At 71.0% G+C, this 55,679-nt stretch carries 59 protein-coding genes and 1 tRNA gene (1 of these 60 running past the window's edge); 40 read left to right on the forward strand and 20 right to left on the reverse strand.

The window, feature by feature from the left end; genetic code table 11:
* The 3 genes from BMX74_RS27335 to BMX74_RS27345 form a co-directional block, all read right to left on the reverse strand.
* A partial coding sequence (locus BMX74_RS27335) for a transglycosylase domain-containing protein (RefSeq protein ID WP_256257285.1) occupies positions 1-721 on the reverse strand: 721 nt, incomplete at its 3' end.
* Positions 722-779: 58 nt separating this feature from the next.
* The gene (bla, locus tag BMX74_RS27340) at positions 780-1,733 is read right to left on the reverse strand and encodes a class A beta-lactamase (protein WP_055504925.1); all 954 of its coding nucleotides are present in this window, start codon (positions 1,731-1,733) and stop codon (positions 780-782) included.
* 123 nt (positions 1,734-1,856) lie between these two features.
* Complete coding sequence (locus tag BMX74_RS27345) at positions 1,857-2,513, reverse strand: GntR family transcriptional regulator (protein ID WP_201784633.1); 657 nt, start codon at positions 2,511-2,513, stop codon at positions 1,857-1,859.
* A gap of 119 nt (positions 2,514-2,632) precedes the next feature.
* On the opposite strand from BMX74_RS27345, the gene BMX74_RS27350 reads away from it, so the two are divergent.
* Positions 2,633-4,009 (forward strand): FAD-binding oxidoreductase, encoded by a 1,377-nt coding sequence (locus BMX74_RS27350; protein ID WP_091103590.1) that lies wholly within the window; start codon positions 2,633-2,635, stop codon positions 4,007-4,009.
* Positions 4,006-5,079: a (Fe-S)-binding protein gene (locus tag BMX74_RS27355; protein WP_091103591.1), complete on the forward strand. Its 1,074-nt coding sequence runs from the start codon at positions 4,006-4,008 to the stop codon at positions 5,077-5,079. Before BMX74_RS27350 ends, BMX74_RS27355 begins: the two co-directional genes overlap by 4 nt.
* 12 nt (positions 5,080-5,091) lie before the next feature.
* Here BMX74_RS27355 and BMX74_RS27360 read toward each other — a convergent pair whose 3' ends face one another.
* Positions 5,092-5,781 carry an SDR family NAD(P)-dependent oxidoreductase gene (locus BMX74_RS27360; protein WP_091103593.1) on the reverse strand — a complete coding sequence of 230 codons (690 nt, stop codon included), beginning with the start codon at positions 5,779-5,781 and terminating at the stop codon, positions 5,092-5,094.
* A 96-nt stretch (positions 5,782-5,877) separates the two neighbouring features.
* On the reverse strand, positions 5,878-6,540 hold the full coding sequence (locus tag BMX74_RS27365; protein WP_091103595.1) for a helix-turn-helix transcriptional regulator: 663 nt from the start codon (positions 6,538-6,540) through the stop codon (positions 5,878-5,880).
* An 83-nt stretch (positions 6,541-6,623) separates the two neighbouring features.
* On the opposite strand from BMX74_RS27365, the gene BMX74_RS27370 reads away from it, so the two are divergent.
* From BMX74_RS27370 to BMX74_RS45060, 8 genes are all read left to right on the forward strand, one after another.
* Complete coding sequence (locus BMX74_RS27370) at positions 6,624-7,496, forward strand: oxidoreductase (RefSeq protein ID WP_091103596.1); 873 nt, start codon at positions 6,624-6,626, stop codon at positions 7,494-7,496.
* An 81-nt stretch (positions 7,497-7,577) separates the two neighbouring features.
* Positions 7,578-8,477, forward strand: a complete 900-nt coding sequence (locus tag BMX74_RS27375; protein ID WP_091103597.1) for an MBL fold metallo-hydrolase — start codon at positions 7,578-7,580, stop codon at positions 8,475-8,477.
* Between the two features lie 62 nt (positions 8,478-8,539).
* The gene (gene cutA / locus BMX74_RS27380) at positions 8,540-8,878 is read left to right on the forward strand and encodes a divalent-cation tolerance protein CutA (RefSeq protein ID WP_055504918.1); all 339 of its coding nucleotides are present in this window, start codon (positions 8,540-8,542) and stop codon (positions 8,876-8,878) included.
* A 206-nt stretch (positions 8,879-9,084) separates the two neighbouring features.
* The gene (locus BMX74_RS27385) at positions 9,085-9,549 is read left to right on the forward strand and encodes an SPW repeat protein (RefSeq protein ID WP_063792163.1); all 465 of its coding nucleotides are present in this window, start codon (positions 9,085-9,087) and stop codon (positions 9,547-9,549) included.
* Between the two features lie 139 nt (positions 9,550-9,688).
* A complete protein-coding gene (locus tag BMX74_RS27390) occupies positions 9,689-10,147 on the forward strand; it encodes a hypothetical protein (RefSeq protein ID WP_091103599.1) in 459 nt (152 codons plus the stop codon).
* 48 nt (positions 10,148-10,195) lie between these two features.
* Positions 10,196-11,362 (forward strand): sensor histidine kinase, encoded by a 1,167-nt coding sequence (locus tag BMX74_RS27395; RefSeq protein ID WP_091103600.1) that lies wholly within the window; start codon positions 10,196-10,198, stop codon positions 11,360-11,362.
* Positions 11,350-12,000, forward strand: a complete 651-nt coding sequence (locus tag BMX74_RS27400; RefSeq protein ID WP_091103602.1) for a response regulator transcription factor — start codon at positions 11,350-11,352, stop codon at positions 11,998-12,000. Before BMX74_RS27395 ends, BMX74_RS27400 begins: the two co-directional genes overlap by 13 nt.
* An 80-nt stretch (positions 12,001-12,080) precedes the next feature.
* Positions 12,081-12,782: a hypothetical protein gene (locus BMX74_RS45060; protein ID WP_201784630.1), complete on the forward strand. Its 702-nt coding sequence runs from the start codon at positions 12,081-12,083 to the stop codon at positions 12,780-12,782.
* A gap of 16 nt (positions 12,783-12,798) precedes the next feature.
* On the opposite strand, the gene BMX74_RS27410 is transcribed toward BMX74_RS45060, so the two are convergent.
* Complete coding sequence (locus tag BMX74_RS27410; protein WP_256257286.1) at positions 12,799-13,479, reverse strand: DUF2306 domain-containing protein; 681 nt, start codon at positions 13,477-13,479, stop codon at positions 12,799-12,801.
* A gap of 107 nt (positions 13,480-13,586) precedes the next feature.
* Here BMX74_RS27410 and BMX74_RS27415 point away from each other — a divergent pair, with 107 nt between their 5' ends.
* Complete coding sequence (locus BMX74_RS27415; protein WP_091103603.1) at positions 13,587-14,270, forward strand: TetR/AcrR family transcriptional regulator; 684 nt, start codon at positions 13,587-13,589, stop codon at positions 14,268-14,270.
* 345 nt (positions 14,271-14,615) lie between these two features.
* Entirely contained in the window at positions 14,616-15,389 is a 774-nt protein-coding gene (locus tag BMX74_RS27420) for an NAD(P)H-binding protein (protein WP_177227532.1), read from the forward strand.
* A gap of 36 nt (positions 15,390-15,425) precedes the next feature.
* Here the strand turns inward: BMX74_RS27420 and BMX74_RS27425 are convergent, their stop codons facing one another.
* The 3 genes from BMX74_RS27425 to BMX74_RS27435 form a co-directional block, all read right to left on the reverse strand.
* Positions 15,426-16,352, reverse strand: a complete 927-nt coding sequence (locus BMX74_RS27425) for a DUF5829 family protein (protein ID WP_218154078.1) — start codon at positions 16,350-16,352, stop codon at positions 15,426-15,428.
* Positions 16,353-16,667: 315 nt separating this feature from the next.
* Positions 16,668-17,759 carry a M20 family metallopeptidase gene (locus BMX74_RS27430; protein WP_055504911.1) on the reverse strand — a complete coding sequence of 364 codons (1,092 nt, stop codon included), beginning with the start codon at positions 17,757-17,759 and terminating at the stop codon, positions 16,668-16,670.
* On the reverse strand, positions 17,756-18,805 hold the full coding sequence (locus BMX74_RS27435) for a LacI family DNA-binding transcriptional regulator (RefSeq protein WP_091103606.1): 1,050 nt from the start codon (positions 18,803-18,805) through the stop codon (positions 17,756-17,758). The genes BMX74_RS27430 and BMX74_RS27435 overlap by 4 nt, the downstream gene beginning before the upstream one ends.
* Positions 18,806-19,009: 204 nt before the next feature.
* On the opposite strand from BMX74_RS27435, the gene BMX74_RS27440 reads away from it, so the two are divergent.
* The 7 genes from BMX74_RS27440 (at position 19,010) to BMX74_RS27470 (ending at position 25,482) form a co-directional block, all read left to right on the forward strand.
* Complete coding sequence (locus BMX74_RS27440; protein WP_082535160.1) at positions 19,010-19,981, forward strand: substrate-binding domain-containing protein; 972 nt, start codon at positions 19,010-19,012, stop codon at positions 19,979-19,981.
* Positions 19,982-19,998: 17 nt separating this feature from the next.
* A complete protein-coding gene (locus BMX74_RS27445; RefSeq protein WP_055504908.1) occupies positions 19,999-20,778 on the forward strand; it encodes an ATP-binding cassette domain-containing protein in 780 nt (259 codons plus the stop codon).
* A complete protein-coding gene (locus BMX74_RS27450) occupies positions 20,775-21,776 on the forward strand; it encodes an ABC transporter permease (RefSeq protein ID WP_091103608.1) in 1,002 nt (333 codons plus the stop codon). Before BMX74_RS27445 ends, BMX74_RS27450 begins: the two co-directional genes overlap by 4 nt.
* Positions 21,773-22,831: a phosphotriesterase family protein gene (locus tag BMX74_RS27455; RefSeq protein WP_055504906.1), complete on the forward strand. Its 1,059-nt coding sequence runs from the start codon at positions 21,773-21,775 to the stop codon at positions 22,829-22,831. The genes BMX74_RS27450 and BMX74_RS27455 overlap by 4 nt, the downstream gene beginning before the upstream one ends.
* A gap of 30 nt (positions 22,832-22,861) precedes the next feature.
* The gene (locus BMX74_RS27460) at positions 22,862-23,614 is read left to right on the forward strand and encodes a glutamine amidotransferase (protein ID WP_055504905.1); all 753 of its coding nucleotides are present in this window, start codon (positions 22,862-22,864) and stop codon (positions 23,612-23,614) included.
* A gap of 1 nt (position 23,615) precedes the next feature.
* A complete protein-coding gene (locus BMX74_RS27465; RefSeq protein ID WP_091103609.1) occupies positions 23,616-24,557 on the forward strand; it encodes a nucleoside hydrolase in 942 nt (313 codons plus the stop codon).
* Between the two features lie 202 nt (positions 24,558-24,759).
* Positions 24,760-25,482, forward strand: coding sequence for a VOC family protein (locus BMX74_RS27470; protein ID WP_091103611.1), 723 nt, complete (start codon positions 24,760-24,762; stop codon positions 25,480-25,482).
* Here BMX74_RS27470 and BMX74_RS27475 read toward each other — a convergent pair.
* Together BMX74_RS27475 and BMX74_RS27480 are read right to left on the reverse strand one after the other, a co-directional pair.
* Positions 25,479-26,051: a hypothetical protein gene (locus tag BMX74_RS27475; protein ID WP_091103612.1), complete on the reverse strand. Its 573-nt coding sequence runs from the start codon at positions 26,049-26,051 to the stop codon at positions 25,479-25,481. The two genes, BMX74_RS27470 and BMX74_RS27475, sit on opposite strands and share 4 nt — an antisense overlap.
* Positions 26,052-26,253: 202 nt before the next feature.
* Positions 26,254-27,150, reverse strand: coding sequence for an aminoglycoside phosphotransferase family protein (locus BMX74_RS27480; RefSeq protein ID WP_091103782.1), 897 nt, complete (start codon positions 27,148-27,150; stop codon positions 26,254-26,256).
* Positions 27,151-27,265: 115 nt separating this feature from the next.
* On the opposite strand from BMX74_RS27480, the gene BMX74_RS27485 reads away from it, so the two are divergent.
* The 3 genes from BMX74_RS27485 to BMX74_RS27495 all read left to right on the forward strand — a co-directional run bounded on the left by BMX74_RS27485 (position 27,266) and on the right by BMX74_RS27495 (position 29,875).
* Entirely contained in the window at positions 27,266-27,919 is a 654-nt protein-coding gene (locus BMX74_RS27485; RefSeq protein ID WP_091103614.1) for a hypothetical protein, read from the forward strand.
* 127 nt (positions 27,920-28,046) lie between these two features.
* On the forward strand, positions 28,047-29,015 hold the full coding sequence (locus tag BMX74_RS27490) for an ATP-binding cassette domain-containing protein (RefSeq protein WP_091103615.1): 969 nt from the start codon (positions 28,047-28,049) through the stop codon (positions 29,013-29,015).
* Complete coding sequence (locus tag BMX74_RS27495; protein WP_201784627.1) at positions 29,012-29,875, forward strand: ABC transporter permease; 864 nt, start codon at positions 29,012-29,014, stop codon at positions 29,873-29,875. The genes BMX74_RS27490 and BMX74_RS27495 overlap by 4 nt, the downstream gene beginning before the upstream one ends.
* A gap of 6 nt (positions 29,876-29,881) precedes the next feature.
* Here BMX74_RS27495 and BMX74_RS27500 read toward each other — a convergent pair whose 3' ends face one another.
* Positions 29,882-32,992, reverse strand: coding sequence for an AfsR/SARP family transcriptional regulator (locus BMX74_RS27500; RefSeq protein WP_091103617.1), 3,111 nt, complete (start codon positions 32,990-32,992; stop codon positions 29,882-29,884).
* Between the two features lie 305 nt (positions 32,993-33,297).
* On the opposite strand from BMX74_RS27500, the gene rph reads away from it, so the two are divergent.
* Both rph and BMX74_RS27510 read left to right on the forward strand, forming a co-directional pair.
* On the forward strand, positions 33,298-35,895 hold the full coding sequence (gene rph, locus BMX74_RS27505; RefSeq protein WP_256257306.1) for a rifamycin-inactivating phosphotransferase: 2,598 nt from the start codon (positions 33,298-33,300) through the stop codon (positions 35,893-35,895).
* Positions 35,896-36,104: 209 nt separating this feature from the next.
* On the forward strand, positions 36,105-36,641 hold the full coding sequence (locus BMX74_RS27510; RefSeq protein WP_177227533.1) for a hypothetical protein: 537 nt from the start codon (positions 36,105-36,107) through the stop codon (positions 36,639-36,641).
* A gap of 60 nt (positions 36,642-36,701) precedes the next feature.
* On the opposite strand, the gene BMX74_RS27515 is transcribed toward BMX74_RS27510, so the two are convergent.
* The 3 genes from BMX74_RS27515 to BMX74_RS27525 are packed head-to-tail and all read right to left on the reverse strand — an operon-like array spanning position 36,702 to position 38,196.
* The gene (locus BMX74_RS27515) at positions 36,702-37,334 is read right to left on the reverse strand and encodes a dihydrofolate reductase family protein (protein ID WP_055504898.1); all 633 of its coding nucleotides are present in this window, start codon (positions 37,332-37,334) and stop codon (positions 36,702-36,704) included.
* Between the two features lie 60 nt (positions 37,335-37,394).
* The gene (locus BMX74_RS27520; RefSeq protein ID WP_091103620.1) at positions 37,395-37,934 is read right to left on the reverse strand and encodes a GNAT family N-acetyltransferase; all 540 of its coding nucleotides are present in this window, start codon (positions 37,932-37,934) and stop codon (positions 37,395-37,397) included.
* 28 nt (positions 37,935-37,962) lie between these two features.
* Entirely contained in the window at positions 37,963-38,196 is a 234-nt protein-coding gene (locus tag BMX74_RS27525) for a hypothetical protein (protein WP_256257287.1), read from the reverse strand.
* A 159-nt stretch (positions 38,197-38,355) separates the two neighbouring features.
* Here BMX74_RS27525 and amcB point away from each other — a divergent pair, with 159 nt between their 5' ends.
* The 3 genes from amcB to BMX74_RS27535 all read left to right on the forward strand — a co-directional run bounded on the left by amcB (position 38,356) and on the right by BMX74_RS27535 (position 40,779).
* Positions 38,356-39,519, forward strand: coding sequence for a cyclophane-forming radical SAM peptide maturase AmcB (gene amcB, locus BMX74_RS27530; protein ID WP_218154080.1), 1,164 nt, complete (start codon positions 38,356-38,358; stop codon positions 39,517-39,519).
* Complete coding sequence (locus tag BMX74_RS44365) at positions 39,503-39,652, forward strand: hypothetical protein (RefSeq protein WP_177227534.1); 150 nt, start codon at positions 39,503-39,505, stop codon at positions 39,650-39,652. Before amcB ends, BMX74_RS44365 begins: the two co-directional genes overlap by 17 nt.
* A 410-nt stretch (positions 39,653-40,062) precedes the next feature.
* Complete coding sequence (locus tag BMX74_RS27535; RefSeq protein ID WP_091103623.1) at positions 40,063-40,779, forward strand: helix-turn-helix domain-containing protein; 717 nt, start codon at positions 40,063-40,065, stop codon at positions 40,777-40,779.
* Here the strand turns inward: BMX74_RS27535 and BMX74_RS27540 are convergent.
* On the reverse strand, positions 40,761-41,339 hold the full coding sequence (locus BMX74_RS27540; protein WP_091103624.1) for a dihydrofolate reductase family protein: 579 nt from the start codon (positions 41,337-41,339) through the stop codon (positions 40,761-40,763). The two genes, BMX74_RS27535 and BMX74_RS27540, sit on opposite strands and share 19 nt — an antisense overlap.
* A gap of 388 nt (positions 41,340-41,727) precedes the next feature.
* Between BMX74_RS27540 and BMX74_RS27545 the strand changes: the two genes are divergently transcribed.
* Together BMX74_RS27545 and BMX74_RS27550 are read left to right on the forward strand one after the other, a co-directional pair.
* Positions 41,728-42,051 (forward strand): type II toxin-antitoxin system RelE/ParE family toxin, encoded by a 324-nt coding sequence (locus tag BMX74_RS27545; protein WP_091103626.1) that lies wholly within the window; start codon positions 41,728-41,730, stop codon positions 42,049-42,051.
* Positions 42,052-42,056: 5 nt separating this feature from the next.
* On the forward strand, positions 42,057-42,356 hold the full coding sequence (locus tag BMX74_RS27550) for a helix-turn-helix domain-containing protein (RefSeq protein ID WP_055504890.1): 300 nt from the start codon (positions 42,057-42,059) through the stop codon (positions 42,354-42,356).
* 91 nt (positions 42,357-42,447) lie between these two features.
* On the opposite strand, the gene BMX74_RS27555 is transcribed toward BMX74_RS27550, so the two are convergent.
* Together BMX74_RS27555 and BMX74_RS27565 are read right to left on the reverse strand one after the other, a co-directional pair.
* Positions 42,448-42,909: a GNAT family N-acetyltransferase gene (locus tag BMX74_RS27555; protein ID WP_091103787.1), complete on the reverse strand. Its 462-nt coding sequence runs from the start codon at positions 42,907-42,909 to the stop codon at positions 42,448-42,450.
* Positions 42,910-43,540: 631 nt separating this feature from the next.
* Positions 43,541-44,542, reverse strand: coding sequence for an inositol monophosphatase family protein (locus BMX74_RS27565; protein ID WP_177227535.1), 1,002 nt, complete (start codon positions 44,540-44,542; stop codon positions 43,541-43,543).
* 738 nt (positions 44,543-45,280) lie between these two features.
* Between BMX74_RS27565 and BMX74_RS27570 the strand changes: the two genes are divergently transcribed.
* Complete coding sequence (locus BMX74_RS27570) at positions 45,281-45,646, forward strand: hypothetical protein (RefSeq protein ID WP_091103628.1); 366 nt, start codon at positions 45,281-45,283, stop codon at positions 45,644-45,646.
* 437 nt (positions 45,647-46,083) lie between these two features.
* On the opposite strand, the gene BMX74_RS27575 is transcribed toward BMX74_RS27570, so the two are convergent.
* Positions 46,084-46,875: a GntR family transcriptional regulator gene (locus tag BMX74_RS27575; protein WP_143078779.1), complete on the reverse strand. Its 792-nt coding sequence runs from the start codon at positions 46,873-46,875 to the stop codon at positions 46,084-46,086.
* 294 nt (positions 46,876-47,169) lie between these two features.
* Between BMX74_RS27575 and BMX74_RS27580 the strand changes: the two genes are divergently transcribed.
* The 8 genes from BMX74_RS27580 (at position 47,170) to BMX74_RS27615 (ending at position 54,190) form a co-directional block, all read left to right on the forward strand.
* A complete protein-coding gene (locus BMX74_RS27580) occupies positions 47,170-47,514 on the forward strand; it encodes a hypothetical protein (RefSeq protein ID WP_091103632.1) in 345 nt (114 codons plus the stop codon).
* 336 nt (positions 47,515-47,850) lie between these two features.
* A complete protein-coding gene (locus tag BMX74_RS27585; RefSeq protein WP_256257288.1) occupies positions 47,851-48,687 on the forward strand; it encodes a GntR family transcriptional regulator in 837 nt (278 codons plus the stop codon).
* A 119-nt stretch (positions 48,688-48,806) separates the two neighbouring features.
* Positions 48,807-49,229 (forward strand): plasmid replication, integration and excision activator, encoded by a 423-nt coding sequence (locus tag BMX74_RS27590; RefSeq protein WP_091103633.1) that lies wholly within the window; start codon positions 48,807-48,809, stop codon positions 49,227-49,229.
* Complete coding sequence (locus BMX74_RS27595) at positions 49,226-49,522, forward strand: hypothetical protein (protein ID WP_091103636.1); 297 nt, start codon at positions 49,226-49,228, stop codon at positions 49,520-49,522. The genes BMX74_RS27590 and BMX74_RS27595 overlap by 4 nt, the downstream gene beginning before the upstream one ends.
* Positions 49,523-49,606: 84 nt before the next feature.
* Complete coding sequence (locus BMX74_RS27600) at positions 49,607-51,034, forward strand: FtsK/SpoIIIE domain-containing protein (protein ID WP_091103637.1); 1,428 nt, start codon at positions 49,607-49,609, stop codon at positions 51,032-51,034.
* Complete coding sequence (locus tag BMX74_RS27605) at positions 51,031-52,641, forward strand: replication initiator (protein WP_091103639.1); 1,611 nt, start codon at positions 51,031-51,033, stop codon at positions 52,639-52,641. Before BMX74_RS27600 ends, BMX74_RS27605 begins: the two co-directional genes overlap by 4 nt.
* Before the next feature lie 14 nt (positions 52,642-52,655).
* Positions 52,656-52,862, forward strand: a complete 207-nt coding sequence (locus tag BMX74_RS27610; protein ID WP_256257290.1) for an excisionase family DNA-binding protein — start codon at positions 52,656-52,658, stop codon at positions 52,860-52,862.
* Positions 52,862-54,190: a tyrosine-type recombinase/integrase gene (locus BMX74_RS27615; RefSeq protein ID WP_091103640.1), complete on the forward strand. Its 1,329-nt coding sequence runs from the start codon at positions 52,862-52,864 to the stop codon at positions 54,188-54,190. The genes BMX74_RS27610 and BMX74_RS27615 overlap by 1 nt, the downstream gene beginning before the upstream one ends.
* Positions 54,191-54,283: 93 nt before the next feature.
* Here the strand turns inward: BMX74_RS27615 and BMX74_RS27620 are convergent.
* Positions 54,284-54,354, reverse strand: a tRNA-Gly gene (locus BMX74_RS27620).
* 101 nt (positions 54,355-54,455) lie between these two features.
* Between BMX74_RS27620 and dcd the strand changes: the two genes are divergently transcribed.
* Entirely contained in the window at positions 54,456-55,031 is a 576-nt protein-coding gene (dcd, locus tag BMX74_RS27625) for a dCTP deaminase (RefSeq protein ID WP_055505423.1), read from the forward strand.
* Between the two features lie 297 nt (positions 55,032-55,328).
* Positions 55,329-55,679, forward strand: the 5' portion of a protein-coding gene (locus BMX74_RS27630; protein ID WP_055504887.1) for a DUF47 domain-containing protein. Its footprint extends 267 nt past the window's final position; the window shows 351 of its 618 coding nt (coding positions 1-351); the start codon lies at positions 55,329-55,331; its stop codon lies off the right edge, out of view.

Consider the following 55,679-nt stretch of genomic DNA (forward strand, 5'->3'; position numbering starts at 1 on the left):
GGGCGCGCTGGGCCTTGCCGAGGTTGGGGTCGGTGGCGTTCGGGTCCTGGACGGCTCCGGCGAGCGTGGCGGCCTGCGGCAGCGTGAGGTCCTTGGCGTGGACGCCGAAGAAGCGCTTGGCGGCGGCCTCGACGCCGTTGGCGCCCGCGCCGAAGTAGGCGATGTTGAGGTACTTCTCCAGGATCTGGTCCTTGCTGTACTTCTCCTCGACCGCCATCGCGTACCGCAGCTCCTTGAGCTTGCGCGCGTAGCTGGCCTCCAGCGCCCTCGCCTTCTCCTTGTCGGTGACCGCCGAGTTGAGCAGCACCTGCTTGACGTACTGCTGGGTGATGCTGGAGCCGCCCTGCGCGACGCCGCCCTTGGCGAAGTTCTTCACCAGGGCCCGGAACGTGCCCTCCAGGTCGATGGCGCCGTGCTGGTAGAACCGGTCGTCCTCGATGGCCACGATCGCGGTCTTCATCACGTCGGCCACGTCGGTGAGCGGCACGACCTCGCGGTACTCGTCGTAGAAGCGGGCGATCTCGCCGCCCCTGGCGTCCTTGACGACCGTGACCTCGGCCGGTGGCGGCTCGACGAGGTCCTGCGGTGACAGGTCCACCTCGCTCGCGGCGGCGGCGAGGCCGACGCCCGCGCCGCCCACCGCGGGCAGCGCGATGGCCGCGACCAGCACACCGGCGGCGGCCGCGGCGGCGGTGAGCCGCGCGATCCCGGCGGCGGCCACGCCGGGCCCCTTCCCCTGCCGGTTCCCCCGCTGTCCCCCCTGTTTCCTCATGCCGGCCTCAGGAGAGCTTGCCCAGGCCGCGGGCGAGGATCGTCGCGGTCCGGGAGACGATCTCGTCCTCGCGGGCGGCGCCGGCCGTGTCGCGGTTGGTGTAGATCGCGATGATGACGGGCGCGGCGTCCTTGGCGGGCCAGACGATCGCGACGTCGTTGTTGGCGGCGTACGTCGGTCCGGTGCCGGTCTTGTCGCCGACCGTCCACGTCGGGGGCAGGCCGGCCCGGATGCGGGTGTCGCCGGTCTCGTTGGCCCGCAGCCAGCCGTTCAGCCGCTCCCTGTCCTCGGGGGCGAGCGCGTCACCCACGGTCAGGGCACGCAGGTCGCGGGCGAGCGCGGCCGGGGTCGTGGTGTCGCGCCGCTCCTTGGGGCTCCACAGGTTGAGCTCGGTCTCCCAGCGGTCGAGCCGGGAGACGGGGTCCTTGAGCGCGCGGAGGTAGCGGGTCAGCCCGGACGGCCCGCCGAGCTGCTTGAGGAGCATGTTGCCCGCGGTGTTGTCGCTCTTGGTGATGGCGGCCCGGCACAGCTCGGCGACGGTCATGCCGTCCTTGACGTGCTTCTCGGTCTCCGGCGAGTTCGGCTTCACCTCGTCCTGGGTCCAGGTGACCACCCGGTTCATCAGCCCGGGGTCGGACGTGCGGGCCTTGTGCAGCACGGCGGCGGCCGCGAGCGCCTTGAAGGTGGACAGCAGCGGGAACCGCTCGCCCGCCCGGTACGCGACGGTCTTCCCGGTGCCGGTGTCGAGGGCGTAGGCGCCGATGCGCGCCTGGTACGTCTTCTCCAGCGCGCGCAGTTCCTTGCGGGCCGAGGCCTCGCCCGGCGTCTGGATGATCGCCGTCCGCTGCGGGGCGGCGTACGCGGTGCCGGCGCCGTAGGAGGCGCCGCCCGCGAGGAGGGCTGCGGTCAGCGCGGCCGCCTGCAGGGTCGCCGTGATCCGGCGGCGACGGAGGTCTCGCATGCTCGGTCCTCACTCTCGGTTCAACGGAGCGCAAGGAGCAAAGCAGATGCGATCAGCCCATGTCTAATACCGATATCGCCAACGCATCGATATCCATTTCTGAATGAACGCAGGTGGAAGCGCTCAGGGGAAGAGGCTCTGGAGGGAGTGGCGGGCGCCCGTCAGGTGCGCGCGCATGCGGCGGACGGCCTCGGCGGCGTCGCCGGAGCTCATCGCGTCGAGCACGGCGCGGTGCTCGGCGACGATGCGCTCCCTGCCGAGCACCTGCCGGGTCTGGACCATGCACAGGTGCATCTCGCCCCTGATCATGCGGTAGACGCGGCTGATCCTGGGGCTGCCGACGGCGTCCACGAGCGACTGGTGGAAGCGCAGGTCGGCCTCCACGAACGCGCCGTGCGTGGCGTCCTGGCCGAGCTCGTGCAGGTCGGTGACCGCGCGGGACGCCGCGGAGACCGGCACCGCGCCGCGCTCGACGAGGAGGCGGACCACCTCCACCTCCAGCGGCGTACGGGCCAGGAACAGGTCCTCGACGTCCTCGCGGGAGAGCCGCGGGACGGACGTGCGCTTGTTCGCCTCGCGGTGCAGCAGCCCCTCGTGGATCAGGACGGCCAGGGCGCTGCGCGCGGTGGGCCGCGAGACGCCGTACGCGGCGGAGATCTCCGCCTCGGTCATGGTGCTGCCGGGCGCGTACTGCCCGTCGAGCACGCGCTCGCGCAGCGACCGGGCGAGCGCGTCGACGACGGACACCGTGGCGAGCTGGAGTGCGGCGTCCTGGGGCAATGCGGTCCTCCGATCGCGTGGGCAGCCCATTTTCCCACGGTGTCCGGCTCCGAACGATTGACACACAAGGTACTTTGTCTGACACTTTCCCGCGAGACAGGCACGGATGGAGGTGGCGGATGACGGCGAAGCTGGCCGAGGCGCTGGCGGGGATCGTCGGCCCGGAGCACGTCAGCGTCGAACCCGGCGCGCTGGCCGCGCACGCGCGCGACGCCACGCCGCTCTTCGACGCGATGCCGCAGGCCGTGGTGCATCCGGGCAGCGCCGAGGAGGTGGCGGCGATCCTCAGGTACGCCACCGCCGAGGGCGTCCCGGTCGTGCCGCGCGGCGCGGGCTCGAACCTGTGCGCGGGCACGGTCCCGCTGCACGGCGGCATCGTCCTCGTCCTCACCAGGCTCAACCGGATCCTGGAAGTGAGCCGCGACGAACTGCTGGCCCGCGTGCAGACGGGCGTGCCCACGGCGAAGCTGGCCGCCGCCGCGGCCGAGGCCGGCCTGCTCTACGCGCCCGACCCCGGCAGCCACACCGTCTCGACGGTCGGCGGCAACGTCGCGACGTGCGCCGGCGGCCTGCGCGGCCTCAAGTACGGCGTCACCCGCAACTACGTGCTCGGCCTGGAGGCCGTGCTCCCCACCGGGGAGATCATCCGCACCGGAGGCCGGCTCTGGAAGGACGTCGCCGGCTACGACCTCACCCGGCTGCTCACCGGCTCGGAGGGCACCCTCGCCGTGATCACCGAGGCGACGGTGGCGCTGCTGCCCAAGCCGGAGACGACGGGCACCGGCGTCGCCTACTTCCCCACCCTCGCCGACGCCTCGCGGGCGGTCACCGCCGTGATCGCGTCCGGGATCGTGCCCGCCACGCTGGAGTTCCTCGACCAGAAGTGCATCGCCGCCGTGGAGGAGTTCGCCGGGCTGGGCCTGCGGGCGGACGCGGGGGCGCTGCTGCTGTTCGGCGACGACGGCCAGGCCGCCACCGTCGAGGGCAACCTGGCCAGGATCGAGGGGATCTGCGCCGATGAGGGCGCGCTGGAGGTCACCCTCGCCGAGGACGTCGCCAGGGCCGACGCGCTGCTCGCCGCCCGCCGCTGCTCGCTGCCCGCGCTGTCGCGGCTCGGCTCGCTGACCGTCCTGGAGGACGTCAGCGTGCCGCGCCACCGGCTGGCCGGGATGGTGGCCCGCATCGACGAGATCGCCGCCGCGCACGACCTGCTCATCGCAACCTTCGGCCACGCCGGCGACGGCAACCTCCACCCGACGTGCGTGCTGGACCCCGACGACGGCGAGGCGATCGAGCGCTGCCACCAGGCGTTCGCCGAGATCTTCTCCGCCGCCATCGCCCTCGACGGCACCATCACCGGCGAGCACGGCGTCGGCGCGGCCAAGCTGCCGTACCTGGAGGAGCGGCTCGGCGGCGACCAGGTCGCCCTGCTCGGCCGGATCAAGCGCGCCTTCGACCCCGCAGGCATTCTCAACCCCGGAAAGCTGGGCTCATGACCGAGCGTCCCATCTTCGACAAGGACCTGCTCGACCGGTGCATCTCGTGCGGGTTCTGCCTGCCGGCCTGCCCCACGTACGCGATGACCGGCAAGGAGACGTCCTCGCCGCGTGGCCGGATCACCCTGATGCGGGCGCTGGAGACGGGCCGGCTCGACGACGACGACCCGACGCTGGCCGAGGAGTCGTCGTTCTGCCTGGGCTGCCGAGCCTGCGAGACGGTCTGCCCGGCGGGCGTGCAGTACGGCTCGCTGCTGGAGCAGTGGCGCGACCACCAGTGGCAGGGTCGCCGCCGCCCCTGGATCGCCAGGGTGCTCATGGCCGTCGTCTCCAGGCCGGCCCTGCTGCGGCTGCAGCGGCTGGTCCGCCGGCACGCCTCAGGGCCGGCCCGCGCCGCCGCCCCGGAGGCGCCGGTGTCGCTCATGCTGGGCTGCGTCGAGCGCGGCCTGTACCCGGGGGTGTCGCGGGCGGTGCGGCGGCTGCGGCCCGAGGTGTCCGTACCGGCCGGGCAGGGGTGCTGCGGCGCGCTGCACGCGCACAACGGCGACTCCGAAGGCGGGGCGCGGCTCGCCCGCGAGCTGGGCGGCCGGCTGCCCGGCACGATCGTGACCACCGCGGGCGGCTGCGCCGCCCACCTCGCCCACCACGTCGGCCGCGACCGGGTCAAGGAGCTGAGCGAGTACCTGACGGAGGCCGGGTACGAGCCGGCCGGCCAGGTGACGGTGGACGGCCGCCGGGCCCGCGCCGCCCTGCAGGACTCCTGCCACCTGCGCAACGGCCTCGGCGTGACCCGCCCGCCCCGCGAGCTGATCGCCGCCGTGGCCGACTACGTCGAGCTGCCCGGCGCGGGCGACTGCTGCGGAGCCGCGGGGACGTACGCGATGGTGCGTCCCGCAGACAGCCGCGCCGTGCTCGACCCGAAGCTCGACGCCATCGAGGCCGCGGACCTCGACTACCTCGTCACCGTCAACCCCGGCTGCCTGCGCCAGCTCCAGCAGGGGCTGCGGCGCCGCCGCTCGCGGGTGAAGGTCGTGCACCTGGCGGAGTTCCTGGCCCTGGCCGGAGGCTGAGCCCCCGGGCGGTCACCAGGGCAGCGGGCCGTCCTCACAGGTGAACGTGCCGGTGGGCCCGCCTGCCTGGGCGGTCGCCATGCGGACGGCCACCGCCGCGCCCTCCGCCGCGGAGCGGTCGCCGGTGTGGCCCGTCATGTCGGTGGCACAGTGCCCCGGGTCCACCGCGTTGACCACGATGCCCGCCTCGCGCAGCTCGTTGGCGTACAGGACGGTGAGGGCGTTCACGGCGCTCTTGGCCGAGTTGTAGGCAAGCATCCGCCAGTCGGCGTTGATGCCGTCCCGGGCGGACGTCAGCGCGACGGAGCCCAGCCTGGTCGTCAGGTTGACGACGCGGGCGTCGTCCGACGCCCGCAGCAGCGGGATCATCGCGTGCGTCACGGCGACGAGCCCGAAGACGCCCACCTCGTACGTGGCGCGCATGTGGTCGGCCGTCACGTCCGCCGGGCTCACCCCGTGGTCGCCGCAGATCGCGGCGTTGTTCACCAGGACGTCCAGGCGTCCGTGGGCGGCGTCGACGGTCTTGGCCGCGTTCGCGACCGCCGCCCCGTCGGTGACGTCGAGCAGCAGCGGGGTCGTGCCCTCGGGCGCGTGGCCCTCGTCACGCACCCCGGCGAACACGGCCATCCCGAGATCCGCGAGCTGCCGGGCGATCTCCCTGCCGACGCCTCGTCCTGCCCCGGTCACCAGTGCGATCTTCACTGATCGTCCTCCTTGCGTTCGAGGACGCCAGTCTCGGCGCGCGCACTTGGAACCCGTCTGGATCTCAGTTGGACCGTGCCAGGCCGTTCCCCGCTTTCACAGGCCCAGTTCGGCGGCGCGCAGGCCGGCCTGGAAGCGGGAGCCCGCGTCCAGCGCCGCCATCAGCGCCGCCACCCGCCTCCGGTACGTGCGCAGCGAGAGCCCCAGCCGCCGCGCCGCCGCCTCGTCGGTGTGGCCGGCGCCGAGCTCGCGCAGCACCGCCAGGCCGTCGGCGTCGAGGTGCGGCATGGCGCCGTCGAAGTACGCGGTGAAGTCCGTGGCCGTCTCCCACGCCGCCTGGAAGAGCGCGTACACGCCGCCGATGAGCGCGGGCACGGTCGTCACGGTGAACTCGCGCGGGCCGGGCCCGTCGTCGCCGGCCGCCAGGATCATCACCCGCCGGTCGATGATGATCGTCTCGTGCGGGAGCGGCGCCGAGCTGATGCGGACGTGCGCGCCCTTGGCCGTGACCTCCCTGAGGTGCCTCCGCGCCCCCTCGTCGGCCAGCGCCGCCGGGCTGAGCAGCTTCCTCACGGTGAAGCCGGGGGCGTCGGGCGCGCGCATCCCGCCGGCGATCCTCAGCCGCGCCTCCGGCTGCGACCAGGTGTCGAGGTCGCGGGCCGCGCAGACGAAGTCGTGCCGGGCCCCCGTGAACAGGTGACCGGCCCTGGCGGCGAGCTCGGCGTCGCCGCGGACGGTGATGACCTGGTCGGCAGACATCTGTCCATTATCGCCGCCCTCCCGGACTGGCAGCTTGCTGCCACCGCGTTGGCACGCCCCCGGCCCCGCACGAAGCTGAGGGCATGACGAACGACCTCAGCACCGCCCGGCCGGACACGTTCCTCCTCGGCGGCGACCTCCCCGTACGCCGCCTCGGGTTCGGCGCCATGCGCCTGCCCACGGGGACCTTCCAGGGCCCGCCCCGCGACCCCGGTACCGGGGTCGCCGTGCTCCGCCGCGCCGTCGAGCTGGGCGTGAACCACATCGACACCGCCTGGTTCTACCGGCGCGGCACGGTCGTGGCCAACGAGCTGATCAGGAAGGCCCTCGCGCCGTACCGGGACGGCCTGGTGATCGCCACGAAGGTCGGGCCGCTGCTCGCAGCCGACGGGGTGCCCCGCGGCGAGGCGGGGCCCGGCGAGCTGCGCCGCCTGGTGGAGGAGAACCTCGACACGCTCGGACTGGACCGGCTCGACCTGGTCTACCTGCGCGTGGGCGGCATGGGCGGCCCCGGCGGCGAGCCCGTCGGGGAGCGGTTCGCCGCCCTCGCCGCGCTGCGCGACGAGGGGCTGATCCGGCACCTCGGCGTCAGCAACGTCGACGCCGCGCAGCTCGCCGAGGCCCGCGCCATCGCGCCGGTCGCCGCCGTGCAGAACAGCTTCCACGTCCACGACCGCGACGACCCCCTCCTCGCCGTCTGCGAGCAGTCCGGCATCGCGTACGTGCCGTTCTTCCCGCTCGGCGGCGGCCACCGGCCCATCGACGCCGCCCGCGTGGAGCGCGTCGCGGCCCGCCACGGGGCGTCGGCCGCGCAGGTGGCGCTCGCCTGGCTGCTGTCCGCCTCGCCCGCGCTGCTCGCCATCCCCGGCACCGGCTCCCTCGCGCACCTGGAGGAGAACATGGACGCCGCCCGCCTCCGCCTGACGGAGGACGACCTCGCGGTCCTCACCGGCTGACCTGGGGCGGCGCCGCCGTGGTCACCATTCCTGGGACATTCTCCGGACATGGCGTGACGCGGAACCGTCAACCATCTCACCGTGACGCAGCCACAGCCGGGGCAGGACGCGGGCCGGGGGATCCACCGGTTCACCGTCGGGGCCCTCACCTGCGCGGTCGTCAGCGACGGCCAGCTCGACCCGCCCTGGGACCCGCCGCTGCGCGAGTTCTTCACCCCGGCGACCGGCGTGCCCGAGCGGGAGCTGCGCGCCGCCGCCGCCCGGGAGGGTCGCGCGAGGCCCACGGTGACGTGCGGCTACAACTGTCTCTGCGTCGAGACCGCCGACGGGTTCGCCGTGATCGACACCGGGCTGGGCCGCGGCTTCCCCGGCTACGGCCCCCACATCACCCCGCTCGTCGGGAGGTTCGCCGGGCGGCTGGCCGAGGCCGGGCTCCGCGGGCGGGAACCGGCGGCCGTCCTGTTCACCCACCTCCACGAGGACCACACGCGCGGCGCCGTCTGGCCTGGCGAGCCCGCGTTCCCGGACGCGGCGGCGTACGCGCACGCCGCCGAGCTCGCGTACTGGTCGGCCCCCTCCTGCCCCGCCCCCGCCGACCAGCGCGGGCCCGCGCTCCGCGCGATCCGGGCCCTCGGCGCAGGGCTGCGTGCCTTCGAGTACGGCGCCGAGGTGCTGCCGAACGTCCGCACCGTGGAGGCCGCGGGCCACACCCCCGGGCACACGGCGTTCCTGCTGGAGTCGCGGGGCGAGCGGCTGCTGTGCGCGGGCGACACCTTCCACGACCCGCTCCAGCTCGGCCACCTCGCCTGGCGCACCCCGTGGGACCTCGACGGCCCGCGCTCCGTGCTCAGCCGCCGCAGGCTCCTCGACCTCGCCGCGGCCGAGCGGCTGCCCGTGCACGCCTACCACCTGCCGTTCCCCGGCCTCGGGCTGGTCGAACGGCACGGCGACGCCTTCACCTGGCAGCCCGTCCTGCCCTGACCTGCGGCCTGGGGCCGCGGTCTCCTTGCCCGGTGCGCGGGCGATCCGGCAGAGTGGGCGGCATGGGGCAGGCCGGGACAGGGGCGGAGTACGTCGAGGTGCGGGTGACCGCGGGCAGCCGGGACGAGGCCGACCGTCTCGCCGCCGCCGTCGTCACGCACCGCCTGGCCGCCTGCGCGCAGGTCGTCGGGCCCATCACCTCCACGTACCGGTGGAACGGCGCCGTCGAACGCTCCGACGAGTGGCTGCTGCTCATGAAGACGACGCTGGAACGCTTCGACGACCTCGCCGCCCACGTCCGCCGCCTCCACTCGTACGACGTCCCCGAGATCGCCGCCGTCCCCTTGACCGCCGGCACCGACGCCTACCTGCGCTGGATCCGCGAGGAGACCTCCCGCTGAGCGGGTGCGAAGAGGCCCGTTCGACCACCGCTTGACCGCCGCATGGGGCGGGCCACCGGGAAGGACCCCGGGGGCTGACCCCATCCCGACCGAACCGGGATTTTGGGCAAACCATTGCACGCTGCCCCGCGTCGCCAGGTCCGTACCGGGCAAAACAGAAGTGAGATAACGGACCGCGCTTCTAGCCGAGAAGGGTGGTGTGGAGAATGCAGGGACCGACCGGCTCGGAGCGGTCGATGCTCGGAATGGAAGAGCATCCAGACATCGCCGAAATGCGCGCTCGTTACGACCGGGCAGCTCAGTCGTCGACTGCACAGTTCGTCAGCGGCCTGGCTTTCATGCTCGGCCTCTATCTCGCCATCTCACCGTGGGTCATCGGGTTCAACGCCCGCGCGACCTTGACCGTGAACAACCTGATCGTCGGGATCGCCATGGCGGTGCTGGCGGTGGGGTTCGCGTCCGCCTACGGCCGCACGCACGGTGTCACCTGGGTGATGCCAGTCCTCGGAGTTTGGACGATCATCGCCCCGTGGGTGCTTCCCGAGCACGGAGCGACCACGTCGGTGATCATCACCAACGTCATCACGGGAGCTCTGATCATCGCCTGCGGAGCGGCCTGCGTCGGCATCGGCATGATGTCGTCGCGCCGGCACCACCTTCGTCGCGCGTAGAGAATGGCGGGACCGCCTGAGGCCCTTCTCCCGAGGGAGGAGGGCCTCCGGCTGCGCACGGACGGATCCCCCGCGAGGGGGAAGCGCCTGGCTCCGCGTCGGGAGGGGCGTCCGGGCGGGCGTGGATACCGTCGCGGGCATGGTTGTGGACAGGATGGTCCCCGGTCGTGCCCGGCGCTGGCCGGCATACGTCATGGCGCTGCTCTTCCTCGGGTACGCCGCCGGCAAGGCCGTCTTCGCGGCGCAGGCCAGGCTGGGGTTCCCCGGCGGCCCGCCCGTGTCGGCGGCCGAGGCGGCCGGCTACTTCATGGCCCCCGCCCCCGCGCAGTGGCTCGCCGCCGCCACCGGCGTCCTGGGGGCGTGCGTCGCCCTCGTCACCGTCGCCCCCACGGGGCTCAGGGTGCCGAGAGCCGTGCTGCTGCCCGTGCTGGTCCTGATGCTGGCGGCCGTCGCCGGCGGGGCCGGCATCATGATCCTGGACGGGTTCGTGGGCATCGGCGTCGGCTGGCGGTGGTACCACGGCGTGCTCGGGCTGGTCGTGATCGGGCTGTCGGCGGAGCTGCTGCGCTCCTACCTCGTACGGACCAGCCGCACCTGACCCCGGCCGTCCTCCTCCGCCGCAGGCGCGCGCCGGTAGCGTCGGCTTGTGCGTACCTCGACCGCGCTGGAGGCTCTTGCCCGGCGGCCGGCGTCCTTCCTGCGGTCGAGCTGGCCCTGGAGGGCGCTGGCGTACCTGCTGGCGAGCGCCGTCCCCGGCGGCGTGGTGATCGCCGTCGGGCTCGCCGCGTCGCTCCTCGGGTCCGTCCCGACGGCGGCCGTCGCCGTGGCCGTCGCCGCGGTGCCGCTGGCGCCGCTCGCCGCGCGGTACGAGCGGTGGCGGCTGCGTCTCGTCGATCTCGCTCCCCCGGCGGGCGCGGGCGCGGCACCGCGGCGCGCGGCGGTGCTGGGCGCCGTCTCCCTGCTCGCGCTGTGGTGGATCGACCTGGCCGTGGCCTGCCTCGTCGTGGCAGGTCCCGCGGTGCTGGTGCTGTCGCCCGTCCTGCAGCCGACCGATGAGGACGGCGCCCTGGCGGCGGCCCTGGCCGTCTCGGCAGCGGGGCTGCTGCTGCTCCCCGTCGCCGCGTACGTCGTGACCGCGTGGGCGGGGGCGCGGGGCGCGGCGGTCAGGGCGCTCCTCGCCCCTGACGAGCTGGCCGAGGTGCTGCGCTCGCGCGCCCGCCTGGTGGACGCGTACGAGATGGAACGCCGCAGGATCGAACGCGACCTGCACGACGGCGCGCAGCAGCGGCTCGTCGCGCTGAGCATGCGGCTCGGGCTCGCCCTCCTCGACCTCCCTCCGGGCTCCCCCGCCGCCGGGCAGGTCGCCCTCGCGCAGGAGGAGGCGCAGGCCGCTCTGGCGGAGCTGCGGGAGCTGATCCGGGGCGTCCACCCGCAGGTGCTCACCGACCGTGGCCTCGCCGCCGCCGTACGGGACGTGGCCGGACGCTCGCCGGTCCCCGTCGACGTGGACGTCCGGCTGCCGCGGCGGCTGCCGGGCGCCGTCGAGACGGCCGCGTACTACGTGGTGGCCGAGGCGCTCGCGAACGTCGCCAAGCACAGCCGCGCCGAGCGGGCGCGGGTCAGGGGGCGGCTCGCCGGCGACGTCCTGGCGCTGGAGGTGCGGGACGACGGGGCGGGCGGCGCCGACCCGGCACGCGGCAGCGGCGTGGCGGGGCTGGCCGACCGGGTGGCGGCGGTCGGCGGCAGACTGTCGCTGTCCAGCCCGCCGGGCGGGCCGACGACGATGAGTGTGGAGATTCCGTGCGCGTGGTGATCGCCGAAGACGCCGTCCTCCTGCGCGAGGGCCTGGTCAGCCTGCTCGAACGCTTCGGGCACGAGGTCGCCGAGTCGGTGGGGGACGCCGCCGCGCTGGCCGCCGCCGTCGAGCGGCACGATCCCGACGTCGCCGTGGTGGACGTCCGCATGCCCCCGGACTTCACCGACGAGGGGCTGCGGGCCGCGCTGGCGCTGCGCGCGGCCCGCCCCGGCTTCCCCGTGCTGGTGCTCAGCCAGTACGTCGAGCAGACCTACGCCGCCGAACTCCTGTCCTCCGGCCGCGGCACCGGCGTCGGCTACCTGCTGAAGGAGCGGATCGGGAAGGTCGCCGAGTTCGTGGACGCCCTCGTGCGGGTGGCGGACGGCGGCACGGTCGTCGACCCCGAGGTGGTGCGGCAGCTCCTCAACAGGCGGCGCGACCCGCTCGAACGCCTCACCCCGAGGGAGCGCGAGGTGCTCGCCCTGATCGCCGAGGGACGCTCCAACGCCTCGATCGCGCGGGCCCTGGTCGTCACCGAGGCGGCGGTGGCCAAGCACATCGCGGGCATCTTGGCCAAGCTCGACCTCCCGCCGACGTCCGACGGGCACCGCCGCGTGCTCGCCGTCCTGGCGTACCTGCAGGCGGAGCCGAGATAGCGGCGGGTAGTGCCAGGTCTACCCCGAGGCTCGTCCCCACGCCAATGTGCGGCGCGGACACCGCCGGTTGAATCGACCGCGTGTCCACGACCTCCTTCACCTTCCCCGGCCGCTGGGCCGAGGCGGCCGGGCTGCTCCTCGGCCCGGCCCTGATGCTCACCGGCGTCCTCCTGCGGGCCGATGTCGACGGTTTCTTCCCCGCGCAGCTCGCCGCCGTCGCCGCCGACCCCGTCCGCATGAACCTGTCGTACGCCGCCTTCGCAGCCGGGAACGTCCTGCTGTGGCCCGCCGTCATCGCCCTGGTCCGCCGGATCTGGGCGGCGCAGCCGCGCTGGGCGCTGTGGGGCGGCCTGCTGGTGCTGTCCGGCCTGTTCGCACGGGCCTTCCACGCCGGCGTCAGCCATCTCGCCTTCCAGCTCGTGGACGTCCAGGGGGTACGGGCGGCGCAGCAGGCCGTCGCCGCCTCCTACGGGGCCGTCCACGTCTTCAAGGCGCTGTCCGTCGCCGTTTTCTTCGGCTGGATCGTGCTGGCCGTGGGCGCGTGGCGGGCCGGCGTCCTCGGGATCGTGAGAGCCGTGGCCCTGGCCTCGACGAGCGCCCTGCCGATCGGCGTGCTCAAGGGCACAGGCCCGATGTCGGTGCTCGCCACGCTCGGCCTGTGCCTCGCCCTGGTCCCGCTCGGCGTGCGGGTGCTGAGGGACGGCCCTCCACCCCGCTGGTGGGCCTACCCGCTCACCGTCGCGGTCGGCGGCGCAGCCGTCCTCCTGGGCCTGGCCGGCTGACCGCCCGGCGTGTTCGTCATCCGGGGGTCGGGTGGTCCACGAAGCCGGGGCGACGGTGCGGGCTCCTCCCGATGGCGGGCGTGTGGCGGCGCAGCGCCCATTCGACCACGGCGAGGTTGATCACCCATCCGGCGAGCATCGCCAGGGTCCGGGGGGTCCCGCTGGGCAGGCCCCCGGCCAGGACCCAGGGCAGGTGGGTCAGGACCTGCGTGCCGGCGCCGAGCCCGATCGCGTAGCCGCGGGCCATCCAGGCGCGGTGGCCGGCGACGTCCCTGCGGCGGATGGCGGCGAAGCCGAGGACGAGGCAGGCGGCCATGGCGGCGCCGAAGACGAACCGGAAGCCGGTGACGAGCGCGTCGTCGGTGGGCGGGCGCGGGTAGAAGGCCGTCATCCACAGGCCCGACAGCGCGGCGGCCAGCCCGAACGGGACGAGCAGCCGCCCGGCCGCGCGGTGCCGGCGAAGCCTGCGGCGGCGGAGCCCGGGGGCGAACTGGAACGCTCCCACCAGGCAGTACACGGCGACGCTCGCGATGTGCACGAGCACGGGCGCCGGCGAGGCGAAGAACCGGGCGTTGCCGGGGGTGATGGGCGCGCCGCCGGTGAGCTCGGCCACCCGGGCCGCTCCGGCGATCATCGGGACGACGCCGAGCAGGACCAGCCCTGCGGGCACCAGCCACCCTCGTCTGGCAGAGGTCACGAGGAGTCCCTTCCGGGGGTCTGTGGTGTACGGCGTACACCTATGGAGGAAGAGTAAGGTGTACGCCGTACACCGTCAAGAGCGGCCTAGAGAGGACGGCGGTCAGGATGGTCCACGAGACGGACGGCGCGCGGCGCGCGACCCTCAACCGGGACCGGGTCCTGCGGGCCGCCGTCGCGCTCGCCGACGAGACCGGTATCGAGTCGCTCAGCATGCGCAACCTCGCCCAGGAGCTGGGCGTCGTCCCGATGGCGCTCTACAAGCACGTCGCGAACAAGGAACAACTCCTCGACGGCATGGTCGACGTCGTCGTCGGCGAGATCGAGGCGCCGGAAGGCGACACCGACTGGAAGAGCGCGCTTCGCCGCCGCATCCTCTCGGCCCGGCGCGCGCTGCTGCGCCACCTGTGGGCGTCGCGCGTCATCGAGTCCCGCCCCCACCCGACGCCCGCCGTCCTCGACCACCTGAACGCCGTCATCGGGACGTTCAGGGCCGGCGGGTTCTCCGTCGATCTCACCCACCACGTCATGCACGCCCTGGGCAGCCGCGTGTGGGGGTTCACGCCGGAGCTGTTCCCCGGCCAGCCGGACACGCAGGGCTCGACGCCGCAGGAGCTGGCATACCGGTACCCCCACGTCCTCGAGCTGGCCATGGCGGTCGCCCACGACGAGGAGTCGGTCGTGGGCGGGGGCTGCGACGACCAGTTCGAGTTCGAGTTCGCCCTCGACCTGCTGCTCGACGGGTTCGAGAGGCTCCACCGGCAGGGGTGGACGTCCCGTCGCGACCACTGACGCCGCGGGCGCCCGCTGATCACAGCATGATCAAAGCTCGTGCCCGGCCGGCGCGGGAGTGGGAGCATCTGCGTCGTGTCCACGCGTCCCCGCCGCCGTGAAGGGAGTCCCGCCGTGATCGCCAGGGCCACTCAGGGGGCTCACGTGATCGCCAGGGCCGCTCAGAGGGCTCACGTGATCGTCACGGCCGCTCGCCCCCTGCTGGCCGGCCTGCTCGTGGTCGCCGCCGCCACCGCCTGCGACTCCGCCGGGGCGTTGGCCTGACCCGCCGACGGCGGAAACCGGTGGCGCGGCACCGGACGCCAACGGTTCACTGGAGCGACCGATCACCCCCAGGAGCCCCCAATGATCGCAATCTCGGCCGCTTCCGGAGCGCTCGGCCGCCTCGTCATCAGCAATCTGCGCACGCGGGCGGACGTGACGGCCGTCGTACGCGATCCCGAACGGGCCCCGGACGGCGTACCGGCGCGGCGCGGCGACTACGACGACCCGGCGAGCCTGCGTGAGGCCTTCGACGGGGCCGACCGCCTCCTGCTGATCTCCTCCCCGGAGCTCGATCCCGCCCGCAGGATCCGGCAGCACCTGGCCGCGGTCGCCGCCGCCGAGGAGGTCGGCGTCGGGGCCGTCGTCTTCACCAGCTTCCTGGGAGCGGGCACCGCCGCCACCGGCATGACCGAGGCGTACCACGCCACCGAACAGGCCATCCTCGACAGCGGCCTGCCGTACACGATGCTGCGCCACCCCTTCTACAGCGACGCGTTCGTCCCGCGGATCTCCGACGGGGAGATCACCGGCAGCACCGGGGGCAGGGGGCTGAACACGGCGTTCCGTTCCGACCTGGCCGAGGCGGCGGCGAACGTCCTGACGGACGAGGGGCACCTGGGCCGCGCGTACGACTTCACCGGGCCGCTGTGGACCCACCCCGAGGTGGCCGAGGCGGCGGGAGTGCGCTACCGCGAGGTGCCGGACGACGGCCCCGGCCCGATGAGCTGGATCTCCGCCCAGGTGCGCGCTGGCGCGCTGGAACTGCAGACCCCCGACCTGGAGCGCGTGCTCGGCAGGCCCGCGAGGACGGTCGTCTCCGAGGTCCTGGGCCGCCCTTCGCCGCAGCCCCGCTGACGTCGGCGGCCCCAGGACCCCGGCCGCCCGGGACCGCTACCGGACGGGCGCGTCGAAGGACCACACGGCGTGAGCCCCCGGGCCGACGACGAGGGTCGAGCGGCCGATCCGCTCCTCGTGCCGGTACGCCACAGGACGGTTCAGCGCGAAACGGACCTGCTTCAGACCGGCCTGCTCGCGCGGGACGGAATCCAGCCGGATCCGGGTGCCGCCGCCCGCCGCCACGACGCCGCCGCCCGGAAGCGACTGGACGGCGAACCCGCCCGCGCGCAGCAGCGGCAGCGCGTTGGCGAGGTCACGCGCGGGCACGCCGAAGCGGACGGCGGTCACGTCCCGCATCAGGTGGTCGCGGTAGTCGTCGGGGAGGTAGCGCTCCCGGCCGACGTCACCGGGGAAGCTCTCCGGCTCGGTCTTGCTGCGCGGGTCGGCGAAATACTCCGGCAGGTACTCCATCGCCCACGGGTCGAAGGCGTCGTACTGGGCGCCGCTGGCGCGGACCGTGTCGAACCACGGCACCTTGACGCCGTCGCCGAAGTCGCGCGTCTGCCGGTACGGGAACGGCTCGGCGACCCCCAGGGCCTTCAGCCGCTCCGTCACCGTCGCCAGGTCGCCGGCCCGCTCGGTCGAGACGCCCATCCCGGCGGAGCCGAACTCGCCGTCCTGACCGGGCAGGTCGCCGGTCCCGAACAGTTCGAGGTACGTCTCCCTGCCCTTCAGGTACCGGCCGGTCCAGGTCATCCCGCCACCGGTCGTGGTGCGGACCTCGAAGTTGGCGAACGTCCGCAGGTACTCGGAGTGCTCGACCGCGTCGGCGGTCTCCCGGTCGAGGACGCTGTAGGCGTGGTTGTAGAACAGCAGCTGCCGCTCGGGCTGCGGCCCGCTCCCGTCGGCCCGCGCCGCGCTCGCGCCACCCGCCATCGCGCCTGCGATGGCGACCGTGACGGCGGCAGCGAGAACTGCCACCCTCCGTAAGGCTCGGTAAACAATCATGTCAGCGATCCTAGGAGCACAAAGATCGCGATTCCCACCGCCCCCGCAAACGGCAGCGTCCACCGTGGAGGCGCCGCTACGGCCGCCTTCTTGAAAGGCACGGTCGGAGGCGACGGCGAGGGGATCGACGTCCGGGTCGGCACGGCCGCCACCCCTGCCGTCACCGCCGCTGAAACGGAACTCCGAGGTCGAGCTCCTGTGGCGCCGCACGCCGGAGGAGATCACCGCGGTGGAACACTCCAAGAACCCCAGTCCCGGTCCGCCGTCATCATCCGCCGCCCAAGGCGGTCAGGGGGTGAGGTGTGACAGGGCAGTGGTGTAGATCTCGGTGGCTTCTTCGATGCGGGACGTCAGGCAGTACTCGTCGGTCACGTGTGCCTGCTCGGGTTCGCCCGGGCCGCAGATGACCGTCGGCACCCCGCCGCACGCCCCGGTGAGGATCGAGGCGTCGGTGAAGTAGCTGGCCGCCGGGTGGTCGCCGGGGGCGCCCGCTCCCGCCTCGACGAGAGCCTGGACGAAGGGGTCGTCCGGTTCCGTCCAGATCGCGGGGAGGTCCACGAGGACGTCGACGGCCGCCTCCGCGCCGAGCGCGGCCTGCAGCCGCTCGCGCAGCCGCGCGTGGTCCTGTCCGGCGACGGTGCGCAGGTCGACCGTGGCGGTGGCGAGGTCGGGCACGGAGTTCACGTTGATCCCGCCCTGCGCCGTGCCGACGTTCGCGGTGGACGGGCCGAGCCAGGGGTGTTCGGGCTGGCCGATGTCGAACGTCTCCACGGCGCTGATCGCGCGGGCGAGCTTGTAGATCGCGTTGTCGCCGAGGTGCGGCATGGAGCCGTGGGCGGTCGTGCCGTGCGTGGTGAGCTTGAGCCAGAGCGCGCCCTTGTGCCCGAGCAGCGCGCGGTTGGCGGTGGGCTCGGCCACCAGGAGGGCGCGCGACCTGCCCACGAGGTCCGCGGCCACCATGCCGGACGCGCCCTCGCACCCGGTCTCCTCGCCCACGGTGAAGACGACCTCAAGGGCGACCTTCGGCCCGGCGCGGCGTACGTGCCGCTCGGCGGCGACGACCAGCGCGGCGACGCCGGCCTTCATGTCGCTCGAACCGCGCCCGTACAGGCGGTCGCCGTCGATCTCGGCGCCGTGCGGTTCGTGCCGCCACGCGCGGCCGCCCAGCGGGACCGTGTCGAGGTGGCCTGTGAGCGTCACCGGCTCGCCCGTGCCCCAGCGGGCGACGAGCCCGGTGCGGCCGGCGGCGTGCTCGTGCAGCCGCACCGCGAACCCGGCGTCGGACAGCCGCCTGGCGAGCGGCTCGGCCACCGCGGCCTCGCCTCCGCCCACCGAGTCGATCCTGATCAGTTCGCGTGTCAGCTCGACTGCCTCGTTCACGCGGTCTCCCTTCCCGTGCTCCGGCCCGGTCGCTCCGGCGTCGCGCCGGCCGCCGGACGGCTGCTCTGCCGTACGACGAGGCTGGGGGCGATGGCGACGCGCTGCGCGGGCCGGGGGTCGTCGGCCTTGACCTGGCCGAGCAGGCGCACGGCCTCCGCCGCCATCTCCTCCACGGGCTGGCGCACGGTGGTGAGCGGCGGGTCGCACATCGTCGCGTGTCCCACGTCGTCGAACCCGACCACGGACACGTCGGCGGGGAACCGCAGCCCGCCGGTGCGCAGCGAGCGCAGCAGGCCCACGGCGATCTCGTCGTTCCCGCAGACGACCGCGTCGGGCAGGGGACCGCCGTCGAGCAGCCTGCGTCCGGCCTCGATGCCCCATTCGAGGGTGAACTCGCCCAGCAGCGGCGCCGCGGTCTGCACGCCGGACCGGGCCACCGCGCGTTCGAACCCGCCCAGCCGCAGGCGGGCGGAGGAGTTCATCAGCCGGCTGCCCACGAAGACCACGGACCGCGCCCCGCCCGCGACCACATGATCGACCGCCTGTGACATGCCGGCCTCGTCGTCGACGCCCACCCAGTCGGCCCCGGCGCTCGCGATGTGGCGGTCGAGCTGCACGAGGGGCACCCGGCGGGCCGCGTCGAGCACCGCGGGGACGCTGGCCTCGATGTCGCACGGGCTGATGATCAGCCCGTCGACCCTGCGGGCCAGCAGGGTCTCCAGCCGCCGCGCCTCGACCTCGGGACTGTACTGTGAGGCGCACAGCACCAGGTCGGTGCCGGTTTTCTGCAGCTCGCGCTCCACGGCTTCGACGATCGTGGTGAAGAACGGGTTGCCGATGCCGGGGACGATCATGCCGATGGTGCCCGTGGTCTGGTCGCGCAGCGCCTTGGCGACGGCGTTCGGCTGGTAGCCGAGCTCGGCGGCGGCGCGAGCCACCCGTTCGGCGATCTCAGGCGTGACCTTGCGCCGCCCTGAGAGGGCGCGGGAGGCGGAGGCCACGGAGACGCCGGCCACTCGTGCCACGTCATGAATCGTCACGCGCATCGTGTAATCGATTTCCCCTGATCTTTACCAAAGATCGACCTATCCCCGGGCTGGGACGCCTCGATCACACCGAACGATAGAGGTTCTGTGAGGAAATCGCACCTTGACGGTGCTTTTTTGTGCCGACTAGCATGCCCGAAACTCGGGTAATCGATTTCCCGATCCTCTCCCACTCCTTCCCCACCCCCCGAAAGGTCATCTCCCATGGCTCGATCCACGCGACTCACCCGCCTGGCAGCGGTGACGACGATCCTGGCCACCGGCCTGCTGGCGGCGGCCTGCGGCGGTTCAGCAGACTCCGGCGCGTCCGGCGGAGACCGGCCCCGGGTCGGACTGGTCCAGATCAACCAGCAGGCGATCTTCTTCAACGAGATGAACGCCGGCGCCCAGCAGGCGGCCAAGGAGGCGAACGTCGATCTCACGATCTTCAACGCCAACGACGACCCGGCCAAGCAGAACGAGGCCATCGACAACTTCGTCCAGCAGCAGTTCGACGCGGTCATCGTGGTCGCCATCGACGTCGAGGGCATCAAGCCCGCGGTGAAGATCGCCAAGGACGCCGGGCTGAAGGTCGTCGCCGTCGACGCCATCGTCGACTCGCCCGCCGTGGACACCCAGGTCGGCGTCGACAACGCCGCCGCCGCCAAGCAGGCGGGCGACTTCGTCAACAAGTGGTCCCAGGAGCACAAGCTGACCGCGCCGAAGATCGGCGTGGTGGGCGCGCTGAACTCCTTCATCCAGAACATCCGCAAGGACGACTTCAACAAGACCGTCGAGGCCGCCGGCGCCAAGATCGTGCAGACCGTCGACGGGCAGAACAAGCAGGAGGCCGCCATGACGGCCGCGGAGAACCTGCTCACCTCCCGCTCCGACATGAACATCGTGTACGCCACCGGCGAGCCCGCCCTGCTCGGCACGGTCGCCGCCGTGAAGTCGCAGAACGCGGCCGACCGCGTCAAGGTCTTCGGCTGGGACCTGACCAAGGAGGCCATCAGCGGCATCGACGCCGGGTTCGTCGCCGGAGTGGTCCAGCAGGACCCGAAGACCGAGGGCTACGAGGCCGTCAAGGAGGCCACGGCCCTGGCCGGCGGCGCGCAGCCGAAGAAGAAGATCGACGTGCCGGTGACCATCGTGACCAAGGACAACGTCGACCCGTACCGCGCCACCTTCAAGTGAGCGGAGAAGGGACTCGCATGACCGACCAGGAGGCGGGTCGCGTGGATCGGGTGGTCATGCGCGACATCCGCAAGCGCTACGGGATGGTCGACGCGCTGCGCGGCGTGACGCTGCGCGTCGGCCCCGGCGAGGTGGTGGGGCTCGTCGGCGACAACGCCGCCGGCAAGTCCACCCTCATGAAGGTGCTGGCCGGCGCCGTCGTGCCGGACTCCGGCGAGATCGTCTTTGACGGCCGCACGGTCTCCTTCGCCAACCCGAAGGACGCCCGCGAACTCGGCATCGAGATGGTCTACCAGGACCTCGCGCTCTGCGACGACATCGACGTGGCGGGGAACCTGTTCCTCGGCAGGGAGCCGCGCAAGGCCGGCGGCATGCTGCTCGACGTCCGCAAGATGCACGCGGACGCGCGGCGCCACCTCGACGCGCTGAACATCCGGATCCCGCTCACCGACATCCCGGTCGGCGGGCTGTCCGGCGGCCAGCGCCAGGCGGTCGCCATCGCCCGCGCGGTTACCTTCGGGCCCAAACTGCTCATCCTCGACGAGCCGACGGCCGCGCTCGCCGTCGCCGAGGTCGAGACCGTCCTCGAACTGATCAAGACCGTCTCCGCCCAGGGCGTCTCGGTCATCCTCATCACGCACCGCCTGCAGGACCTCTTCCGGGTCTGCGACCGGCTGTGCGTCATGTACGAGGGCACGCTCAGGGCCGACCTGGACGCCCGGAGCACCAGCCTCGAACGGCTCGTGTCCGAGATCGTCGCGCACGACGCGGAAGAGAAGGAAGGGGGACGACGGTGACCGTCACCAGCCAGCGGGTCGTCACCACCAGGTCGGCCCGGGCCAACGCGCACATCGGCCGGCACGCCCAGACGATCGCGATCGCGGTCGTGCTGGTGGCGCTGTTGATCTTCTTCGCCTTCTCGGCCGACCGGTTCGCCACGGCGGGCAACCTGCTCAACCTGATGCGGCAGATCGCCCCCACGCTGATCGTCGCGACCGCGATGACCTTCGTCATCAGCACCTCCGGCATCGACCTGTCCGTGGGCTCCACGGTCGCGCTGTCGGGGTCGCTGCTCGCGATCGTGCTGCAACACGGATGGAACCCCACGGTCGCCCTGCTCGCGATCCTCGTGCTCGGCGCGCTGATCGGGTTCGTGAACGGGTGGTTCTCCTCCTACCAGAACATCCCGCCGTTCATCGTCACGCTCGCGATGCTGTCGATCATGCGCGGCACGGCGCTGCGCGCCACCGAGGGCTACTCGACCCCCATCGACGGCGACCTCTGGATCGTCCAGATCGGCCAGGGCCGCATCGCCGGGGTGCCCGTCCCTGCCATCCTCGCCGTGCTCGTCGCGCTCGTCGGCTGGCTCGTCCTCACCCGGACGCCGTTCGGCCGCTACGTCATCGGCCTCGGCTCCAACGGCGAGTCGCTGCGCCGTACCGGTGTGAACACGCGGAAGGTCGGGCTGACCGTCTACGTGCTCACCGGCCTGGCGGCGGCGGTGGCGGGCGTGCTGATCGCCACCCGCCTCAGCTCCGGCTCGTCCAACGCGGGCTCCGGCTTCGAGCTGGAGGTCATCACGGCCGTCGTGCTCGGCGGCACCAGCCTCTTCGGCGGCCGGGCCAGCATGCTCGGAACGATCCTCGGCGCCCTCACGCTCGGCGTGATCGCCAACGGCCTGGTGCTGCTGCACGTCTCGCCGTTCTACGTGCAGATCGTCCAGGGCGGCATCCTGCTGCTGGCCATCTTCTCCAACAGCAAGGTGTGGGCGAAGTTCGGGGCGATACGGAAATGACCTCCCCCGCCCAGCTCACGGCTGTGACGACCGTGCTCGGCCCGGTGTCCGCCGACGACCTCGGGATCACGCTCTGCCACGAGCACCTGCGCAACGACGGCGCCCTCGCCTGGCACGCCCCGGCGGAGGGCGACGCCGAGGGCGACCTGATCGCCCGTCACCCCGTGCGGATCGAGTTCCTCGGCAGGCTCCGGCAGGACCCGTACCTCTCGCGGGACAACGTGTCGCTGGACGACACGCCGACCGCGATCGAGGAGGTGCGCAGGTTCGCCGACCACGGCGGGCGCACCCTGCTGGAGGTGACCCCCGACGGGATCGGGCGCGCGCCCGCCGAGCTGGCCGCCATCGCCCGCGCCACCGGGCTGAACATCGTCATGGGCTCCGGCTTCTACCTGGAGCGGACCCACCCCGCCCGGGTCCGCTCGATGACCGCGGCGGACGTCGCCGACGAGATCGAGCGCGACCTGACCGAGGGCGTGGACGGCGTGCGGGCCGGGGTGATCGGCGAGATCGGCGTCTCGCCGGACTTCACGTCCGAGGAGGAGAAGGTGCTGCGCGGCGCCGCCCGGGCGCAGGCCCGCACCGGCGTGCCGCTCTCGGTCCACCTCCCCGGCTGGGTACGGCACGGCCACCGCGTGCTCGACGTCGTCGCCGAGGAGGGCGGCCGGCTCGACGGCACCGTGCTCTCGCACCTCAACCCCAGCGGCGCCGACCGCGACTACCAGGTGTCCCTCGCCCTGCGCGGCGCCTACCTCGGCTACGACATGTGCGGCATGGACTACCTCTACCCGGGCGAGGGCCAGTCGCCGTGCGACGAGGACAACGCCGCCGCCGTGGCCTGGCTCGTCCGCGCCGGGCTGGGGCACAAGGTCCTGCTCTCCCAGGACGTGTTCCTGAAGACCATGCTCGTCCGGTACGGCGGGACCGGCTACGCCCACATCCTGACCGGATTCGTCCCACGCCTGCACCGGCACGGGCTGACCGCCGACGACACCGCTCGGCTGCTCACGGGAAACCCTCGCGAGCTCTTCCTCGCCGCCGCGCGCGGCCACTGATCGCATACGAAAGAGAAGGAGACGATTTCCATGACCCGCGTGCTGGTCGCCGGCGAATCGTGGATCAGCGTGTCGACCCACTACAAGGGCTTCGACGCGTTCACCTCGACCACCTACCACACCGGAATCGCACCGCTGCGGGACGTCCTGGTGGCCGACGGCATCGAGGTCGACCACCTGCCCGCGCACGACGTGCCCGCGCTGTTCCCCGGCACGCCCGAGGCGCTGGCCGCCTACGACGTGGTCGTGCTCTCCGACATCGGCGCCAACAGCATCCTGCTGCACCCCGCCACCTGGCTGTCCAGCGAGAAGTCCGCCAACCGGATCGAGCTGCTGGCCGACTGGGTGGAGCAGGGCGGCGGCCTCGCCATGGCGGGCGGCTACCTGAGCTTCCAGGGCTTCGAGGCGAAGGCCGCGTACGCCGGCACGGCGGTCGAGCGGGTGCTCCCCGCCCGCATCTCCCGCTACGACGACCGGGTCGAGACCCCGCAGGGCGTGCCCGGCCTGCTCGCCGGCGACGACGCGCACCCCATCGTGGCCGGACTCCCCGCCCAGTGGCCCGACCTGCTCGGCTACAACCGTTTCGAGCTCCCCGAGGACGCGACGCTGCTCGCGACCGTCGGCGGCGACCCCCTGCTCTCCGTCCGGCAGGCCGGGGCCGGCCGCACGCTCGCCTGGGCCTCCGACATCGCCCCGCACTGGTGCCCGGACGAGTTCGTCGCCTGGGACGGCTACCGCACCCTCTTCACCCGGGCCGTCCGCTGGCTCGCGAAGGAGATCTGACGTGCCGACCCCGGTGATCCTCGACTGCGACCCCGGCCACGACGACGCCATGGCCATCCTGCTCGCGGTGGCTCACCCGGCGATCGAGCTGCGCGCCGTCACGACCGTCGCCGGGAACCAGACGGTGGAGAAGACCGCGCTCAACGCCCGCCGGATGCTGAGCCTGGCGGGCGTCACCGGGGTGCCGGTCGCCGCGGGCTGCGACCGGCCGCTCACGGCGCCGCTGGAGATCGGCGACTACGTGCACGGCGAGAGCGGCCTGGACGGCCCCGCGTTCGGGGAGCCGGACGTCCCGCTCGACCCCCGCCACGGCGTGGACCTCATCCACGACACGCTGGCAGCCGCGGACGAGCCGGTGACCGTGGTGGCCATCGGGCCGCTGACGAACATCGCCACGCTGCTGCGCCGCCACCCCGGCGACCGGGAGCGGATCAGGGAAATCGTGATCATGGGCGGCTCCACCGAGCGCGGCAACCACACGCCGTACGCGGAGTTCAACATCTACGCCGACCCCGAGGCGGCGGCGGAGGTGCTCGGCAGCGGCGTGCCCACGACGTGGGTCGGGCTCAACGTCAGCCACCAGGCGCTCGTGACCGCCGACGTGCTCGCCAGGATCGAGGCGCTCGGCACCCCGCTCGCCCGCGTCTGCGTGGAACTGCTCACGTTCTTCGGCTCCACCTACCACGAGACGTGGGGATTCCCCGCCCCGCCGCTGCACGACCCGATCACGGTGGCGTACCTGATCGACCCCTCGGTCATGACGTACGAGCGGGTGGGACTGCGGATCGAGCTGGACGGCCCGCACACCCGGGGGGCGACGATCGCGGACCTCCACCACCGCATGGACTGGGAGCCCAACGCGAACGTCGGGATCAAGCTGGACCGGGAACGCTTCTGGGACCTCATGATCGGCGCGATCGAGCAACTCGGCCGACCCTCCTGACCCACGGACGCGGCGTACGGCGGCCCCCCGGGATGCCTCCGTACGCCGCGATCCCCCGCAACAGCCCCCCGGCAGCCGTCCTCGTCTGACTCGCGTTATTGAGTGGCGGCGGGGGTGGGTCGTTCTTAGGCTGCTGTGTGACGGGCAGTTCGGGGTGCCCTGGCGGCGGCTGTGGCACAGCGGATCGACGATGCGGAGCGGAATGGCCTCTCAACTCCTCGCACTCTCCTTCGACGCGAACGAGCCGCTCCACCTCGCGCGCTTCTGGGCCGGCGTCCTGGGCTGGGAGATGGCCGACGACCCGTACGGCGGCAGCGCGCTCCTCCCCAGCGACGACACCGGTTTCCGCCTCCGCTTCCCCCCGACCCGGGAGCCGAAGGCCGTCCAGAACCGGATGCACTTCGATCTGACGAGTACGTCCCTGGAGGACCAGCGGCGGACGGTCGCGAGGGCGCTCGAACTCGGCGGCCGGCACATCGACATCGGCCAGGGCCCCGACGAGGCGCATGTGGTGCTCGCGGACCCCGAGGGCAACGAGTTCTGCGTCATCGAGCCGGGCAACGGGTTCCTCGCCGAGTGCGGGTTCGTCGGGGCGCTCGCGTGCGACGGCTCGCAGGAGGTCGGGTACTTCTGGAGCGAGGCGCTGGGCTGGCCGCTGGTCTGGGACCAGGACGAGGAGACCGCGATCCGCTCGCCGCACGGCGGCCCGAAGATCACGTGGGGCGGCCCGCCCCTGATGCCGAAGCCAGGCAAGAACCGCCTGCATTTCGACCTCGCTCCCCCCGCCGGCGGTGACCAGCAGGCGGAGGTCGATCGTCTCCTCTCCCTCGGGGCGACCCGGATCGACATCGGCCAGGGCGAGGCCGGCTGGGCAGTGCTGGCCGATCCTGACGGCAACGAGTTCTGCGTGTTCCCACCCCGCTAAGGCGAGCAGTTGAGGGTGACGGTGGTCCGGGGGCGGCCTGAGGCGGGGTCCAGGGGCACGGGGAACGTCCGGCCGTCAGCCACCCGGATCTCGACCGAACCCGGCCCCGTCCACTGGACGGAGTCGAAGGCGTCATCGGGGTTGTCGTCGTTGAAGCAGCCGAGGTCCCACTCCCTGCTGAGCAGCCCGCCGTCCCTGCGGACGCTGAGCCACATCACCGTGTCCGGCCCGAGCCCCGCCTGCGACTGCTGAAGCCGGATCCGGTACGGGGCCGGTCCGTCGAGGAAGCCGGCCTCCTCGGTGGAGGCGAACGCGAGAGCGAGCAGCCCCCCGAACAGCGCGGCACCCGCGCCCAGCCCGGCGAGGACGCCGATCAGGACGCGCAGCCACCACCACGGCAGCCCGATGGCGGCCGCCCCCATCAGGAGGCAGGCCAGCGCACCGAGCGCGAAAGGATGGTTCAGATGTTCCCGCAGGACCACCAGATCGGAGTCCTGGACGTACACCAGGACGGCGAGACCGCCCGTGAGGAGCGAGGCGGCCGGCAGTACGAATGAGCGAGCAGGCATCGCGTGTCCCATCAGTGAGGCGCCGACGAGATCATGGCAGTGCCGGGGCGCCGCAGCCGCCGTGTGCACGGAATCTCGGCAGAACCCGCACAACCCCCGGAGGGTCAGCGGTGGAGGTAGGCGAGCACGCCCAGGACGCGGCGGTTGTCGTCCTCGGATTCCGTCGTCGGCGCGGCGTGGCTCTCCGCCCTTCCCGCCACCCTCAGCCGGAGCCGGTGTCGGCCAGGATGCGGTGGAGCGTGCGCCGGCCCATGCGGCTCATGACCGGGTTGGTCTCCACGTAGTACCAGACGCACCCCATCGCCTGGACGAAGGCCCACGCCTTGCCCCGCTCCCATTCGACGTCGTCGCAGTCGAGATGCAGGCGGAGCGCCCGCCGCGGCCCGGCTTCGAGTAGGTGCCAGGCGCTCACGAGGTCCAGGGCGGGGTCGGCCGGTCCGAAGCCGCCGACGTCGAGGATCCCGGCCAGCCGGCCGGCGGACACGAGCACGTTGCCGGGGATGAGGTCGCCGTGGGTCATCACGTCGCTCGCCGTGCGCGGGAGGATTCGCAGCTTCTCCCATGTCCGGCGGAGCCGGGGGACGTCCAGGAGTCGTTCGCTGCGCTTGAGACAGGTCTCCACCCAGGCGTCGTGGGCCCGGAGGTCGCCGCCCCTGCCGCCGCCGGCGAACGTGCGGCCGCGCGTGCCGATCGCGCGCAGGTCGGTGATGAGATCAGCGAGGTCGCGGGCGAACGCGGCGGACTCGCCTGGATCCTCGTCGGTGGCCACGACGCCAGGGAGCCACGTCTGCACCGACCACGGAAGCGGGTAACCCGCGCCGGGCTCTCCGAGCGCGACGGGCTCGGGTGTGGGGAACCGGGTGCGGGCTGCCAGTTCGCGTGCTGCTTCCGCTTCGGACTCCAGCTGACGCCGCGTCGGGCCGAGGTCTCCTGGGAGCAGCGGGAACCGGGCCGTGAAGCGGTGGCCGATGCGGAAGATGGCGTTGACCGTCCCCGTGGAGGCGAGGCCCGTGACGGGAAGGTGTCGCCACTCGGGGAACTGCTCAGCCACCAGGGCGCGCACGGTCTCCGGTGACACCGTCAGCTGATCGGCGTGCATCTTCACGCCGGGCAGCCTTCCCCGTCCCGGTCCGCGCCGGCAACGTGTTTTCCGGCGGCGGGGCGGCCGTCGGGTGATCCTGGACCGAGCTCGACGGCTGAGCCACGATGAGGGCATGACGCAGAAGGGACCGGCGCGGCCGCCGCGGGCGGGCGGAGGCAGGCGTCTGCGCCCGAACTGGACGGCGGTGAGCGCTCTGGCGGCTGCGGCGGCCGCCGTGGTCGCGCTGGTCGCGTACCTGATGCCGCCGAAGCCCGACGCGGGAGTCGCCAGGGACCCGACGCCGTCTCCGGTCACCCCGCGGCCCACGCCGCCGGACCCCACGCCGTCAGACCCCACGCCGTCGGACCCCACGCCGCCGGACCCCACGCCGTCGGACCCGAGCCCGTCGCCCGAACCCGCAACGCCCCGGCGCCCGGCGACAACGCCCGCTCCCGCGCCGACGCCGACGGCCCCGGATCTCTCCCCGCTGCCCAAGGTCCGGCCTCGCGGTTGCGACGAGACGACGACGGCACTGGCCGCCTACCGGCGGAACGCCGGGACCACCTCCGGCAGCCAGGCGACCGCGGCTCGCCAGACGTACCTCGACCTGATGGGCGTGGTCCTCCACGCGGACGGGGCGGTGGGCGGGACGATCAGCCGGCTGGCCGCCGAGTTCCAGGAACTGAGCTTCCGGCTGAGCGGCATGACGGGCGGCGATCCCAACCAGGTGATCGCGGACATCAACGCGGACGCCGCCGAGCTCACGAGGCTGTGCGAGGCCGGCTGACCCGGCGGACAGGCCGGGTGAAACCGCCAGGTCAGTGGTGAAACCGCTATGAAGCCGCGATGAAGCCGGCGACGCGGAAGCTGTCCTCGGACGCCGGGAGGTACCCGGCGGAGAGAGGAGACGCGTCATGGCGGACCTCAGCGCCGTCCGGGCCGGCAGTCTGGTCAAGAACTTCGGAGACTTCCGGGCCGTGGACGGGGTCGACCTGGACGTACGGCAGGGCGAGATCTTCGGAGTGCTGGGCCCGAACGGAGCGGGTAAGACCACCACCCTCCGGATGCTCGCCACCCTGCTCCCGATCGACGGCGGCCACGCGGAGATCTTCGGCGTGGACGTCCGGCGGGAACCCCACCGCATCCGGCAGCTCGTGGGCGTCACCGGCCAGTACGCCTCCGTGGACGAGGACCTGACCGCCCGGGAGAACCTCAGGCTGTTCGCCCGCCTGCAGGGCCTGGCGAGCGTCAGGGCCAAGACCGTCGCCGGTGACCTGCTCGAACGCTTCGGCCTCCAGGAGGCGGCCGACCGTCCCCTGTCGCAGTTCAGCGGCGGCATGCGCCGCCGCCTGGACCTCGCGTCAAGCCTGATCACCCGCCCACCCCTGATCTTCCTGGACGAGCCCACGACCGGACTCGACCCGAGAACCCGGGGCCAGATGTGGGACACGATCCGTGAGCTGGTCACCGACGGCTCCACGATCCTCCTCACCACCCAGTACCTGGACGAGGCCGACCAGCTGGCCGACCGGGTGGCCGTGATCGACCGGGGACGGAAGGTCGCCGAGGACACCCCCGACGCGCTGAAGACCCAGGTCGGCGACTCGACCCTGCAGCTCAGGCTCGCGGAGGGCTCCGACACCGCCCTGGCCGCGGACGTCGTCCGCCGGCTGCTGCGTGAGGAACCGGTCCTGACCCCGGAGTCGGGACGCATGAACATCCCCCTCCCCGACCCCAACCGGGCCGCGGACGTCCTGATCGGCCTGCGGGAGGCAGGCCTCGGCATCTCCTCGGTGAGCGTCGCCAAGCCGACGCTGGACGAGGTCTTCCTGGCGCTGACCGGCCACGGCGCCGACGAACCCCAGACGGAGGCGGCCCGATGACGCAGAGCACCATGACCTCGAACACCGTGACCCCGGCCACCCGCGGCGCCCAGCGCGTCGACCCGGCCGCCGCGGTCGCCCGCACCACGTCCCACAGCTCGCTTCAGGAAACCTGGGTCCAGGTCCTGGCCATGGCGTGGCGGGCGCTGAAGAAGATGCGCCGCAAGCCCGAGCAGTTCTTCGACGTCCTCGTCCAGCCCTTGCTGTTCACAGCGATGTTCGCGTTCATCTTCGGCGGCGCGATCTCCGGCAGCGTGTCCGACTACCTCCCGATCCTGATCCCCGGCATCCTCGCCCAGACGGCGCTGACCGTCTGCATGGCCACGGGCGTGCAGCTGCGCGAGGACATGGACAAGGGGGTCTTCGACCGCTTCAAGTCCCTGCCGATCGCGAGGATCGCTCCCCTGGCCGGCCCGATGATCGCCGACCTGATCCGTTACGGCATCGCGTCGGTGCTGACGCTGGTCACCGGCCTGCTCATCGGTTACCGCCCCGGTGGCGGCGTGCTCGGCTGCGTCCTCGGCGTCGCGCTCACCGTGATCGCGGGCTGGTCGCTGGCGTGGATCTTCACCTGGCTGGGCACGATGGCGCGTTCGGCGCAGAGCGTCCAGGGCATCTCAATGATGATCATGTTCCCGCTCACCTTCCTGTCGAACGCCTTCGTCCCCGCCCAGACGCTGCCCGGCTGGCTGGAGGCGTTCGTGAAGGTCAACCCGGTGTCGCACGTCGTCTCCGCGGTGCGCGACCTGTTCAACGACGGGGCCGTGACGGCCGAGGTCGGCTGGGCGGTCATCGGCTGCGCGGTCGTCGTCGCGATCTTCGCTCCCCTGGCGGTCCGCTCGTACTCGCGCAAGATGTAGGCGGTGTCACCCCACCCGGGCCAGGACGGCGCGGGCCTCGTCCAGCAGGTCGGGGCCGCGCCGATCGCCGTACCCGGCCGCGATCCTGGCGATGGCGCCGGGGGCGACCCGTTCGGCGTGCGCGGACAGCGTCGCCCAGTTCATCGTCACGGTGAAGCGGTTGTAGGCGAACCGGTCGGCGAGCACGAGCAGCCGCACCGCCTCCTCCACCGGCATCGTCTCCTTCAGCAGGCCCCAGATGCCGAGCGCGGCGAGCACCATCCCCATCATCGGGTAGTCCTTGAAACCCTGCTCCCAGGCGAACACGACCTGGACGTCCGCCCGCACCGACTCGAAGAGGTCCGCGCCGTCGTCGCCCTCGCCGTACTGGGCGAACGCCGAGAGCGCGATGACGTCGCCCAGGACGGCCCACGGGGTGAGGGCGTCGCCCCGGCCAGGGACGCGGATGTTCCTGAGCGCCTCGGCGGTCTCGCGGTGCCGCCGCAGTCCTTCGGCGATGTCGCCGTCGGCGAGAGCCAGCTGCGCTCTCGCGGCGGCGACCGACAGGACCTCGCCATAGGTGCCCTGGGAGCCGAGCGACTCCAGGTCGTCGAGCATGCGCGCGGCATCGTCGCGGCGGCCCTCGTTGAGCGCCGCCATGGCGAGGGAGGTGCGGATCTGGAGGGCGTCGTCCACCGCCCCCAGCCGTTCGAGCACCGGGAGCGCCTCGGCGGCGTGCCTGGAGGCCGACGCGGAGTCGCCGAGGTTCCCGTACAGGCCGGCCAGCTGGGTGTGCAGCACCGCCCGCTGCCAGGGGCCGCCCTCGTCGCCGACGAGTTCGAGCGCGGCTCTTGCCGCCGCGATCGCGCCGACCGGGTCGCCCGCGTTCTCCCGGCCGTGGCTCAGCCAGTGCAGCGCGATGCGGCGGATCAGCGGATCGGGATCGGCGACCAGTTTGTCCAAGCCGTGCTCGGGATCCGACACCGTGATGAGCAGTGCGGTCACCAGCGCCCGGACGGTCGGGTTCGCCGAGTCGGCGCCCACCCCGGCCAGCAGCCGCGCCAGCGTGTCGGTCGCCTCCGAGGAGACGATGCTGCTGTTGAACAGCCCGATGGTCAGGGTCAGCCTCGTCCTGTCGAGGAGCCGGGGCGGAGGCGTCCAGCCGCTCAGGGCCGCGGCGACGGCCGGGCCGAGGACGATGCTGCGCGCGTGGTCCCCGCGGATCGTCCAGTAGCCGCCCAGGGCGGAGAACAGCACGACGACCGCTTCCTGGTCGGGGTCGGCGAGCGCCTCACGCAGGACGTCGGCGAGGTTCGTCTCCTCGGAACGCAGCCGGTCCATCGCGTCGACCTGCTCCGGCGAGTACAGCCGGGCGCCGTGCCGGTCGGCGTGACCGACGGCCCACGCGCGGACCGCCGCTCGCGCCTCGGCGGTCTCGCCGGCCGAGTCGAGCCGCACCCGGCCGAACTCGCGCACCGTCTCAAGCATGCGGTACCGGACGCCGCCGCCCGCCTCCACGACCGTGAGCAGGGACTGCTCCACGAGCTCCTCGACGTGGCCGAGGGCGTCCTCGCCGAGCACCTCCTCCGCCGCGTCGAGGGTGAAGCCGTCAGAGAAGGCCGAGAGGCGGCGCAGGGCCCGGCGCTCCCGCTCGTCCAGCAGGTTCCAGGACCAGTCGATCACCGCCAGCAGCGTCTGGTGCCGGGTGGGGGCGCTCCGGTCGCCGCCGCGCAGCAGCGCGAACCTGTCCTCCAGCCGCCGGGCGATCTCGGCCGGCGCCATCACCCTCACCTTCGCCGCGGCCAGTTCGATCGCGAGCGGCAGGCCGTCCAGGCGGGCCACGACGGCGCGCACGTCGTCCTCGTCGAGGCGCACACCGGGCCGGGCCGCGGTCGCGCGGTCGCGGAACAGCTCGACGGCGTCACCGGTGCCCAGCTGGGGCAGCGGATAGACGCGTTCGGCGGCGATCGCCAGCGGCGAGCGGGTCGTGGTGAGGACGCGCAGCTCCCGCGTGGTCGCGGTCAGGTAGGCGACCAGGTCGGCGACCGCCTCCACCAGATGCTCGCAGTTGTCGAGCACCAGCAGTGTCGGGGCCAGATCGAGCTGCTGGGAGATTCTCGCCCGGACGTCGGCGCGCTGCCGCGGGGTGAGCGTGCGGCGTCCCGTCACCGAGTCGCGGACGCCGAGCGCCGACCCGACCTCCCCCACGACGTCATCGGGCGCGGTCACGCCGACCAGTTCGACGAAGTGCACCACCGGATGCGGGGCCTCGCGGGCGACGGCATGGGCGAGCCGGGTCTTGCCGAGCCCGCCGGGACCGAGGATCGAGACCACCCGGGAGGCGGCGAGCAGCGCCCGCACGCGTCTGAGGTCGTCGTCGCGGCCGAGCAGCGGGGTCGTGTCGAAGCGCACCCCGGCGCGTACGGGACTGTCGAGCGCCAGCAGCTCACGGTGGACCCGCCGCAGCTCAGGCCCGACGTCTGCGCCGATCCTGTCGCGCAGGCCGGACCGGTAGCGCTCGAAGCGGTCCAGCGCGGCGCCCGTTCCTCGCACCGCCGCCTCGCTGCGCAGGAGGTCGGCGAGCAGCCCCTCGTCCTCAGGGTGGACGCGTACGGCCTCCTCCAGCCCGGACAGGGCGGGGCCGTGGTCGCCGCTCCGGCTGCGGGCGCGGGCGAGCACCACCCGCACGGACGCGAGGTCGCGTTCCGCGCGCCGGCGCACCTCGGCCAGCGGGCCGTCGCCCTCGGGCGGCAGCGCCCCGGCGCCCAGCGCGAGCGCCTCCTCCGCCGCCGCGACCGCCGCGGCGGGATTCTCGACGAGCAGCGCCCGCGCCCGGCCCGCCAGAGCCCGCAGCCGGCCCACGTCGACCCGGTCGGGCGGAACCTCCAGCCGGTAGCCGCTGCCCTCGGTGACCAGCGCCTCCGGCCCCACGACCGACCTGGTCCTGGACACCAGGACCTGCAGCGCCTTCGCCGGGTTGGCCGGTTCGCTGTCGCCCCACACCTCCGCGACGAGCTGCTCCGCGTGCACGGTCCGGCAGGCGAGCGCGAGGGCCGCGAGCAGCGCCTGAGCCCTCTCGCCGACCACCGGCTGCCCCCGCCACCGCACACCGTCGAGCAGGCTCAGGTAGATGGGCATGGCGCAAGTCTAGGCATCGCCGACCGCTTCGCCCGGTCTCGGATTCGCCCCGTGGGACCGGACGTGCGGCGGCCGGGCGGGCGCCGACAGCCGGAGAGGACCGGACAGCCCTGGAAACAATCGAGGCCCGGATCTGGATCTCTGTCCTGACCTGGGCCTTCATGGCGGGAATCGGATGCGGAGAACCACCCCCTGCCAGTTTCACTGTATAGCAGATGGGCGTGCCTCATGAGAACCCGGAAAGTGCTTCATACTTGCCCGTTGCCACCCGACCGACGGACGACGGAGCACCGGAATTGCGCTACGTGATGGGTTTCGAGGACATCGAATCGACGAATCTCGCGGACGTCGGCGGAAAGGGACTGCACCTGGGCGAGCTCTCGCGCGTCGACGGCATCCGCGTGCCCGGCGGCTTCTGCGTCACGACCGACGCCTTCCAGCGGGTCGTGGCCGAGACACCGTCGATCGACGCCCAGCTCGACCTGCTGTCGCGCGTGGAACCGGACGACCACGCGGCGATCCGCAGCCTGAGCGCGGACGTCCGCCGCGTCGTCGAAGGCGTCACGCTGCCCGACGACCTCGCTGCGGCCATCGGCGAATCGCTCGCCCGGCTCGGGGAGCAGGCCTCCTACGCGGTGCGTTCCAGCGCGACCGCCGAGGACCTGCCCACCGCGTCCTTCGCAGGCCAGCAGGACTCGTACCTGAACGTCGTGGGCCTGCCGGCGGTTCTCCTGCACGTCCGGCGGTGCTGGGCCTCGCTGTTCACCGAGCGCGCGGTGACCTACCGGCTTCGCAACGGGTTCGACCACCGGAAGGTGCGGATGGCGGTGGTCGTCCAGCGGATGGTGTTCCCGGACGCGGCCGGGATCCTCTTCACCGCCGACCCCGTCACCTCCAACCGGAGGATCGCCGCCGTGGAGGCCGGTTGGGGGCTCGGCGAGGCGCTCGTCTCCGGCCTCGTCGCCGGCGACGTCTACACGGTGCGCGACGACCGGATCGTCAGCGCGGCGATCGCCACCAAGCCGCGGCTCGTCCAGGCGTCGCCGGGAGGCGGTACCCAGGACGCGCCCATCGAGCCGGGGCGGCAGACGCAGCCGGCCCTGACGGACGCGCAGGTCGTGCGCCTGGTGCGCCTGGGCCGGCGCATCGAAGCGCACTTCGGCCGGCCCCAGGACATCGAATGGTGCCTGACCGGCGACGACTTCCACATCGTCCAGAGCCGGCCGATCACCACCCTGTTCCCCATCCCCGCGACCGACGACCAGGAGAACCACGTCTACGTCTCCGTCGGTCACCAGCAGATGATGACCGACGCGATGAAGCCGCTCGGACTCTCCCTGTGGCAGCTGACGACCCCGCGGCCGATGCACGAGGCCGGCGGGCGGCTGTTCGTCGACGTGGCCCCCATCCTGGCGACCCGCGGCGGTCGCGAGAACCTCCTCGGCACCCTGGGGAAGTCCGACCCGCTGATCCGGGACGCGTTGCAGACCGTCCTCGACCGCGACGACTTCCTCCGCTCGCTTCCCGACGAAGGCCCTGGCGCCGCACGCGCCGGCGACCCGCCCGCCCCGATCGAGGCCGATCCGGCCGTCGTCGTCGAGCTGATCCGGCGCAGTCAGGCGTCCGTCGCCACCCTCCGGCGCGAGATCCGGAGCCTGTCCGGGCCGGCGCTGCTCGACTTCATCCTGGACGACCTCGCGGAGCTCAAGCGCATCCTGTTCGAGCCGCGGAGCCACCAGGCGATCATGGCGGGGATGGAGGCGACCTGGTGGCTCAACGACCACATCGAGACGTGGCTGGGCGAGAAGAACGCGGCCGACGCGCTCACGCAGTCCGTCCCCCACAACGTCACGTCGGAGATGGGCCTCTCGCTCCTCGACGTCGCCGACGTCATCCGGCCGCACGCGGACGTCGTCGCGTTCCTGCAGCGCGTCGCGGACGAAGGCCGGGAGGGCGACGGTTTCCTGGACGAGCTGGCCGGGCTGGCCGGCGGCCCGGAAGCCCGTGACGCCATCCGCGGCTACCTCGACGAGTACGGCATGCGCTGCGCGGGCGAGATCGACATCACCAGGACGCGCTGGAGCGAGAACCCCGCCACGCTCGTCCCCACCATCCTCGGCAACGTCAAGAACTTCGAGCCCGGCGACGGCAAGCGACGCTTCGAACAGGGACGCCGAGAGTCGCGGCGCAAGGAACAGGAGCTGCTGACGCGCCTGCGCGCCCTGCCCGACGGGGAGGAGAAGGCCGCGGAGACCAAGCGGATGATCGACCGCGTCCGCGCCTTCGCCGGATACCGGGAGTACCCCAAGTACGGCATGGTCAGCCGCTACTTCGCGTACAAGCAGGCGTTGCTGCGGGAAGCCGAACGTCTCGTCCGGTCCGGCACCCTGCGCGAGAAGGACGACATCTTCTTCCTCCGGCTCGAGGAGCTGCGGGAGGTCGTGCGCACCGGCGAGGTGGACGCCGGACTCATCCGGGAGAGGCGGGAGGCGTTCCGGACGTACGAGGCGCTCACGCCGCCCCGGGTCCTCACGTCCGACGGCGAGGCCATCACCGGCCGGTACCGGCGTGACGACGTCCCGCCCGGCGCGCTGGCCGGCCTCCCGGTCTCGGCCGGCGCCGTCGAGGGCCGCGCCCGCGTCGTCATGGACATGGAAGGGGCCGACCTCGAAGCGGGAGACATCCTGGTCACCGCCTACACCGACCCCAGCTGGACCCCCCTGTTCGTGGCCGCCGCCGGGCTGGTGACGGAGGTGGGCGGCCTCATGACCCACGGGGCGGTGATCGCGCGGGAGTACGGCCTGCCGGCCGTCGTGGGCGTGGAGCAGGCCACCCGGCTGATCAGGGACGGGCAGCGGATCCGCGTCCACGGCACCGACGGCTACGTCGAGATCCTCGACTGAACCGCCGCCCCTCCAGGGCCTTCGGGCCCGGCCTGCATACCTGATCAGGACGACCAGCCCTCCCGGACCCGAGGACGCCGTTCTCCCATTGACCAATCAGATCATTCGGCGTTGTGTGACAGGCAGGATGATCAACGGTGCCCGATGCGGGGGGCTCAGCGCTTGAGCTCATCGGTGACACCGCGGCCGACGAACCTGGGCGGTACTTGGTGATGACCACGCGCTATCAGAACCGCTGGACCGTCGCGGCGGGGGTCCTGGGCGAGGTGTTCCTGATGTGGGTGTACCTGGGGGGAGTGACAACGGTGCCCTTTCCTGACCTCCTCAGCCGGGTGGTCGCGGGGACCGTTGTCACGCTGAGTTGCTGGGTGGGGGCGGTGGCGACGTTCTTCCCCGCAGTGCGGCTGCGCCCTAAGGAACTGGTGGTGGACAACCCGCTGTTCACCTACCGCATCCCCTGGCGGTACGTCCTGGATGTGGAGCCCGACGGAGGAATGGAGATAAGGACGCGCGGCGCAGGAGAGATCGGCTCCTTCGCGTTCTCCTCCTCCCTGCTGGGCGAGCTGACCGGCAACCGCACCTCAAGGCGGGTGGCGGCCGCCATCCTCGAATACCGCGGAAAACAGGCGGACAAGTCGGGCGGAGGCGACGTCACTCGCGAGATCCCCGTCCTCCGGCACGTGATCTGGCTGGGCTGCTCGTGGGCCCTCCTCACCTGGGCCCTACCGGCGATCCTGTCGCCCTGACCTGCGACCGCCGGCGCGCCCGCACGCCTCGATGACGTCGCCGGCTTCGCACGGAAGGCTTCAGTCGTCGCGCCCGGCGCCGCGATCGGGTGCGCTCATGTCCCCCGTCCCCGGCGTGCCGTCGGCGAGCCCGTAGCGCAGGTAAACGATGCCCTTGGGGCCGGCCACCGGCGGTTCGAGGAGCGTGACGTTCGCGGGCACCGCGCCACCGTCGAACACCTTCTTCCCGACGCCCAGCACGATCGGGTGCACCCAGAGGTCGAGACGGTCGAAGAGCTTCTCGCGCAGGAGGGTCTGCACCAGGTTCAGGCTCCCGACGACCTTCACGTGCTCGTGCCGGTCACGGATCTCGCGCACCGCGCCGGCCAGATCCGGGCCGAGCCGCGTGGACCCCGCCCACGAGAGGTCGGGCCTGCCACGGGAGGCCACGTACTTCGGGACGCCGTTGAAGAGCGTGGCGATCGCGCCCTCCTGGTACGGCCAGTGGGCGGCGAAGATGTCGTACGTCCGCCGGCCGAGCAGGAGGGCGTCCGTCCCCTCGTACGCGGCGCCGACCTGCGCCCCGGCCACCTCGTCCAGCAGGGGCGCCTGCCAGCCGCCGAACGGGAACCCCACCGGGTCCTCGTCGGGGCTGCCGGGCGACTGCCCGACGAGGTCGAGGGTCGCGAACAGCTCGATGTGGATGAGGCCCATGCTTGCTCCCGGTGAGTCAGCCGTCTCGGTCGGGAGGTAGACCTGCGGGCGGCGGCGGACTCATCGGTGGTCGGCGAGGATTCTCACGTCGTCGGGACTCCACGCGTACTCGACGACGGGCAGTTCGAATCCTGCGGGGAAGCGTTCCACGAACTCCCTGGTGGGCCGGCCGCCGAGCCGCCGGTAGAAGGCGATCGCGGCGGCGTTGTCCCGCAACACCTCCAGATAGACCGTCCTGTCAGGGTGCTGCTCGGAGGCCCAGCCGAAAGCCCGGTGCACGAGCTCCCGGCCGATGCCGGACTGCTTGCGCTCCGGCTCGACGTGCAGGTTGTCGAGCAGGACACGCCCATCGGCTTCGACGGCGAGATAGGCGAACCCCAGGAGGGCGTCGCCGTCGACGGCGACGAGCAGGCAGCGGGTGTGATCCGGTTGCCGGGCGACGGTGGCGAGCCGGGCACTCCACATGGCCCTGCGCTCGCCGAGCAGGGACCCGTTCAGGTAGCCGGCGGGCATGATCTCGGCATAGGCGGTCAGCCAGCTACGCGTGTGGAGCTGCGCGATGTTCTCGGCGTCGTCTTCGGTACCAGATCTGATGTGCATGGCGTAGAGGTTCGCACAGGCGAGGTGATCACCTGGGAGCCGGTGCGCCCCCGCGGGAGGCGTCGCTCCTGCCGCGGGCCTGGAGCTCCGCCAGCCACCCGGCCACCTGCTCGTCGCTGTGGAGGTAATCCTCGTCCGGGCCATGGCGTAAGTCGATGCCGTGAAGGAGCCGCAGCGCCCACCACACGAGATCGTCGTGCACGGCCGGATCGCTCGCGCAGACCCACTGGGAGGCCCACCGATCGGCTTCGTCGCGCGTCACGGAGCCATCGAGGACGCCGACGAACTGTGCTTCGACCTGCGAACGGGACGGCGCTGGAGACACCGTCCCAGGATCTCACGAACCGCGGCGACCTGGCCCGGCTTCTTCTTGTCGCGGAACACAAGGCGATGACGCGGTGTGCTGATGTACGTTCACTCTGTGACCAGCTTGGAGGGTGGGCCTGCCGCCGCAGGGGCCGCGCAGACCGGTGAGGTGAGGCTGGCCGGCACAGCGCGGGCGGTGCTCATGCAGCCCACCACGTTGTGCAACCTCGATTGCTCCTACTGCTACCTGCCGGACCGGAAGGTGTCCCGGCGGATGAGCGTGGATGTCGCCGAGGCCGTGGCCGCCGGTGCGCGAGAGTGGTCCAGGAAGCATCCGGTGGCCGTGGTCTGGCACGGCGGCGAACCGCTCGCGGTGGGCCCGGCCTACTTCCGCTCCCTGCTGGAGCCGTTCGGGCCCGGCGAGACACATCCGGTGGTCCATGCGGTGCAGACCAACGCCACGCTCATCGACGAGGCGTGGTGCGAGGTGTTCTCGACCGTCCCCGTCCGTGTCACGGTGAGCATCGACGGCCCAGGTGAGCACAACGCCCAACGGGTGGACCGGGCGCGACGCCCGAGCACGGAGCGGGTCATGAACGGCATCGACCTGCTGCGCAGGGCCGGGATCGGCTTCAGCGTGATCGCGGTGCTGTCCGACCTGTCGCCGGGAGCGGCTTCCCGCCTGTACCGATTCGCCTGCGAGCTCGGCTGCGACAACCTCGGAGTGAACCTGGCCGAGAAGAAAGGCGTCTACGCGGGCGCGCAGGAGCCGGAGAGCGAGACCGAGGTCATCGCCTTCTGGCAGGAACTCGCGGCGAGCTGGCAGGCCGACCCACGCATCCGGATCAGAGAGCTCGACCACGCCTACACCTACGTCCGGGAGGAGCTCTCCGGTGCCTCGGCAGAGCGCGCCGGCCGGCCCGTCGCGCCCCTGCCCCTGGTCACCTGGGACGGCCACTACCTTCCCATCGGCGCGGAACTGGCCGGCTTCTCCTCGCCGCACCACGGCCCGTTCACCGCCGGCAACGTCCTCGACACCCCCATGACCGTACTGGCGGCCCAGGCGGAGGCGGTGCCGTGGGTCGCAGAAGCCATGGCAGGCATCGCCAACTGCCGTGAGCAGTGCGAGTACTTCGCCTACTGCCGCGGCGGGCAAGCGGCCAACAAGTACTTCGAGACCGGGCGCCTGGACGCCACCGAAACCACCCACTGCCGCACCAGCAAGATCAACCTACTGGAAGGAATCCTGCGTCATGCCGAACATGCCCACACCCGCTGAGGCCACGCAGACCACGGCCTCACTGTCCGAACGGATCGAAGCCAGCCGCGACCAGCTCACCCAGGCGGCGGCACAGGCCGGCGAACGCCAGGACATCGCCGGCATCTTCGGCTGGGCGTACACAGGAGTGTGACGTCCCTGGGGTGGGACGCGCGCTCGCCCGGCCCCTGCGAACGGATCGTCGATCGCTGAGGCCACATCCCCGGTGAGGGGCCCGAGGCTCGCAGCCCCGGGCCCCTTCGCTGCGCACCCGGGAAGAGGCGGCACAGTCCGGGCGAGCCCGCACCGGCATGCGCTGATCGTGGAGCTGGGACTGCTGCTCCGGCAAACCGTTTCCGGCTGGGCACTCGGCGCTGACGCTCGCGGGCTGGGACAGGGGACGTGACGGAGAAGTCCACCCCCCTGGTCTTACGGCCGCCTTCGACGATCGCGCTCGATCGGTCAGATCGCACGATCGAGGTAGAAACCGATCCACCGCAGCCCGCGCAGCTCCCTGTAGCGCAAACCCGCATAGCGCGACGCGACGCCGCATATTCTTCGCCCGTGGGACTGCGGTTCGAGACGCGTCGGTCCGACTCGCCGTGGGTCGACACCGTGTGGACATGCACGAGCGAGCAGGTCACCGCGATGACGTCCGTCGCAGGGGCGCGTTGGGGCCTGGTGTTCTGGGAGCAGGCCGGCCGGACGTACGCGGGCGTCACCGGCCCCGAGACCCGGACCGGCACGGCGCCGGTGCCGGTGCCGGAGGGCGCGACCTTCACGGGCATCGAGTTCGCCGTGGGCACCTCGTTGCGGTCCGTGCCCACGCCGGCGCTGGTCGACGGCGGCATCAGGCTCCCCGACACCACGCGCCGGACGTTCCGGCTGGACGGCGCGCGCTGGGAGACGCCCGGCCCCGACGACGCCGAGGCCCTGGTCGACGGTCTCGTCCGGGCCGGGACCGTGGTCCGTGACCTGCTCGTCGCAGAGGTGCTGCGCGGTCACCGCCCGGCCGTCTCGCGGCGCACCGTCGAACGCCGGTTCCGCGCCGCGACCGGACTGACGCGGGGCGTGGTCCGGCAGATCGAGCGGGCCCGCGCGGCGGCGGAGCTGCTGGCCGCCGGCGACCCGGCCCCCGACGTCGTCGCCAAGCTCGACTACTTCGACGAGCCGCACCTGGCCCGGGCACTGCGCTCCTACGTCGGACGCACCGTCAGGCAGCTGCGCGAGGGCGGCGGCGGCGCGATCGCCCTCGACCTGGGTCAGCGCTTGACGTCGTAGACCAGCTTCAGGATCCCGTTCGAGTAGCTCTCCGACTCCCGCAGCGTCAGCATGTGCTTGTCCCGGTCGGCCCGGCCGAACAGGCTCTTCCCGGCGCCGAGCAGCACGGGGAAGACGAGCAGGTTGTACCGGTCGATCAGGCCCGCGTCCGACAGCCGCCGGGCCAGCTCCGCGCTGCCGTGGATGAAGATCGCGCCGCCCTCGCTCTCCTTGAGCGCGGCGACGTCCTCGGTCGAGCGCACAATCGTCGTCGGCCCCCACCCGCTGACGAGGGCGTCGTCGGACAGCGTGGTCGACACCACGTACTTGGGCAGCTCCTTGTAGGCGGCATGGTCCTCGGAGCCGGGCCAGACCGACGCGAACGCCTCGTAGCTGCGGCGGCCGAACATCAGCGCCGTCGTGTCGCCGAGTTCCTCGCCCTTGAGCGACCAGGCTTCCGGAACGAAATCGAGATCCTTGAACACCCACCCACCGCTGCGGTGCTCCTCCCCCGGCCCGCCGCCGGGCGAGTCCACGACACCGTCCAGCGACATGAAACCGGTGTAGACCAGATCACGCATTGTGCCGCCTCCTCATGCTCGGGTTAGTCGCAGGCCCCACGCTAGATGCCGACCGCGGCAGCCGTCTTGGACGGAAACGACAGCAGGCCCAAAACGCGTACCGAAGCACCGCCGCGACGTGAACCTGCACCCTCCTGCGCCGGGCATGCCTGGTCGCGACCGGGCTGAGCATCGACCCATGGTGCTGGCACGCCAATGGCATGGCGATCAGCCAGCGACCTGGTTCTTGTCCGCGCGACTCGCGCAGCCGTCCACCTGGTCTCCCGTCTGCCGTACGACCGCCCGAAAAGGCGGGCGAACAGCGGAGTCAGGCGCTTGGAGCACGTGGGTTTCACGTTCCCGAGACATTGCCCTTGCCTCCGCTATAACGTCCATGTTATGACCGGCACTGGAGCCGGAAGTTGATGAGTGGTTCGACACGCTCAATCAGGAGGACCAGGAGACGCCGCCGTTCTACGTCGATCTACCGGCTGAACGTGGCGTTCTGCTCGACGAGCCCCACTCCCGTCAACTCCGCGGCAAGCTGCGAGAGCTGCGGTTCCGTTTGCAGCGGGAGGCGGTACGGATCACCTACTGGATCGCCCCGGGAAGGCGGATCGTCATGCTGACGGTGTTCCGTAAGCAGCGGATGCGAGAATCCGCCGAGATCGAGCGTGCGTGGCGGGCCACGCAGCGATGCATCGCTGAGGCCCACACCACAGACGAGGAGTGAGCGGCATGGGGGAGCGCAGAACCTGGGCGGATAAGAAGGCCGAGATCATGAGCCGCCCTGGTGCCGGAGCAGCATACGAGGCGGCCCGGATCCGGTTCGAGCTGGGCGAGGCGGTGCGGCTGCGGCGTGAGCAACTCGGGCTGACCCAGGCCGAACTGGCCGAACGCACCGGGCTGAAGCAGCCGGCGGTGGCGAGATTCGAAGCGGGGGGGACGATGCCCACCATCCCGATGCTGGAGCGGTTGGCGGAAGCCCTGGAGATGCGGCTGACCGTCCAGTTCCAGCCTCTGCGGGAGGCGAGCTGATCTCACCGGAGCGGTGGCCGACATCGCGCAAGGTGTCAAGGCCACCTCAGCCCTCGTCACCCCTCCTAATGGCCCGTTAATCGCCCGGCGATCACAGCGCTCCAGCATTCACGTTCCGCCCATCCAGCGTGAACCGGTAGACGATCGACTCCCGTCGTTGGAACCCCGCGCGCTCATACAAGCGGTTTGCCGCCTCCCTAGATGGCCGCGATGTGAGGTCGACGGTGCGGACGCCTGACTTTCTCGCCAACGCGAGGGCTTCGTCAGTTAGTGCCGCCGCGATGCCTTGTCCACGAGCAGCCTCGTCCACCACAACATCCTCAAGCCGCGCACGAAGCCCGGAAGGCAGCGGAAAGATCACCAGCGTCAAGGTGCCTACGATCCGCCCTTGCAAGCGAGCCACCAGCACCGTGTTCGCTTCGAAGGTCAGCAGCCGGCCCACGGCCTCGCGATCAAGCGCTTTCGCAGTTGTCGACAACTGCGGCAACAGGTGACCGAGCGCGGCCACGACATCGTCACTCGCCTCGCGCACGATCTCAATCTCGACGCTCACGTACTCGACCTTATCGATCGACCCGCGACCCGTCTTACTCGTCGCGACGCGACACACGCCGCCTGCTGATCATCCCGTCTGCCGCCGACCCGCCCGAAGGGAAAGCGGGCCAGGAGCACGGGGCCAAGGTGGAGCCCCCGCTGGAGGCACGACCTTGGCCCCGTGGCCCTGGTCTGCTCGGATTGTCCCGCGTCGACGGCGCGGGATGATCAGCTTTCCACCTCAGCCACCTACGGCCCCCCTCGCCAGGCACGGCGATCACCCCGGAGCCGGAGCGCCCCCGCCGGGGGCATCTCCTATTTACGGAACCCTGCTGATCGAGAGATCGTTGCTTCCTTCGGCAGTTGATGCACAACTTCGGCAGGGGAGACCGTCCGTCTATGGCGTGGCGTCGGAACGATGAGCAGGACATCGAGCACACCGTTGCGGAGGCTCGGCAGGCTTATCAAGTGGGCCATGAGATCTTTGTGTCTCGGCTCCGAGTCAAGTCCGAAACCATGCGCGCATGGGCTGTGCCAGATGCAGTCGAGCTGATTGAAGGTGTCGAGCGGGAGGGGTGGCAACTCAGCCACATATCGGAGAACCTAATTGGAGGCGGACTCCCGCTGATGACCTGCATCTTCCGTCGTCGCTAATCACAGAGTTCTAGCTGGTTACATGGCTTTGGCTGGCAGGGTAGCTGGCTGCCCATAGACAGCGAGGCCGGTTTACGTCGAGCGGCCCGAGTGCGGACCCAGCCGTGACGGCCCTCAGGCCGCAGCGTTGGACCGCGTGGTGGCGCGCAGGGCCGCTCTTGATACCTACAAGAGCTATTCGGCAACGTGCCGGTTGGGCCTGCTGGTCTCATGCGCCTCAGCGATGAGTTCCACGAGGTCGGCCACGAGCCGGGGCTTGCGGCGATGGTCGCGTGGGAGGTCATGCTGTGCGGGCTGCCGTCGAGATCGACCACCGTCGCTCCGGCCTCCCGGGCGATGATGACCCCCGCTGCGGTGTCCCACGGGTTGTTGCTGAGCATGATGTTGGCGTCGATCTTGCCGTCCGCCACCCACGCGAGGTCGATCGCGGCTGCGCCGAACATCCGAATGCGCTGGACGCGAGCGGCGAGTTCCTGGGTCAGGGCGAGCCGGGGCCGATTGCGCTCGTCCGCCCCCTCCCCCACTGCGTAGTCGCCGATCGCCACGATGGCACTCTGCAACTCGCGGGCATCGCTCACATGGATTTCGGATCCGTTGACGAAAGCGCCGGACTCTTCGGCCGCCGAGTAGCGGAGGTTGAGGAACGGCAGATCGATCACTCCAAGTGTGGACGTGTCCTTGTCGAGCAGGCCCAAGGAGACGCCGCACAGCGGGATGCCGTGCAGGAAGTTGGCTGTTCCGTCCACGGGGTCCAGGGCCCACATCAGGCCGTCGCCCATACGGCTGACGCCCTCTTCTTCGCCCAGGAAGCCGATCTCAGGCGTCTCGCGGGACAGGAACTCCCGTACGGCGTCTTCTACGGTGTAATCCACCTCGGTGGCCATGTCGCGGTCGCCTTTGGCGGTGACGACGCCGGGAGCCCTGGTTCTGATGATCTCGCTGGCGACCGACACCGCCTGGTCAGCGATGGGAAGCAGCGTTCGAGCCTCGATGGTCATACCGGTTTGCTCCGCTCCCCTGTATCCCTGAACACCTGGTCGAAGACGGCAACAGGACGACTGCGCTCGAGAAGGCCCGGCCTCTCCGGCTTTCGCTTCCATGATCTCCGCCACATCAGCACACCGCGATGGAGCGGGACCGGGCCATCGCCGACGCTCTCGGCAAGCTCGCCGAAGAGACGTTGAACAAGCAAGATCCAGACGGATCGGGCACGCAACAGGCACGGAAGATCGATAGCGAGCCCTGAAATAGCAGAAGCCAGGGCGGGAAACCATCCCTGACCTGGCTTTTCGTTCTGAGAGCGGGTGACGGGAATCGAACCCGCGCTGTCAGCTTGGGAATCGCATGGATCATGCCTCATGGAGCCGCTGACCTGGGCGTGCAGCCGGTCATGAGTGACCGTGGTTGACCCCTCGTCACCCTGGCTTGTTGCACGCCAATTGCACGACGATCAGCTGGCGACCTGGTCTTTCCTGCGCGCCGCGCACACCTCCCGTCCTGATCATCCCGTCTGCCGTCGGCCCGCCCGAAGGGGAAGCGGGCCAGGGCCACGGGGTCAAGGTGGAGCGCCCCACTGGACGAACGACCTTGGCCCCGTGGCCCTGGTCTGCTCGGCTTGTCCCGGGTCGACGGCGGGCGGGATGATCAGGCTTCCACCTCAGCCCTCTACGGTTTCCCGGTCCGCGCGACGATCATCCCGGAGCCGGAGCGCCCCTGCCGGAGGCTATGGTCTGCTCATGCCGGACTTTGAAGCATGGGCGCGGCTTTCCTTGTGGGAGCAAGCGGATTCCCTCGTGGGTGACGCCGAGATTGTGATTGATCGTCCTGCGGGCACGCCGCATCCCAAGGTGTCGAGCTTCATCTACCCGCTGGATTATGGCTTCTTGGCGGGGACTCAAGGCGGGGACGGTGAGGGCATCGATGTGTGGGTCGGCTCGTCTCCGGTGCGGACCGTGTCGGCGGTGGCCTGCACGGTGGATCTACTCAAGCGGAACGCAGAGGTCAAGTTTTTGTGGTGCTGCTCGTCGGATGAGATCGCGCTGGTGGAAGGTTTCTACGCCCCTCAGCCTCAAGCGGCTGTGGTGATCCACCGGCCGAGATGAGCATGACCGCGGCTCTGGCGGCGGCGTGACGGTGGTCGGCGCGGTGGCTCAGTACGGCGCGGGGCGGCTACGGCGATGCCCCGCGCGGCGCCCGCGCCGTGACCGGCCCCCAGGCCGCAGCGCGGCGTGGGGACGCCGGCGCGGGGCGTACGGCGGCGCGGCGCGCCGCCGCTTGATACCTATGAGAACAATTCGGCAGTGCTCGCCATACGACAAAGGCACCTCTCCCGCGAGAGGTGCCTTCAGTCTTCCGTCTGGGCGTCTGTGATCTCCGGTGATGCGGGCGGGTCAAGCGGTGCGCCGCAGTTCCAGCAGGTCAAGGCCTGCTTGGTGGCGAACTGTTGACCGCAGTTCGGGCATCCTCCGGGCCGGAGCGGGATGGGCTCGCCGAACTCGTCAACCAGGTAGGGGTCTGAGGCCACACAAGCATCGTGGCTTCACCGGGGCCGGTCCATCAAGTACTTGAACTCGTAGCGGTCGGTCGGGAAGACGATGTCGGCCGCTTCGACCGGGACGAGGTTGTCGGTGCCGTCCTGGATGGCTCGGACGGTCTGGTGCACCTCCAGGACGTGCACACCGTCCGGGATGGTCAGGGTCTCGGTCTCCTCCGGTGTGGGAGGGCGGACGATCAGGTGTTCCTCTACCTGCTCGATCGTCCAGCCGATGGCCGCGAAACGGGCGTTCAGGCCGCTGTCGGCGTATTCGCCCTGGTGAGGGTGCTCGATCGGCGTGCCTCCGGTGATCGAGAGCGGTTCCCACGACGTGGAGATGCTCATCGGCCGTCCCTCGGCGAAGACGCGGTACCGCGTCGTCATCACCTGATCTCCGGCGGCGATCTCCAGGCGCTGGGCGACCGCCTCGCTGGCTGCCGCCAGCTCCGTCTGGTGGAGGGCGTCCGGCCTCAGGCCCGCCCGTTCGGCTTCCTGGACGTACGTGCGCTCCTTGCCCTCGAAGTAGCGATGCGGGGCGCTTCTCACCATCTTGCGGCTGGGCGCGACGAAGGTGCCCTTCCCGGCGATGCCGTAGACCAGGCCCTCACTCCGCAGGAGGTTCAGGGCGCTCTTGGCGGTGATCATGCTGACGCCGTACTGCTCGCAGATCGCGGCGGCGCTCGGTACCGGCTGGTCGGGAGCGAGCGCGCCGTCCTTGATCTGCTCTCTGATCTCACCGGCGATGCGTATGTATGCGGGCCTCTTCTGGCCTCCGGTCTCGCCGCTACCGCGCTTCACGTCGTCCTCCCCCAACTTCGATGCTGGTATGGATTGACATACCAGGTCTGAATCAACAGACTAGGTATGTGATTTCATTTCAGGTTAGCAGGGGACGGCGAGTTGGAAAGGGCGAGCTTCGGTGACCAAGGAACAGTGCCTCTCGTGCGAGGGTCGGGGTTGGAAGTACGTGAGCCTGCGGCGCGGCCTGATCGTCGGCCCCGAGGGGACGTTCGCTGTTCTTGTCCGAGTGCGCGACGACTGCTCGATGTGCCAGGGAAAGCCCCCAGCTTCTGAGCGCCTACGGCCGACGGCGTGAACGGGATGGCCGGCCAGCAGCCACCGTCTGTTCAGCCCGTCTCGCCGGTGCGGGCCGCCGAGTCGCTGCGGGTCGAACTGGAACGACACGGCATAGTCGCCGACGTTCACGACGGGTACGGCCTCGCCGTGGTCTCGATCTGGACCGGCCTTACCGTCTGGTCTGACGGCTTGGTGTTCTGGTGGCGCACCGGGAGTTGGGACGCTCGACGCAGACGGCCCGTCTACGCCTACCACGATGTGAGAGACCTGGAGCGGACCGCTCGCCGCGTGGCATTCCGCTTCACCCAGCTCAGAAAGGAGGGTCCGCCCTCCGGGCTGATCGGCAAGCACGCGTCATGATCCCCAATGTCGGGTGTCTGAGCCCGCATGTGGCGAGAGCCCGAGACGACTGCCTGCGCTTGGAGTGGCATCCCCCTTATCCGGTGTTGCAGCGGGCGCGTCCAGTGGTCTGGACGTGTCACTGCCGGGCGACGGTCTATGAACTCCTCCTGAGCGCCGGGCGGGGATTCATCAGGCGGACCGTCCAGCGCGAGCAGGGCAACGAGGTCCATGAGACTCCCTGCTGGCATCACCGTCAGGCTTGGGCGATGTGGATGGCTCTGCTGTCCGGCGAAGCCCGATAAGCGTGCGGCGGCGCGGTGAACTCGGCTCAGGGGACTGGAAGGAGCCGAGGGGGTGCCCGCGTCGCCGCACTTCACCACCCAGAAAGATCAGCTAGGCAAGCAGGGCAAGCAGCTCTATGCTGACGATAAGTCGAGTAGTTGGGTTGTTGTCATGTCTGTATCCCACGAGGAATACGCCCCTCCGAAGTACGCCCAGATCGTCAAGGCCATCCGGCAGCGGATCGCAGACGGCACGTACCCTCCTGGCTCGCAGCTTCCCTCCGAGACCCAGCTCATCCGCGAGTTCGCGGTGAGTCGTCCCACCGTCGTGCGGGCGCTTCAGGTCTTGCAGCTTCGCGGGGTCATCGATCGGGAGCACGGGAAGGGCAGCTTCGTCAAGGCGACCCCTCCAGCAGCCGAGGAAGATCTCTCTCGGCCTAGTCGTGCCATCCTCGATCGCGTCGAGGCCAACGAAGGCGGGAGTGTGCTCCGCGCTGGGTCGCATCCCGCCCCTGCACACGTAGCGGCCGCCTTCTCCGTTCCCCAAGGATCGCCCGTCATGATGCGCCGCGTCCTCATGAGCGACGCAGGCGAACCGTGCGAGCTGGTCACCTTCTGGTGCCCGATCGAACTCGCGCAGGGAACAGACCTGGCCAGCGAACTGCCGTTGACGGTGAGCTTCCGCCAGCACGCCCAGGCGGTCAAAGGGCTTCGACTCGACCATGTCACGGAACGACTGGCCGCTCGCCACCCGACGGCCGACGAGGTCAAGGTTCTCGGACTGAGCAAGACGGCTGCCGTGCTCGCCGTGGTCGCCCGCGTCTACGACGCTTCCGGCCGGCCTGTCCTCGTCCTCGACGTGACGCTTCCCGGCGCCCTTCACGAGCTGGAAGACACCTACTCTCTCTGATGTGACGTAGGTCACACGACACGACGGGAACTCGTCTTGTCGAGCTTCCGTTCCTCAAGTAACTTCACACTCGACAGTACGAGTTAACGAGCTACCGACAACACGACAGGAGCAAGGCAATGGCCATCCAGGGACCCATCCCCATCACCTTCGACCAGGTCTTCCCGCACGGCTGCTACATCGTGGGCGAGGTCGAACAGGTCAAGGACTTCGACGCCTCGACGAACGGCCGCACGGTCTACGCCAAGGACAAGACCACCGGCGAACTCATCTGGCAGGTCGCCGTCATGGACGCCGACCCGGCGCTCAAGGCGGGACAGAAGACCGTGGCGGTGAAGATCCTCGCGCCGGTTCAGCCGGTGCCTCCGCCGTCGCTGCCGGGACTGCCGTTCACACCAGTCGAGTTCGACGGCATGAGCGTCACGCCCTACGTCTCTCAGGCGGGCCGTCTCGCCTGGTCGATCCGGGCCACGGCGATGCGGGCTCCTCGTTCCATGGCGACGCCCGCCAAGGCCGCGACGGGCAAGGAGGTGGCGGCGTGAGCGAGCACAAGCCGTCCACGTACGTGACGGCAGCAATCGACGAATACGGAACCCGGCTCAACGTCCACTTCTACACCCCTGACCTGTGGATCATCCTGCTGGGGATCGACCGCGAACGGCCGGTCCTGTCCGTCATCAGCGGTGAGGCGCAGGTGTCGATCTGCACGACCGGCGGCGGCCCGGTCACCGAACAGGACGTGACCCTGGCCCGTCAGCTCGCTGACGCCGCAGCGTCCTACCTGGCCGAGTGCGAGCGGCTGCACAGCGCCCAGACGGGCGAGGTCGCGGCCTGACATGCAAGCGGGGCCGCTGGAACTGGCATTCCTGCGGCCCCTTGATCTTCCCGGACACTAATCAAGGAAGAGGGCATAAGCCTAATGTTCAAACGGCTTCCGGGCGACCAAGCCCCGAATCTCGTCTCCACCACCCCAGACACCGCCGTGGTCTTCCGACCTGCCGTCGTGAGAACCCCGGCTCTCGTCACGCTCATCATCTACGCCTGCCGCTTCGTCGTGGCACTGGTGCGTACGGTGTGGCGGCACCCCGTCGCATGCTGCGTGCCCGCCGCCCTCGGCGCGGTCTGGGCGCTGTACGGCTGGCAGCTGACCGTCTCGGTGGCCGGCTTCGTCGTCCTGGCCCTGCTCGCCTGGGCCTACGGTGCCCCCGACTCGTTCGCCCGGCTCGTCGGGTGGCGGTTGCTGGCCTGGTGGCGGCTGATGTCGGTCTACCGCCGTCACTGGCACGCGGTCATGGAGGTCTCCGGGCTGGCCAGGCGGATCAGCGGCCGGGTCTACATGCCCCGCCTGGTGAAGGTCCAGTGCGACGGCTGGGCCGACCGCCTCACCGTGCGCATGCTCGACGGCCAGGCCGTCAAGGACTGGACCGACCGCACCGACAACCTCGCCCAGGGCTTCGGCGCGGTCTCCTGCCGCGTGGCCCTGGTCAAGGGCGGCCGACTGGTCCTGACCTTCCCGCGCAGCGATCCGCTCGCCGCCCCGATCCCCGCGCTCGCCATCCCGAACGAACCGTCGGTGGGGCCGGTCGAGATCGGCAAGCAGGAGGACGGCCGGCCACTGAAGCTCAAGGTGCACGGCACCCATGTCCTGATCGCGGGCGCGACCGGGGCCGGCAAGGGCTCGTTCCTCTGGGACACCATCCGCGGCCTGCTCCCCGCCATGCGGGCCGGGCTGGCGGAGGTCTGGGCGCTGGACCCCAAACTCATGGAGCTGTCGTTCGGCCGGGAGCTGTTTCAGGGCCGCTACGCCAGTGACCCGGCCGACTGCGCCGACCTGCTGGACGAGGCCGTGACCGTCATGCAGAAGCGGGCGGCCCGCTTCGCCGGTCTCCAACGCTCCCACGTCCCGACCATCGAGGACCCGTTCGTACTGGTGCTCGTCGACGAGGTGGCGTTCCTGACCGCCTACCAGCCCGACAAGCACCTACGGCAGCGCATCTCCGCCGCTCTGGCCACCCTCGCGACCCAGGGCCGGTCGGTCGGCGTCGGCGTCATGGCCGCGCTCCAGGACCCGCGCAAGGAGGTCATGAACATCCGCAACCTGTTCCCCGACAAGATCGCGCTCCGGCTGGACGAGTCGGAGCAGGTGGACATGGTCCTCGGCGACGGCGCCCGCGACCGGGGAGCGCTCGCCGACCACATCTCACCGGTCCCAGAGCTCGGCGCAGGCGTCGCGTACATGCGGCTGGAGACCTCACCCGAACCAGTCCGCGTCCGGGCCGCCTACGTCTCCGACGACGACATCCGCGAGATGGTCGCCCTGTTCACCGAGCGGGGTGAGGCCGCGTGACCAACCCGAACGACCGGGCACTACCCAGGGCCGTCCGGCTGGCCATGCCGCTGGCCCGCGAGGTGGCTGTGGAGGTCGCCAAGCAGTACGGGGTGTGCGTCCGGCCCGTCCCGCTCAGGCGGCTCGACACCCAGACTGGACGGTGGGAGCTCGTCGACGTGCCGTGCGGCTCCACCTTGGATGCCGCGTGCCCGCCGTGCGCCAAGCGCAACCGCCAACTCCGGATCGCGCAGTGCCGCGAGGGCTGGCACCTCGACCACGAACCCACCACCACGCCGGACGAGCCGACCGACGATCAGCGGTGGCTGGTCGAGTTCCGCGCCGACCTCCAAGCCCGTCGAGAGAAGGCCGAACAGCTCGGCGAGGACACCACCGACTGGGACGCCGCCATCGAAGGCGTGGACGCCGAGATCAACGAGGCGGGCATGCGCGGCAACGTCCTCGGCCGGACCGCCGCCAAGCGCGTCCGCTCCACCCGCCGCCGCCAGGACGCGCCGGACCTGCCCAAGCGCAAGATGACCAACACCACCCTTGGACGCACCTTCACAGCACAGGACGGCAAGGTCTATCGCCCCTCGCTGTTCGTCACGCTCACCCTGCCCTCGTACGGCAAGGTCCGCGACGGCGTCCCGGTCGATCCGCAGACCTACGACTACGCGCGGGCCGCCCGCGACGCGCTGCACTTCTCCAAGCTGGTGGACCGGTTCGTTCAGAACCTGCGCCGTGTGGCGGGCTATGACGTGCAGTACTTCGCCACGGTGGAGCCTCAGCAGCGGCTCGCCCCGCACCTGCACATGGCGATCCGCGGCACGCTGCCCCGCGCGGAGCTGAAGCAGATCATCGCCGCGACCTACCACCAGGTGTGGTGGCCGCCCACCCACGAAGTCCGCTTCGAGGGCGACCACCTGCCCGTCTGGCAGGACGAGACCGGCTACCTCGACCCCGGCACCGGCGAGGTGCTGCCCACCTGGGAACAGGCCCTCGACCAGCTCGACGCCGACCAGGACGCCGAGCCGCTGCACGTGGTCCGCTTCGGCCAGCAGCACAACATCCAAAGCGTGCTCGCGGGCACCCCGGCGGCCGGCAAGTGGCTGGGCTACCTCACCAAGTACCTGACCAAGAGCCTGGCCGACCCCCTCGACACCGGCGCCGCCGACAACCCGGCCCGGCGCGAGCACGCCGCCCGCCTGGTCGAGGCCCTGCGCAGCGAGCCGTGCTCGCCCACCTGCCCGAACTGGCTGCGCTACGGCATCCAGCCCAAAGGAGCCAAACCCGGGATGCTCCCCGGCCGCTGCCGTGGCAAGGCCCACAAGCCCGACCACCTCGGCTACGCCGGACGCCGCGTCCTGGTCTCCCGCAAATGGTCGAACAAGACGCTGGCCGAGCACAAGCAGGACCGGCGCACCTGGGTCCTGGAAGCCCTCGGCCAACCCGACCAGCCCACCGACCCACACCGCTACATGTGGAAACCCGTCCCGGCCGGAGACGCCAACGTCGCCCCGCTGGCAGTGCGCCTCCTCCGATCGGTGGCCGAACGCCAACGCTGGCGAGCCCACCTGCAACAACTCGAAGCACAGAGTCTTTCGGCAATCCGGCCTGCGGCCTGAGAGGAGGAACGTCATTGAACCCATTGCTCACCGTCCCCGAAACAGCCGCACGGCTGAACACGTCGGTCCGCTTCGTCCGTCGCCTGATCGCGGAACGACGCATCGAGTTCGTCAAGGTCGGCCGTCACGTCCGCATCTCCGAGTCAGCGCTGACCCGCTTCGTGGTCGCGGGCACGGTCGCGCCTCTGACGGCTCAGGAGATCACCGGGAGGGCTGCCTGATGGCCAAGGGCAGCAAGCCGAACCGTCGCCGTTTCGGCAACGTCCGTCAGCTTCCCTCTGGGCGCTACCAGGTCAGCTACCTGGGACCTGACGGCCGACGCCGTACGGGCTCGGAGACCTACGAACGCAAAGGCGACGCCGAACGGGCGCTCACGCTGATCGAGGCCAAGCTGATCGCGGGCGAGTGGACCGATCCGGATCGCGGCAAGATCAAGCTCAAGGACTACGCCGAGACCTGGATCTCACAGCGTCCTGGGCTGCGTCCGCGCACTGTTGATCTCTATACGTGGCTGCTCAACAAGCACATCACGCCGTACCTGGGTGCGGCCCAGCTCGGGAAGCTGTCCACGGCGATGATCCGGCAGTGGCGAGCGGACTTGCTCGGCAACGGCGTGTCGGTGTCGATGGCGGCCAAGGCGTACCGGCTGTTGCGGGCCGTCCTGATGACGGCGGCCGAGGACGACCACATCATCCCGCGGAACCCGTGCCGCATCCGAGGTGCCGGCGACGAGCATCCCGAGGAACGTCCGGTGCTCACCGTCGCCCAGATCTTCGAGCTGGCCGACCGCATCGGCCGTCGTCCACTCGGCAACGTCCGGAAGGTCACGAACGGCGCCTACCGGCTCCGGTTCCAGCGGCACGGCGAGATGCGTACGCATCCCGAGGTCTTCGCCAGCAGGGGCGAGGCTGAACGAGCGCTGTGGGGGATGATGAGGGACGGGCGGGCCGACAGCAGCCAAGATCGCCGGTTTCGCGCCCTGGTTCTCCTCGCGACGTTCGCGAGCCTGCGATGGGGTGAGGTGAGCGCGCTCCGCCGTAGTGATCTCGACGTGGAGGCGGCGACGGTCCGGGTTCGGGCTGCCTTTGTCGAACGCTCCACGGGTGAGCTGGTTCTGGGGCCTCCGAAGTCCAAGGCGGGACGGCGCGTGGTCGGCGTCCCACAAGCGATCATCCCCGCGCTGCGAGAGCACCTGAACACTTACGTCGGCAAGGAGCCGGACGCGCTGCTCTTTCCTGGGGCGAAGGGCGGGCCACTTCGCCGTAGCGGCTTCAACACCCGTACGCGCTGGGTGGGCGTGGTGAGCGATATGGGCATGCGCGGCCTGCACTTCCATGATCTACGTCACACCGGCAACATGCTGGCCGCCGAGTCGGGCGCGGGACTCAAGGACCTCATGGCCCGGATGGGACACGACAACGTGCGAGCCGCGATGATCTATCAGCACGCCGTACGGGGTGCCGACAAAGCGATCACGGACGCGATCGACCGGCACATCGGCAGGGCCGACGACGAGGGCTCACCGGGTGTGCTCGCTCCCCTGGGCTAGTTGCACGCCGGTTGCACGGAAGATCGAGAAGTCTCCGGAAACAATCAAGGCCCGGGTCGGGATCCCCTCCCTGACCTGGGCCTTCGTAGTGAGAGCGGGTGACGGGAATCGAACCCGCGCTGTCAGCTTGGGAAGCTGATGTTCTGCCATTGAACTACACCCGCGTGCGCCTCGGTGGACGCCTTCCCCACTGTAGCGGAAACTTGGGCCTCTTCAGCACGCCCGGGCGACCCAATGTTCCATGGCGGGCGGTAGGTTGCTCACCGTGTTGCTATCTGACCGTGACATCCTCGCTGAGATCGACGCCGGGCGGCTCTCGCTCGATCCGTTTCACCGGGACATGATCCAGCCGTCCAGCATCGATGTGCGGCTTGACCGGTATTTCCGGGTGTTTGAGAACCATCGGTATCCGCACATCGACCCGTCGGTCGAGCAGCCGGATCTCACGCGGATGGTGGAGCCGGACGGCGACGAGCCGTTCATCCTGCATCCGGGGGAGTTCGTGCTGGCCTCGACGTACGAGGTGGTCACGCTGCCGGACGATCTGGCGTCGCGCCTGGAGGGCAAGAGTTCGCTGGGCCGGCTGGGGCTGCTGACGCATTCGACGGCGGGGTTCATCGATCCCGGGTTCAGCGGGCACGTGACGCTGGAGCTGTCGAACGTGGCCACGTTGCCGATCAAGCTGTGGCCGGGCATGAAGATCGGGCAGCTCTGCCTGTTCAGGCTGAGCTCTCCGGCGGAGCACCCGTACGGCTCGGAGAAGTACGGCTCGCGCTACCAGGGCCAGCGGGGGCCGACGCCGTCGCGGTCGTTCAGGAACTTCCACCGGACGACGATCTGACGCGTTCCAAGGTGAACGCCACGTGTCGATCATGCGAACAAGATGAACAGTAGATGAACATTGAGGAACGCACGGTGGACGCGTCGGTGAACAAGGTCATGTCCGGGCGGGGGGCCCGGGCTTAGGGAGCGGTGTTCAGGGCAGTTGACGCAGCAAAATGCGCCAACGCTACCCCTGGCCCCGGTGTCGCACAACATACGGAGGGTAACCAGAAGGAGAAGGGGACATGAAGTACGCATTTCGCCTGGTTACCCGTACCCTCTTCCACGGACCATCCCCGCACATCTGGAGAACGACGTGCGCCTGCGTCTCACGCCACGTGAGGACAGCTACTACGACCTGTTCGCGGACTCCGCGAACAACCTGGTCACGGCATCCCGCCTGCTGGTCGAGATCATCAGTGACGGCTCGGACCGGGAGGCCCTGGCCGAGAAGATGCGCGCCTGCGAGCACGCCGGTGACGAACGTACCCACGCCATCATGAACCGGCTCAACGAGAGCTTCATCACCCCGTTCGACCGCGAGGACATCTACCGCCTCGCCTCGAATCTGGACGACGTGATGGACGCCATGGAGGCGGCCTCCGACCTCATCGTGCTGTACCAGATCGACCACCTGCCCAAGGACGTCGTCAGGCAGGTCGAGGTG

Source organism: Nonomuraea pusilla (genome assembly GCF_900109355.1).
Lineage (GTDB): Bacteria > Actinomycetota > Actinomycetes > Streptosporangiales > Streptosporangiaceae > Nonomuraea > Nonomuraea pusilla.

Bases quoted from the DNA above. Each gene is read 5' to 3' on its own strand.
- BMX74_RS27350 (WP_091103590.1), top strand. From the start codon at position 2,633: ATGACGGCGAAGCTGGCCGAGGCGCTGGCGGGGATCGTCGGCCCGGAG.
- BMX74_RS27455 (WP_055504906.1), top strand. From the start codon at position 21,773: ATGACCTCCCCCGCCCAGCTCACGGCTGTGACGACCGTGCTCGGCCCG.
- BMX74_RS27420 (WP_177227532.1), top strand. From the start codon at position 14,616: ATGATCGCAATCTCGGCCGCTTCCGGAGCGCTCGGCCGCCTCGTCATC.
- BMX74_RS27445 (WP_055504908.1), top strand. From the start codon at position 19,999: ATGACCGACCAGGAGGCGGGTCGCGTGGATCGGGTGGTCATGCGCGAC.
- BMX74_RS27500 (WP_091103617.1), bottom strand. From the start codon at position 32,992: ATGCCCATCTACCTGAGCCTGCTCGACGGTGTGCGGTGGCGGGGGCAG.
- BMX74_RS27365 (WP_091103595.1), bottom strand. From the start codon at position 6,540: ATGTCTGCCGACCAGGTCATCACCGTCCGCGGCGACGCCGAGCTCGCC.
- BMX74_RS27385 (WP_063792163.1), top strand. From the start codon at position 9,085: ATGCAGGGACCGACCGGCTCGGAGCGGTCGATGCTCGGAATGGAAGAG.
- BMX74_RS27480 (WP_091103782.1), bottom strand. From the start codon at position 27,150: ATGCACGCCGATCAGCTGACGGTGTCACCGGAGACCGTGCGCGCCCTG.
- BMX74_RS27515 (WP_055504898.1), bottom strand. From the start codon at position 37,334: ATGGGCCTCATCCACATCGAGCTGTTCGCGACCCTCGACCTCGTCGGG.
- BMX74_RS27495 (WP_201784627.1), top strand. From the start codon at position 29,012: ATGACGCAGAGCACCATGACCTCGAACACCGTGACCCCGGCCACCCGC.
- BMX74_RS27470 (WP_091103611.1), top strand. From the start codon at position 24,760: ATGGCCTCTCAACTCCTCGCACTCTCCTTCGACGCGAACGAGCCGCTC.
- BMX74_RS27440 (WP_082535160.1), top strand. From the start codon at position 19,010: ATGGCTCGATCCACGCGACTCACCCGCCTGGCAGCGGTGACGACGATC.
- BMX74_RS27540 (WP_091103624.1), bottom strand. From the start codon at position 41,339: ATGCGTGATCTGGTCTACACCGGTTTCATGTCGCTGGACGGTGTCGTG.
- cutA (WP_055504918.1), top strand. From the start codon at position 8,540: ATGGGGCAGGCCGGGACAGGGGCGGAGTACGTCGAGGTGCGGGTGACC.
- BMX74_RS27355 (WP_091103591.1), top strand. From the start codon at position 4,006: ATGACCGAGCGTCCCATCTTCGACAAGGACCTGCTCGACCGGTGCATC.
- BMX74_RS27570 (WP_091103628.1), top strand. From the start codon at position 45,281: ATGCCGGACTTTGAAGCATGGGCGCGGCTTTCCTTGTGGGAGCAAGCG.
- BMX74_RS27600 (WP_091103637.1), top strand. From the start codon at position 49,607: ATGTTCAAACGGCTTCCGGGCGACCAAGCCCCGAATCTCGTCTCCACC.
- BMX74_RS27565 (WP_177227535.1), bottom strand. From the start codon at position 44,542: ATGACCATCGAGGCTCGAACGCTGCTTCCCATCGCTGACCAGGCGGTG.
- BMX74_RS27390 (WP_091103599.1), top strand. From the start codon at position 9,689: ATGGTTGTGGACAGGATGGTCCCCGGTCGTGCCCGGCGCTGGCCGGCA.
- BMX74_RS27475 (WP_091103612.1), bottom strand. From the start codon at position 26,051: ATGCCTGCTCGCTCATTCGTACTGCCGGCCGCCTCGCTCCTCACGGGC.
- BMX74_RS27590 (WP_091103633.1), top strand. From the start codon at position 48,807: ATGGCCATCCAGGGACCCATCCCCATCACCTTCGACCAGGTCTTCCCG.
- bla (WP_055504925.1), bottom strand. From the start codon at position 1,733: ATGCGAGACCTCCGTCGCCGCCGGATCACGGCGACCCTGCAGGCGGCC.
- BMX74_RS27615 (WP_091103640.1), top strand. From the start codon at position 52,862: ATGGCCAAGGGCAGCAAGCCGAACCGTCGCCGTTTCGGCAACGTCCGT.
- BMX74_RS27520 (WP_091103620.1), bottom strand. From the start codon at position 37,934: ATGCACATCAGATCTGGTACCGAAGACGACGCCGAGAACATCGCGCAG.
- BMX74_RS27490 (WP_091103615.1), top strand. From the start codon at position 28,047: ATGGCGGACCTCAGCGCCGTCCGGGCCGGCAGTCTGGTCAAGAACTTC.
- BMX74_RS27485 (WP_091103614.1), top strand. From the start codon at position 27,266: ATGACGCAGAAGGGACCGGCGCGGCCGCCGCGGGCGGGCGGAGGCAGG.
- BMX74_RS44365 (WP_177227534.1), top strand. From the start codon at position 39,503: ATGCCCACACCCGCTGAGGCCACGCAGACCACGGCCTCACTGTCCGAA.
- BMX74_RS27460 (WP_055504905.1), top strand. From the start codon at position 22,862: ATGACCCGCGTGCTGGTCGCCGGCGAATCGTGGATCAGCGTGTCGACC.
- BMX74_RS27550 (WP_055504890.1), top strand. From the start codon at position 42,057: ATGGGGGAGCGCAGAACCTGGGCGGATAAGAAGGCCGAGATCATGAGC.
- BMX74_RS27370 (WP_091103596.1), top strand. From the start codon at position 6,624: ATGACGAACGACCTCAGCACCGCCCGGCCGGACACGTTCCTCCTCGGC.
- BMX74_RS27415 (WP_091103603.1), top strand. From the start codon at position 13,587: ATGGTCCACGAGACGGACGGCGCGCGGCGCGCGACCCTCAACCGGGAC.
- BMX74_RS27435 (WP_091103606.1), bottom strand. From the start codon at position 18,805: ATGCGCGTGACGATTCATGACGTGGCACGAGTGGCCGGCGTCTCCGTG.